The sequence below is a fragment of the Ancylomarina sp. YFZ004 genome (genome assembly GCF_054254355.1).
Map to the genome: position 1 here is coordinate 115,344 of NZ_JBTCHQ010000004.1, position 57,671 is coordinate 173,014.

The following is a 57,671-nucleotide window of genomic DNA, read 5'->3' on the forward strand; positions in this document are numbered from 1 at the left end:
TGATTTTATCAGCAAGGAAATTTGCGAAAACCTCTTTCAGCCAAACTTGGTCGAACCATTTCATGGTAACTAAATCGCCGAACCACATGTGAGCTGTTTCGTGAGCAATTAAGTTCGCTCTACCCAATAAACGATTCTGTGTTGGATCTTTATCTAAAAACATTTTTGAAGCATTGTATAAGGTTGCTCCAGTGTGCTCCATACCTCCGTATTGGAACGATGGGATCACTACAATATCGTATTTTGCAAAAGCGTAGGTTACATCTGTGTATTCTTCTAACCAATCTAAAGATTCGAATAGCAAACGGAAGATCTCATCTGTGTTGTCAGCTAATTTTTCTGGATCAGTTTCGCGATGATACATGGTGTGTTCACGTCCATTGTGCTCGCGTGTGATGGTTTCGAACTGACCAGCAACAAAAGAGAATAAATAAGTTGGCAATGCCTTTGTTTGTGCAAAGCTATAGAGACTTCTATTTCCTTCATCCTTTTTATAATTCAATTTACCGTTAGCCATGGCTTTCCAATGAGAAGGAACGCTCAAACTCAATTGGAATTTAGCTTTCATATTAGGTTGATCGAAACAAGGGAAAGCTGTTCTTGCACGATCCGGGACGAATAGGGTATATAGGAATTCATCGTTGCGATTAAGTGATGTATTTCCGGCAGTAAAGATAATCTCAATGCTGTTTTTTCCTTCTTGTAATTCCGATTTTGGGATAATCAGATGTTCTGATAGAAATTGGTAAGCAGATTCTTTTCCATTACTTGTCACAGACTTGATCAAGCTCGCTTGTTCGCGGAAATCAATTTGCAAATCTTGTTTTATAGATGTTAAATTGAAGCTTATTAGGTTTCTGCCTGTAATAGGATCTGTTTTTCCCTCAGGGATATTGAATTGTAATTGATATTCTAGATCTGAAATAGTTTCTTTTCTGTAATCCGCCAATGTCTTGGCTACTCCGGCTTCAATGAGAAGTGGTTGTTTTGAACTGCTACAGGCTGCTAGAAAAAGACATAGTAATATCGGCAGAGATTGTAATATTTTCACAATGTTGAATTTAGTTGTTTAGTCTTGCAAATATAACTGTGCGATTCTTTTAAAGACCTAATAAAAGTCAATATTTAGATAAAAAGAAAAGCAAAGCCTAATACTAGCTTTGCTTCTCATTGTTTATAATCACTGTTGTCTATTTCTATCTAAAATTTGTGCTGTCGAATATTTTATTGGCATTGGCAGCTATAAAGCCAGAGAAGAGTTCCCCCTTGGTATCGGGATATCGTATGGCAAATTCGTAGAAACAAGCTGGAACTTCGTATGTTCCTTCCTCAAATTCTATTTGAACCATTTCGGCAAGAGTTGATGACTGTTGAAGGAATTTCTCTGGGACTCCCTTAATTTCGCCACCTGTTGTATTCATTTCGTAGCCGCTGTCTTTAATAAATTGATTGACCTTTTCTATGCTGTTGTATTTCTTAAGGGCATTTATGCTAACTGTAAAATGATTGGGTCTAAAACCGTGAATGTATAACCAGGCCGCATATTCCGACTCTTTCCGAAGAAATTGGTAATCGGCATAAGATGGTTTTCCCCAAACGGAGCCCTTGTGAATTAAATCGGGATCGGCATAATAGGCATTGCCTACAGAATTGATTCTTTTTTTGACAGTCTTTTGAAATTCCTCGGGAAATTCCGAAATAATTAATTCCGAAATGAATACACGAGGAGCATTCTCAATTGTTGGGTGTTCAAGATGAATAGCATTCAGATGTTTATCCTCAAACTTGTATTCACCTTTGGGAATATAACCCAGTTTTATGAATTTTTTTGATAACACCTTAATATTCATTCTAGCATCGTCGAAGGTTCGAAATGCGATATGGTCATTAATCACTTGCTCATTTTCTTTTGAAAACAAGTCGTGTATAGCTTGTGCTGAAGGATTTTGTTGGGTGTAATCCTTCCATAGGATGTCAAATACTTCTAATAGCATGATTTGTCAATTGTTAGTGAATTGATTTGTAATTTATGAAAATTAATTGACTTGAGTTTAAGCTTATTGGGTTTTTGATTTAGAATAAATACTTTCAAGACATTGATTCATCCTTGTGTAAGTTCTCTCAATATCGTCATCCAAGCCAATAGAAATACGTACGAGCCCGTCAGTAAGCCCCATCTCTATTCTTTCATGTTCTGGTATTTCGGATGAAGTACTGCCTCCAGGCGAGCTGAAAAGGGTTTTATATGATCCCAAGCTGACGGCTAAATACCCGATATTGGCTTCTTGCATGAGTTCCATAAAGTGATTAGCTGTTTCTTTTTCTTTTAAGTCGATAACAAAAAGACCGCCTGCTCCATATTTGGTATGAGCAATTTCTTTCATTAGTGCATATTGGGGATGCTTTTCCAAGCCTGGATAGATGATTCTATACCCATCTGCTTGTAGGTGCTGAGCAAGACTTAAGGCGTTGCTAGCATGTTGTTGCATTCTAATATGCAGGGTCTTCATGTTTTTCAGAATACTAGCAGATCTATGACTATCTAATACGGGGCCCAGAAGCATGGCCGAACCCGAATTGACATCATATAATGAATTGATGAATTCCTGACTTCCACATATGGCACCTGCAACGCAATCACTCATCCCATTAATAAATTTGGTTAAGCTATGAATCACAATATCAGCGCCCATTTCAGCGGGCGAAAAAATGAGTGGAGAAAAAGTGTTGTCAACGACCAGAAGGCAGTTGTTCGCTTTTGCAAGTTTGGAAAGTTCTCTAATATCTGTAATCTCCAACATAGGATTACTCATGGTCTCGCAATAAATCAACTTGGTTTGTTTGCTTATAGCCTGACTTACTTGTTGAATATCAGTCGTATTAACAAACTTTGTATTGATGCCAAACTTTGGAAGAAAATTTTTCATGAGAGCATAGCTGCCACCATAAATGGTTCTGCTGGATACGATTTCATCACCAGCACTGCATATTTGCATTAGTGTGGAACTTATAGCAGCCATTCCTGATGCTGTAACAAGAGCACTTTCAGTGCCTTCAAGCTGGGCAAGCGCTTTTGATAGATAAAGATTACTAGGGTTCCAGTGGCGGGAGTATAAATAACAACCCTCAATTTTTCCCTCGAACACATCACCCATGGTTTTGGCCTGTAAGAAAGTAAAAGTCGACGAGTCGCTTATAGAAGGATTAACGCCGCCAAACTCTCCAAAGAACTGCAAATCCTGTATGCGATCTGCTGATTTAAAATCTTTCATCTGTTTTAAAGTCTTAGTACATAATTATTTCCTATTAAAAATGGGAAAAATAATTCAATAAAAGACCTTTATGTCTGAAAATATTTAAAATGACTCAAAAGAGAAAATAAATTTCTTGAAAAATTATTGAGAGGGATGAGGGATTGGTATAAAATGAAAAAACTCAGGTCCCCACCTGAGTTTTCAACTAACCTAAATCTAACCTATGAAAAACTTGCTGAGCTTTTTTGAGTTGGCTCAGCTCTAATTTATGAAAAAAATAGTTTTTGTTTCTACACTACAAACATAGCTGTTTCTTTAGTTAAGAGGCGTCAACACAAGTTAAAGAAGGTTAAGTTTTCGTTTATAAGAGCTTTTAAGGGGAAAATTTGAAAGGATTGTGGCTAGAGAAATAATTGGAATATTTTTTAATAAAAAAAAACCTTCGACTCAAAAGAATCGAAGGTTTATATTTTGGCGGTCTGGACGAGACTCGAACTCGCGACCCCATGCGTGACAGGCATGTATTCTAACCAACTGAACTACCAAACCAAAATATGTGATTTGTTTATTTAAAGAGTAACGAATCAAAACTCTAATTTTGGCGGTCTGGACGAGACTCGAACTCGCGACCCCATGCGTGACAGGCATGTATTCTAACCAACTGAACTACCAAACCAAAATATGTGATTTGTTTGTTTAAAGAGTAACGAATCAAAACTCTTAATTTTGGCGGTCTGGACGAGACTCGAACTCGCGACCCCATGCGTGACAGGCATGTATTCTAACCAACTGAACTACCAAACCAAAATGTGCGATTTGTTTGTTTAAAGAGTAACGAATCAAAACTCTAATTTTGGCGGTCTGGACGAGACTCGAACTCGCGACCCCATGCGTGACAGGCATGTATTCTAACCAACTGAACTACCAAACCAAAATGTGTGATTTGTTTGTTTAAAGAGTAACGAATCAAAACTCTTAATTTTGGCGGTCTGGACGAGACTCGAACTCGCGACCCCATGCGTGACAGGCATGTATTCTAACCAACTGAACTACCAAACCAAAATGTGCGATTTGTTTGTTTAAAGAGTAACGAATCAAAACTCTTAATTTTGGCGGTCTGGACGAGACTCGAACTCGCGACCCCATGCGTGACAGGCATGTATTCTAACCAACTGAACTACCAAACCAAAATGCTACAGAATTACTTTAATTAGTCGGCTCGTTAGCCATACCTTTTCCTGAATGCGATGCAAAGATAATGCAAGTTTGTTTACTTGCAATAGTGCGCTGGCTTTTTTTCTAATAAAAAAATAAAGAAAGCTACTAAGCATGCTGTTTTGAGCATGTTACGGATACTAAAATAATCTGTATTTTTTTCAATTAATCCTTTAACTTAAAGAAACTGAAATTAACACTACCATAGCTTCTCATATCATGGAATAAGGGATGCTGACTAAAATCGTTTCTCGATGAATGCTCCACAATAACAATACCATCCTCATTTAGAATGTTTTGTTTTAAAATGGCATCAGGAATTGTGTCAATTGTATCTAATTCGAATGGTGGATCTGCAAAGATGAGGTCGAACTTTTTATTGCAACCTTTTAAATATTTAAAACTATCAGCTCTTAATGCATGAATTTGTTTAAATCCTAAATCATTAATTGTTTTTTTTATGAAAGCGCAGTGTTTGAAATTTAATTCAACAGAAATGACTTGCTCGGCACCTCTAGAAGCAAATTCGTAACTGATACTCCCCGTGCCACTGAATAAATCGAGAACGTTTAAGTCCTCAAAATCGATTGTGTTGTTTAGAACATTAAAAAGGTTCTCTTTTGCAAAATCGGTTGTAGGACGAGCTTTAAAGCTCTTATCCGGAGATATCCTTCTACTTTTATGACTACCACTAATTATTCGCACAGACTTGTATTTAAAAGTTTGGTAAATTGATTGTATTCGGAATTTGGAACTGTACTTTTTAAGAACAAACCGTTGGGTATATTATCAGTAACAATATCCTTAATATAACGTTTCAGTATTTGATATGCTTTACTTGTTTCATCTATTTTCCCTAAAAGATGAAGTTGACTGTATTCTGTGTTCAATTTTTGCTGTTTATAGATATTTAGGATATAATAAACCATGTCAGTTTCATCCTTGAAGGAAAAACTGTTAGCAAAGTGTTTTTGTTCGTTATTGGGAATAAAAACATCGAAAAAATGATCGTAAACCTGAACGAATACTTTTGGATGTTTACTATCTATACCTTGATTTAAAACCTTATGGTAAAAATTTAAAGTTTGATGTGATATGTCTGCTCCTGGAAACTGAGATTCTATAAAATCAGGTAGAGTAGAAGGTAAGGCATATACAATATAGGCATTCATTTCTTTGAACTCGCTCCAGTTTAAAATTTCGGCTTTTAAGAGAGGATGACATAATTGAAAGCTATCAATAGCCATGGTATCAGAAAAAAGTTCTGAAGGAATAATACAGGCCTTTTTTGTCAACCAAATAACCGAAACTTGATTATATGTCAGATTGAGATAGTCACAATTACGTATACCTTCTTTTAATATATCAATAGAGCCATTATCCGTTTCTGAATTTAGCTTTTTTGATTGGAAAAGTGCCAGACATTTATTCTCTGAGCTAAGGATAGAAAAAGAAAATCCATCCAGACATAGCTGGATGGATAGTTTATATCTTGACGTATTATCCTTTTCAAATGTTGAATCAACAAATAATAATTCGTCCATAATATTTTTTTAAGGATTATTCCCAGTTTCCTGATCCGTTATTAGCTTCTTCAAGAGAACCTACTTTTAGTCCAGGGTATTTGTTCATACGAATACGGTTACCATTTTCTTCTTTCAACTCGTCTAAGTACTCATCACGAAGATCAGCGAAAATATTCGTGTTTGAAACTTTAGCTTCAAAAACCTGAACTTTTACTTTAGAACCAGTAACAACAATACCAGCTGCCATTTTAAACTCACTCTGCTCTTGTGTAAAAGCAACGTATCTTAGATTTTCAATAGCATAGCTAGTGTTGAAGGTTGTCTCTAGAGCTGAAACCATGATTGTATCACGAGTAATAAACCCTTTAACTACAGCTTCTCTTTCAGTCATACCTGCTTCAATTTGCTCATCTGTTAATGAACCAATTGACTTAATCATAGGCATTGAATCAGATTTGATAAATGAGATCAAAGTATCAAAGCTGCCAGTATATTTTTTATTTACTTCTTTGTAAGCATTTTGTGCTTTACGAATATCTTTCAATTGTTGAGTGATCTTTTCGTATCTCTCTTTTTTAATTTCACCAAATTTAATTGGCTTCATAATACTTTGGTAAGCTAAATATCCAAACGCAACAATTAGAAAAGCAAGTAAAATTTGAAGGACTGGTTTTAATTTCATAGTTTATAATTTGTGTTAATTTAGTTATATGCTAATTGCAATTAAATATACGTTAAAACGTGTGTATTCTTATGCTCGTAACATACAATTAGTTTATTAGTTTGTGTAAGTTTGTTTGCAAATTTAAAAAAAAAATCTGTTTGGTTATTTTTATAACCATTAATTTTATGTGGAAATGTTAAAAAAGCATATTAGCTTAAGTATTTGTAAGGAATTAAAGTTCGAACCGACTACTGATCAGAAAATTGCAATAGACGAATTGTCTGATTATTTGACTAGTAGTAAGAATGATAGTATTTTTTTATTGAAAGGATACGCGGGTACTGGTAAAACGACTCTTGTTAGTGCTTTGGTCGCTAGTCTTTCTGAAATGGAAATTAAGACTGTTCTTTTAGCCCCAACGGGCCGAGCAGCAAAGGTCCTTTCCCATTATTGTAAGCAAAGTGCCCAAACAATTCATAAAAGGATATACCGTCAGAAATCTCTTAATGATGGCTTTGGAGTATTTAATCTTGATAGAAATCTTTCTCGTGACACTATTTTTCTTGTTGATGAAGCATCCATGATTTCAAATTATTCGCATGAAGCTTCTTCTTTTGGTTCAGGTTGTTTGTTAGATGATCTTGTTAACTATGTTGCTGCTGGAAGTAATTGTCGATTGGTTCTTATAGGTGATGTTGCACAGTTACCGCCAATTGGAATTGATGTGAGCCCAGCTTTAGACCCTAAAGAACTTGAATCTTGTTATAACCTTACGGTTATGGAAGTTGTTTTAACTCAGGTTGTTCGTCAGGCTGAAGAGTCTGGTATATTAAAGAATGCAACTGAACTTCGTAGAATGCTTGATGAAGGGGATAGTGGTTATCCTCAATTTGAGACTGAAAGATTTCCTGATATTGTTCGAATAAGTGGAGGAGAGCTTATTGAAGAGATATCTTCGGCTCATTATAAGTATGGTTTAGAGGAAACGATGGTACTTAGTCGTTCTAATAAACGAGCGAACCAATACAATCAAGGGATTCGTAATAGTATATTATATAGAGAGGATGAAATAACGGTAGGTGACTATTTAATGGTTGTGAAAAATAATTATTTCTGGACAGCTGATGTCAAAGAGATTGATTTTATTGCCAATGGTGATATCGTTGAAATTACCAGAATTGGTAAGCATGTTGAGCTTTATGGTTTCAGGTATGTTGAGGTAAGTCTTCGTTTTCCAGACTATAAAGATCTTGAGCTTGATACCATGATCATGCTTGATACACTAAATATTGAAGCTGCCTCTTTAGGCTATGAGGAAAATAAAAAACTCTTTTTCACTATTTCTGAGGATTATGCTGATATACGTTCAAAGAAAAAACGATATGAGAAAATTCGGGATAATAAGTTTTTTAATGCTTTGCAGGTGAAGTTTGCCTATGCGATTACTTGTCATAAGGCACAAGGAGGGCAGTGGAGTGCTGTTTTTGTAGATCAGGGCTATATTACCGAAGATATGCTTAATCGTGAATTTTACCGTTGGCTTTATACCGCAATAACGCGAGCAACGGAGAAGTTGTATCTGGTTAATTTTAAGAAGGAATTTTTTCCAAATGAAGAAATTGACTTATAATTCAATACCTACCATTAAGACATCATCTGTTTGTTCATTATTCGCTTTCCACTCATCTAACCAGTTAAAGAAATCAGATTTCTGAAGATTGATTGACTTAGATTGAAGTTTAAGTAGTTTATGATAGAATTCTTTTTTCTTCAAGCGTTTGGTTTGGCTTCCTCCCAGTTGATCAGTGATGCCATCTGAATAAATGAACAATCTATCGCCAGGAGCTGTCGTTATTGTTTTTGTGTGAAATTCAGCGAGTTCGCTTTCTTTTCCAATTGATAATCTGTCGGCAGGGATTTCAAATAGAGAAAAATCCTCATTTGTCATTTTTGCTTCAAGTAGTTCTTTGTCGATTTTTAATTGTCCAACACCTTTTCGAATTAGAACAAGAGGACGTCTAGCTCCAACATATTCAATTTTGTTTTCTTGTGAAATGATTGAAAGAAAAGCCCCATCCATTCCATCATATTGAGTAAATGTATCACTCGAACTATTTAAAAGGCGACTGAATTTCTGGCTGAGTTTAGAAAATATTTGCCCCACTTGAATGCTGCTCCCATTTTCAAAAATCGTATGAAGTTCCATTTGTCCCATCATAGTTAGCATGGCAGCAGGAACTCCATGTCCTGTACAATCGAATACCCCTATGTTTTTTTGTTGGAAATTCTGGTTTATCCAGTAAAAATCACCACTTACAACATGCTTTGGGAGATTAATAATGAATGATTTTGGAAACATACGCTTGAAATGTTCAGTATCAGGTAATATTGAACGTTGAATTCTTTGAGCATGAATCATCCCCTGATGAATATCGAAATAGGATTTGTATTTTGATATTTCTTGTTTTTGCTGATTCATTTGGAAAGCAATCATTATTTTCGATTGCAATTCTGTAAAGTCAATAGGTTTTTTTACATAATCAAGAGCACCTTTGGTAAGAGCAGCTTTGATGGTTTCCATCTCAGTTTTAGCTGTTACCATAATTACGGGAATTTCTTTTAAGCGTTCGCTCTCCTGTAATTTTTCAAGCACATCCATTCCGTCCATAACTGGCATCATGACGTCAAGTAGGATGACATCAGGAAGGTTGACTTCAAGCCATTTTAAGGCCTCTAGTCCACCATCTTTAGAAACAATGATGTAGTCTTTTCTAAAATATGCCTCAATTAATTTATTATTAATTGGAGAGTCATCTATAGATAGTATGATGCGGTTATTATCCATGCAAAAAAGATGATAGGGTAGTTTTGTATAAACTACCCTAATTTATTAGTTTAATTTCAATGAAAGAATAATTTCTTCAATTTTTTTATCTGCAATAGCCTCAGTCTTATAATAATCTTCTATTTGATTTAAATCTTCACGAACTTCAAAATAAAATTTAATTTTGGGTTCAGTTCCAGATGGACGAACAGAAATTTTTGATCCGTCTTCTAAAAAGAATTGTAAAACATCAGCCGTTGTTTCAAAATCAAGTTCTGATTCTTCACAACTTATTGGGTTAATCGCTTTTCTAATACTGTAATCTTTAACCAATACAACGGGTGAATTATTGATGCTTTCTGGACGATTAAATCGGAAATCATGCATCATTTTCTCAATTTCTTGTGAACCGCTAATTCCTTCTCTTACAATATAAATCATTTTTTCACGAGAAAAGCCATATTCGACATATATTTCCTTCAATATGTCAAATAAATTTTTCCCTTGATCTTTTGCCCAAGCTGCAATTTCTGCCATTATACTACACGACGAAACGGCATCTTTATCGCGAGTAAAATCACCAGGCATGTAGCCAAATGACTCTTCTCCACCACCTATGTAGTTCTTGTCAGGGTTTTTGCGGATAACATCAGCAATCCATTTGAAACCTGTGTAGGCATCAAAACATGTTACATTATTTTTGATTGCAACATCTTTAAACAGTTCAGTAGTTACAATTGTTTTTACAACATAATCGTTTCCTGTAAGCAAACCAAGTTCTCTTCTTCTCCTTATTAAGTAGTAAGTAAATATTAGAGCTGTTTGATTACCATTGATGATTTCCCATTCGCCTTTATCATTTGTAACAGCAATTCCCAAACGGTCGCCATCAGGATCGCAAGCCATAACTAGATCGGCATCTACTTCCTTTGCTTTATCAATAGCCATTTTTAATGCTTCTGGCTCTTCAGGGTTTGCAGACCATACGGTAGGGAAGTTACCATCAACAACATCTTGTTCTGGAATATGAATGATGTTTTCGAAACCGTAGTTCTTTAATGAATCAGGTACTAACTTTACTGTAGTGCCATGTATAGGTGTGAATACAATTTTTAAATCTTTCTGATTCTGAATTGATTCAGGAGATAAGCTCAGTGTCTTAACTGTATCTAGATAAAGCTTATCCATTTCGGCACCCAATACTTCAATCAGTTCAGGATTACCCTCAAATTTAATTTCATCAACTTTAACAGCCTTTACCGCATCGATAATGTTTTTGTCATGAGGTGTAACAATTTGAGATCCATCATCCCAATAAGCTTTATAGCCGTTGTATTCTTTAGGATTGTGTGATGCGGTAATAATAACACCTGATTTACAACCTAGTTGACGAATTGCAAAGGACATCTCTGGAGTTGGTCTTAAGTCATCGAAAATATAAGCTTTTATGCCATTTGCTGAGAAAATATTAGCTACTGTGTCCGAGTATAGCTTGCTGTTGTTTCTACAATCGTATCCGATACATATAGAGATTTCTTCACCGGCAAAACATTGGTTTAGATAATTTGCCAGACCTTGTGTTGCAGCTCCAACCGTATATATATTCATGCGATTTGTACCGGGGCCCATTTTGCCTCGTAAACCACCTGTTCCAAATTCTAAATCCTTATAAAATGAATCGATCAAATCAGATTGATCTTCCTTTTTAATTAGTTCGGAGATTGATTTTTTAGTGTCTTCGTCGTAATTGCCATTAAGCCATTCGTTTGCTTTAGCATTTACAATATCTAGTATATCTGATTGATTCATGTTCTTCTTTTAATTGTAATTGACTTTCGAGTATTTGTTTATTCCCCCTCAAGAATTAAGTCTCAAAAATATCTCATTTTTTTGGATTAATCAAAGAGTTTCTTTGATTAATGGTATTCATTTCAAGATGTAATGTATTTCCTGACCTATATTCCCATTGGTTAGCGTCTTGTGTCATCCTTAAAAGTGGGGGGAGGGTGCTGTAGACTAGGAATTGATAGTGTTTAAAGATATTGATGTATATGTGTTGGATTTGATGAAAAATCTCATGTGTTTTGGATTGTGTTTTGGAATATAATGAGTACTTTTGCAGCGATTTAAATAATATAATGTCTAATTTACTAGTAAACAAACTATTTAGTATGGTTGAAGAAAACAAAAATGCTGCTGTTGAAGCGGAATTTGATTGGGATGCATTTGAGAATGAAGATGCAGGTTTTACTGCTAACAGAGCAGAATTAGAAGCACAGTACGATAAAACTTTATCTACAGTTGCTGAGAAAGAGGTTATCGATGGTATCGTTATCTCTATGAATAAAAGAGAAGTTGTAATCAATATTGGTTACAAATCTGATGGTATCGTTTCATTGAACGAATTCCGTTACAATCAAGAATTAACTGTAGGTGATACAGTTGAGGTTTATGTTGAAAGTCAGGAAGATAAAAAAGGACAATTAGTTCTTTCACACAAAAAAGCACGTGCTTTACGTTCTTGGGATCGTGTTAACTCTGCACTTGAAAACGACGAAATTATTAAAGGTTACATCAAGTGTCGTACCAAAGGTGGTATGATCGTTGACGTATTTGGTATTGAAGCTTTCTTACCAGGTTCTCAAATTGATGTTAAGCCTATCCGTGACTACGATATCTACGTAGGAAAAACTATGGAATTCAAGGTTGTGAAAATCAATCACGAATTTAAAAATGTTGTTGTATCTCACAAAGCTCTTATTGAAGCTGAGTTGGAGCAGCAGAAGAAAGAAATTATCGCTAAGCTTGAAAAAGGTCAAGTTCTTGAAGGAACAGTTAAAAACATCACTTCTTATGGTGTATTTATCGACTTAGGTGGTGTTGATGGTTTGATCCACATTACTGACTTATCATGGGGTAGAGTTTCTCATCCAAGTGAAATCGTTGAATTAGATCAGAAATTGAACGTTGTAATTCTTGATTTCGATGATGATAAGAAACGTATCGCTTTAGGTCTTAAGCAACTTACTCCTCATCCATGGGATGCTCTTGACGCTGAAATGAAAGTTGGCGACAGAGTAATGGGTAAAGTTGTAGTTATGGCTGATTACGGTGCATTCGTTGAGATTGCTGCTGGTGTAGAAGGTCTTATCCACGTTTCTGAAATGTCTTGGTCTCAGCACTTACGTTCTGCTCAAGATTTCATGAAAGTAGGAGATGAGGTTGAAGCTCAGATTATTACTTTAGATCGTGAAGAAAGAAAAATGTCTCTTGGTCTTAAGCAATTGAAGCAAGATCCTTGGGAAGGTGTTGAAGCTAAGTACGCTGTAAATTCTAAGCATGCTGCTAAGGTTCGTAACTTCACAAACTTCGGTGTATTTGTTGAGATTGAAGAAGGTGTTGATGGTTTGATTCACATTTCTGATCTTTCTTGGACTAAGAAAGTGAAGCATCCAGCTGAATTCACTCAAATTGGTGCTGAAATCGAAGTTGTAGTTCTAGAAATAGACAAAGACAACAGAAGATTGAGCCTAGGTCATAAGCAATTGGAAGAGAATCCATGGGATGTATTCGAAACAATCTTTGCTACTGACTCAACTCATGAAGGTACTATCGTAGAGATTTTCGAAAAAGGTGCTGTTGTTGCTCTTCCTTACGGTGTTGAAGGATTCGCTACTCCACGTCACCTTGTTAAAGAAGATGGATCACAAGCTAAAGTTGACGAGAAACTTACTTTTAAAGTAATTGAATTCTCTAAAGCTGCTAAGCGTATCATCCTTTCTCACTCAAGAACTTTCGAAGATGTTAAACGCGCAGAAGTTTCTGAAAAGAAAAAATCTGAGTCGTCTAACTTGAAAAAAGGAGTTAAGAAGATGAAAGATTCATTAGAAAAAACTACCTTAGGTGATATTTCTGAATTGGCTGCTTTAAAATCTAAACTTGAAAAAGGAGATAAGTAAGCTTTAATTAATACTTAAAGAGGTGATTATGGACTTTAAGATTGACAAAAAAGAAGGATACACATTAGTTCGGGTTTTAAATGAAAGATTGGATACTCATATTGCTCCTGAATTAAAATCGAAATTAGTTTTGATTTTCTCTGAAGGAGAGAAGAATATTCTTTTGAATTTAGATGCTTGCACTTACTGTGATTCATCCGGATTGAGTGCCATTCTTGTTGCCAATAGGTTATGTAAGAATGCCAATGGAACATTTGTTTTATATGGTTTACAACCTGCAGTTGAAAAACTGATCATTATTTCACAATTGGATACAGTACTAAACGTTTCAGATGATTTGAGCGTTGCTGAGTCCTTTATGAAAGATGAAATTGAAAATTAATATTGAACGTAAGTGAAATTTTAATTAACAATCTTAGGTAGTAATTCTACATTACTGATCTCTGAAAGATTCCTAACCGCTCAAGTGCTCGCACTTGAGCGGTTTTTTTATTTATTCCATTTGTCGTTAGTGTTTTCGACTCAGAGTTTTCCAGTTTGTAATCTTTTTGCAAGCTTAAAATGATGTATAAATTTATCGTAAGTGAAATTTGAATTAACAATTTTAGGGAGCAATTCTGCATTGCCGACCTCAAAAAGATTTCCAACCTCACAGCTTCTCAATGTGCTTGAGCGTTTTTTTTTGATTGATTGTGGCGAAGGCACACAAATGCAATTGAAAAAATTCCGAGCACCCATGGCTCGAATCAATCACATCTTTATATCACACCTACATGGCGATCATTTTTTTGGTCTGATTGGTCTTATCTCTAGTTTTTCTTTACAAGGACGAACATGTGATTTGCATATTTATGCGCATAGTAAGCTTGAGAAAATAATTCGATTTCAGCTTGAGATCTTAGAATCACGCTTAAGTTATAAGCTCATATTCCATAATATCTTTGGTAAGGAGGTTCAAACTCTTTTTGAAGATGATGCCTTAATTGTTCAATCATTTCCTTTAAAACACGGAGCAATGCCCTGTGCAGGCTTTATATTTAAAGAAAAGGAGCGTCCAAGACACTTGAGAAAAGATATGTTGGACTTTTATAAGATTCCAATAAGAGCCAGGCATGGCATTAAGATGGGAGATGACTATTTGTCTGAAGATGATGAGTTGATTCCTAATTCTAAATTGACTCTTGCAGCTTCTTCACCACGTAGCTATGCATTTTGTACTGATACGGCATACTTTCCCAGAGTCGTACCCAATATTAAGCAGGTTGACTTACTTTATCACGAAGCGACCTTCATAAAAGATGATGAGAAGCGTGCCAAATCGACCTATCATTCAACTGCAGAGCAAGCTGCTAAAATTGCTGATGAAGCAAAGGTTGGTAAACTACTAATAGGTCACTTTTCAGCACGATTCCATGATTTGTCTGATCATTTGAAAGAAGCGCAAGCAGTATTCCCAAATACAGAACTTGCTGAGGATGGTTGTGTCTTTGAGATTCCAATGAAATCTAATAGGTAGGTTATCGATTCACCAGGTTTTATTAGTAATCACCGTTTCTTTACATATCTAATCCCGTTTGTTTAAAAGCATTTATTGAATTATTCTGTCCTATCCCTTTTTTGTTACCTTTAGCTTCTTGATAAAATCTAAAACCAACTTTTATTAATCATTGATTCTGGATTCTTAAATGCACCTGTGTGTAATATTTGAATTTAGATTCACAGACTTAAGGACAACATGAAAAGAATTTTATTATCAGCTGTAGCTGTTGCACTTTGTGCTTCGGGGTTTGCTCAGCAGAAAAAAGACAAATCAACTTTTAAAGAGTATGAGCCAGGTTATTACCAAAACTCTATTCTTAAGGATATTAGAAATGTTGATGCTAAATTAGAAAACAAAGAAGTAGATAAGCGTTTCTTTATGGATCAGTCATCTTACGATCTTCCTAAAGATATTAGTTTGTATACCAATAATACGCATTGGGCTTTGCCAACTATTTCTCAAGGAAATACAGGTACATGCTGGTGTTTTTCAACCACATCATTTTATGAGTCAGAAGTTTATCGTCTTCATAAAAAGAAAGTTGATATTTCTGAGCTATACACTGTTTATTGGGAGTATGTTGAGAAGGCTCGTCGTTTTGTACAAGAAAGAGGCGATTCAGAATTCGGACAAGGTTCTGAAGGTAATGCAGTAGCTCGTATGTGGAAAACCTATGGCGTTATTCCTCAGTCTGAATATACAGGACTGAAAGATGGTCGTAAGTTCCATACTCATGAGAAAATGTATAATGAGATGTTGGCTTATTTGAAGTTCTTGAAGAAAAGTAGTGCTTGGAATGAAGATGAGGCTATTGCAACAATCAAGTCGATTATGAACCATTATATTGGTGTACCTCCAACTAAGTTTACTGTAGAAGGTACTGAATATACACCTCAATCTTATTTGAAAGATTACTTGAAACTGAATCCTGATGATTATATCGAATTACTTTCATATAAGCAAGAGCCTTACTGGGAGCAAGTAGAATATAAAGTGCCTGATAACTGGTGGCATTCAAAAGAGTACTATAATGTACCTCTTGATGTTTATATGGAAGCAATTAAGTCAGCAGTACGTGACGGCTATACAATGAGTATTGGTGGTGATGTTTCTGAAGCTGGTTTCCTACGTACAACTAACTGTGCTATGGTTCCTTCCTTCGATATTCCATCTGAATATATTACTGAAGATGCTCGTCAATTCCGTTTTTCTAATGGAACAACAACAGATGATCATGGTATGCACTTAATTGGTTACTATGTTGATAAATCAGGAAAAGATTGGTATTTAATTAAAGACTCAAGTTCTGGTTCTCGTAATATCGACGAAAAATCAGCTGAATTTGGATATTATTTCTTCCACGAAGATTACGTAAAACTTAAGATGATGGGTGTTACAGTTCATAAAGATGCTGTAAAGAAATTGATGAAAAAGTTTAAGTAAGCCATATATAAAGCTTCAAAAGCCCGTTTGCATATTATGCAAACGGGCTTTTTGTTTATCCACAACTTCCGAAATATTTTAAGAATCCATATTTAATCAAAATTTGTTATAACAATCGGAAACAATAATTATTTAATGCTGATGAATTGTATATCTTTGTACGCCAAATAGAGAAGCTAAACAATCCATATATTTTTAAGATTATGCAAGAAAAGATTTTGATTCTTGACTTTGGCTCGCAGTACACTCAGCTGATTGCTCGACGTGTTCGCGAATTAAATGTTTATTGCGAAATTCACCCTTATAACAATCCTCCTCAATTGGATGACAGTATAAAAGGTGTGATCCTTTCGGGAAGTCCATTCTCGGTTCGCGAAGAAAATGCTCCAATTCCAGATTTATCAGAGATTAAAGGCAAATTACCACTTCTTGGTGTTTGTTATGGTGCTCAGCATTTAGCTCACTGCTTTGGTGGGGAAGTTATGGCATCTAACAAAAGAGAATATGGTCGTGCTAACTTGACTTCTGTTGATGCAACTAACGAATTGTTAGAAGGTGTTAGTATGGACTCTCAAGTATGGATGTCACACGGTGATACCATTGAGCGCATGCCAGAAAATTATAAAGTAATTGCTAGCACAGTTGATGTTGAGAATGCTGCTTTTACAATTGAAGGCGAAACGTCTTACGGTATTCAATTCCACCCTGAGGTTTATCATACTACTGAAGGAGCAATTTTGTTGAAGAACTTTATTGTAGGAATTTGTGGTTGCGAACAAAGCTGGACGCCAGATGCATTTGTTGAAACGACAGTTGCAGAATTGAAAGCAAAACTTGGTGATGATAGAGTAATTCTAGGTTTATCAGGTGGTGTTGATTCTACGGTAGCAGCAATGTTATTGCATAAAGCAATTGGTAAAAACCTATATTGTATTTTTGTTGATAACGGTTTATTACGTAAGAATGAGTTTACTGATGTATTGAAGAGATACGAAACTTTAGGCTTAAATGTAACTGGAATTGATGCAGGAGAGAAGTTTATTTCAGCCATGGCTGGTGTTACTGACCCTGAAGGAAAACGTAAGATTATTGGTAATGCCTTTATTGAAGTTTTCGATGAAGAATCACATAAGATTGAGAATGCAAAATGGTTAGGTCAAGGAACTATTTATCCAGATGTTATTGAATCTATTTCAGTAACTGGAGGTCCTTCACAAACGATTAAATCTCATCACAATGTTGGTGGATTACCTGACTATATGAAACTGAAAGTGGTAGAGCCATTGAGGTTGTTATTTAAAGACGAGGTTCGTCGTGTAGGTAGAAGCATGGGACTTGAAGAGAAATTTATAGCTCGTCATCCTTTCCCAGGACCAGGATTAGGGATTCGTATCTTGGGTGATATTACTCATGAAAAAGTACGTATTCTTCAAGAGGTTGATCATATCTATATTTCAGGCTTGATTGAAGATGGTTTATATGACGAAGTTTGGCAAGCAGGAGCAATGTTATTACCTGTGCAGTCTGTAGGTGTTATGGGAGACGAAAGAACTTACGAAAGAGTTGTTGCTCTTCGTGCAGTTAGTTCTACCGATGGTATGACAGCTGATTGGTCACATTTACCATATGAATTCCTTGCTAAGATTTCAAATAAGATTATCAATGGTGTTAAAGGTGTTAATCGAGTGGTGTACGACATCAGTTCGAAACCACCTGCAACTATTGAGTGGGAATAATATTTCAAGAGCTATCCTTTTAGGATGGCTCTTTTTTTTGTCTTGAACAGAATTCAATTCAGTTGAAATGTTATTTTTCTCTAAAAGGCCTTATATTTCAATATATAGCTTAAGTGAATTTTACAAAAAGATTGTATCTTTCGTTTTACTTTTAACGAAGTCTAAATAAATAAAATTAATATATGAGATTAATGAATTCTACCATTAGTAAATCTGTTTTTGCTTTCTTACTTTTTTTTGTTTTAGGTTTTTCACAGACTCAAGCACAAGAAGTAAGAGATCAGACCATTAAATACCAAAACCTAATTGCTTTAGTCGATGCTTTTTATGTTGATAGTGTGAGTCTTGAGAAGTTAACTGAAGATGCTATTATTAAGGTGCTCGCAGAACTTGATCCTCATTCAGTTTATATAAGTAAGGATGAAGTGAAAGCCATGAACGAACCCTTGCAAGGAAGTTTTAGTGGGGTAGGGATTCAATTTAATATTTTGAGAGATACATTAATGGTGGTTGCAACCATTCCTGGTGGTCCATCTGAAAAAGCAGGTTTAAGACCTAGCGATAGAATCATCAAAATTGATGATGAAATGGTAGCCGGTGTTGGAATGAAAAATACCGATGTGTTTAAGAAATTACGGGGTGATAAAGGCACGAAAGTGAACCTTGCTATTCAACGTAAAGGGGAAAAAGAATTACTTGATTTTCTGATTATTCGCGATGATATTCCAATTTTTAGTCTTGATGCGTCTTATATGATCAATAAGAATGTCGGTTATATTAAGTTGAATCGATTTGCTGCTAAAACAGCTGAAGAATTTATTGAAGCTCTGTTGGAATTAAAAGAGCAAAAAATGAAAGACCTTATTCTTGACCTACGAGGTAATGGCGGTGGATATATGACTGCTGCGATTAAAATTGTAGATCAGATGTTCAATAAGAATCAGTCAATTGTATTTACGGATGGTTTAAAGTCGAAACGTCATGATAATATTTCAACTGACCTTGGATCATTTAAAGAAGGAAGAGTTATTGTTCTTATAGATGAAGGTTCAGCTTCAGCCTCAGAGATTGTATCAGGTGCTATTCAAGATTGGGATAGAGGTTTGGTTGTAGGACGTCGTTCTTTTGGAAAAGGTTTGGTTCAGCGCCAATTTCCTTTGTCTGATGGGGCAATGATTCGATTAACAACAGCTCACTACTACACTCCAACTGGGCGATGTATCCAAAAGCCTTACGATAATGGTTTAATGGATTATAGAATGGATATTATAAACCGTTATAGGTCTGGTGAAATGGTGAGTAAGGATAGTATTCATCTCGCTGATTCATTAAAATATAAAACATTGGTAAAGGAACGCTTAGTTTATGGAGGGGGTGGAATTATGCCTGACGTATTTGTTCCAATCGATACGGCTGCTAATTTTAAATACTTTAATTTATTGGCTCGTAAGAATGTCCTTTATCCTTTTGTTTTGACTTTTATGGATAATAATAGAGATGACTTCAAGTCAAAGTATCCAGATTTTGAGACTTTCAATAAAAAATTCCATATCACCGATGAAATGTTGAAAGAATTGGTTGCACAAGGTGATGAAGCTAAGGTTGAGCATACTGAAGAAGAATATTTAGCTGTAAAAGAACACTTGAGAGTGCATCTGAAAGCTTTAATTGCTAGAGATCTTTGGGATGGTGCAGAGTATTACCAGATTGTGAATCAGAAAAATGAAATACTCGATAGAGCTTTGGAAATACTTGATAATTCTAAAGAATATGAGAAATATTTAAAGTAAATATTTACTTTTTATGTGAAAAGCCGGATGTTTTCCGGCTTTTTTTATTTAAAACCACTGAAAAATAGCTGATTTTTATAAGCTAAAGACTACTTTTGTAAGCGTAAATTAACGGGAGTCTATAGTTTATAGAATTTATAGATGCGCGAGCTATTCAAAGTGGTATAATTAATAACAATAGTTTTGAAAACAGATTCGGTAAAGTTTAGAATGATTGCAAAAACCTTTCAAGGTTTAGAGGAGGTATTGGTTCAGGAATTGGAAAATTTAGGAGCTGAGGAGATTAAAGTATTAAAGCGTGCCGTAAGTTTTGTCGGAGATAAAGCTTTAATGTACAAAACGAACTTTCACTTAAGAACAGCGACTCGTGTTATTAAGCCAATTCACAAGTTTAATGCTATAGACACTGATGAAGTGTATAAAGGTATTCAGGAGATAGACTGGAGTGAGTATCTATCTTTAAAAGATACGATTTCAATTGATAGTACTATCAGTTCTGAAGATTTCAAACATTCGAAGTTTGTTACTTACCGAGTTAAAGATGCTATTGTTGACCAGTTTTTTGATAAAACAGGAGATCGCCCATCGGTTCGTGTTGTCAATCCTACATTGAGAATCAATGTACATATCGATAAAAACACATGTACTGTTTCATTAGATAGTTCTGGTGAATCATTGCACAAAAGAGGGTATAGAGTTGCAGAAACTGCTGCTCCCCTTAATGAAGTAATGGCTGCAGGTATGATTCTTATGTCAGAATGGGATAAGAAATCGAACTTTATTGACCCAATGTGTGGTTCAGGAACCTTATTGATTGAAGCTGCATTAATTGCATACAATATTCCTGTAGGTTTATATCGAAAAGAACTAGGTTTCCAGAAATGGAGTGATTTCGACCAAGATCTTTGGGATGAAATTTATAATGACGAAACTGAAATTGATTTTGACGCTAATATCATAGGTTGTGATATCTCTGATAAAGCCATGGAAATTGCTGAGGAGAACATTCGTAACGCTGGTTTGAGAAGAAAAATTAAGTTGACTGTGATGCCTTTCCAACAATTTATTCCTCCAACAGAAAAAGGTATTTTAATTACAAATCCTCCATACGGTGAGCGTTTGAAAGTTAAAGACTTAGAAGGCCTTTATTCTATGATTGGAGAAAGATTGAAGCACCAATTTATGGGTTATGATGCATGGATTCTTAGCTATGGAAAAGAATGTTTTGATAGCATTGGTTTGCGTCCATCAAGAAAAGTAACCTTATTCAATGGTCCTTTAGAATGCAAGTTCCAGAAATATTCAATGTTTGCTGGGAGTAAGAAAGATACCTTTAAAAGTAGAAAAGAATCAGAAAGATAAGTATTACAGCATAAATCTTTTAGCTATTTTATTATATTTGTTGAGAAGAGATAATTTAATATAAAGATATTTCAATGAGTTTTAACCTTAACCAGTGGTTTGCCGACAATGTGAGCGAAGACACCCTTTTCTATTATAAAGGGAGTGTTGGTTCTAAGCAGGTAACAGATATTCTGGAAAAGATTGAAGCGATTATGGATGAAAAAAACTTTCCAATGAAGGAGAGAAAAAAGATTCTAAATATCCTTATCGAATTGGTTCAGAACCTTTATCATCATGGTGAGAAGTTCGAGATTGAAGATACTTTTAAAAGTTATGGAAGCTTAATCTTCAAAAAAAATGAAGATGGAGTGAAGATCATCTCTGCCAATTTCATCAAAATTGAAAAGCTTAAGGTTTTCACAGATTATATTGATCATACGAATTTATTAGGTGCCGAAGAGCTAAAAAACTTATACCGAAAAGTGTTGTCTAATAGACATTTTTCTGAAAAAGGTGGAGGCGGTCTAGGCATTATCAATATGATAAGAAGAAGTGGAAATAGACTTAAGTATTGTTCTAAACGAACCAAAGGAGAGAATTTCTTCTTAGTCTTAACTGTAAAAATTTAGTCAAAAAATAACGATATTCTTTTATGGATACTTTAATAATAGAAGGCAGCTCAAAAACTCCGAAAGTCGTATTTAACGCTGAAAATGGCGAATTACTTCTTGAAGGGCGTTCAATTCCGGAAAATTCACTAGAATTTTACATTCCTCTCATGGAATGGGTAGAAGCATATTCTCATGAAGTAAAAACTGATACCATCGTTCAGATGAAATTGGAATATTTCAATACCAGTTCTTCAAAATGCATTTTGGACTTTTTCAGAAAACTTGAGACGATTTCAAACCGAGGGAAAAATGTTTCTGTAAATTGGTATTTCGAAGAGGATGATGAAGATATGATGGAAGCAGGAGAAGACTATAATGCGATCGTAGGCATACCTTTTGTAATGGTTGAGCAAAAAGAAGCTTAATATATTGACTGATATGATATAAAAAGGGGCTGATTCATTTGAATCAGCCCCTTTTGCATTATAATAATTTGAATGAATTTTTCATTTATTCTCCATCGATAGGACCAGAACCTATCAATTCATCACCATCGTACCAGGCAGCAAATTGTCCTGCAACAACTGCACGTTGTGGTTCGTCGAAAAGAATATATAAGCCTTCTTTCTTAAAGTAAATTGTTCCTTTTTGAAGTGGCTGACGATAACGGATTCTAATATCGTAACGTCTTTCGCACTCCTCAGTTGGCATTAAATCTTGACGAATCCAATGTGTTTCTTCTTTCGAAATAAACAGAGCCTTACGCATTAAAAGAGGATGAGAGTGCCCCATACCTGTATAAATGATATTCTCCTTAACATCAGTGCCAATAACAAATAAGGGTTCAGCTTTTCCGCCAACATTTAAACCTTTTCTTTGTCCTACAGTAAAGAAATGAGCTCCATTGTGTTCACCAACTTTCTTACCATGATGTCTTCTAAATTGATAGGGTCTAGCTAAGTCAGCTAATTCTTCAGATTTAGGTATAATTCGGTGAGCATTCTCGGCTAATACTTCAACAATAACGCCAGGTTTAGCCTTCAGTTTTTGCTGTAGAAATATAGGTAAGTCTACTTTTCCAACAAAACAGATTCCTTGTGAGTCTTTCTTTTCAGCAGATGCTAGTTTTGCTCTACGAGCTATTTCTCTAACTTCAGGCTTCTCAATGTCACCAATAGGGAACATAGCTTTGGAAAGCTGTTCTTGTGAGAGTTGACATAGAAAATAACTTTGATCTTTATTATTATCAACACCAGCTAAAAGGCTATAAACCTCTTTACCATCAACGATCTTTGTTTCTTTTCTGCAATAGTGTCCTGTTGCTACATAGTCAGCACCAAGCTCTACCGCTTTCTTTAAGAATACGTCGAATTTTATTTCCCGATTACAGAGTACATCAGGGTTTGGTGTACGTCCACATTCATATTCAGCGAACATGTAATCAATTACTTTCGCTCGATATTCTGTACTTAAATCAACAAAGTGAAATGGAATATCTAATTTTTTAGCAACCATTTGTGCAAATAGAATATCCTCGTCAAAAGGACACTCTTCTGATTTTAAGCCAACCGTATCGTTCCAGTTTTGCATAAACAAAGCTTCAACTTCATAGCCTTGTTCTTTGAGTAAATAGGCTGCTACACTTGAATCAACTCCTCCAGACAATCCTATTACAACTTTTTTTGTCATTTCTTTTTCTCCTTCATTTTGAATCTGCAAATGTACTTATTAATATTCTTAAGAGCAATATCGATTTTTTCGATAAAACAAATGCTTATCTTTAAACAAAATAAATTAATTTTGTATACTGTTATATCGAATATTAATTAAATAACTATACAATGACTAGAAATTTACTTTTCGTATTCTTTGCGCTTATAAGTCTTAATATTAGTGCACAAGAAACTCAGGACACAAGCTATTGGAAAAAAGGAGGAATGGCTTCATTATCTTTTTCTCAAACTTCATTAAGTAATTGGTCAGGTGGTGGTGACAATGCTATCTCTACAAATGTTCAGTTGAACTTATTTGCCAATTATACCAGAGATAAAAATGCTTGGGATAATACATTAAAGCTAGAGTATGGCCTATTGAAACAAGGTGATGCAGGTACTCGTAAAAGTATCGATAAGATTGATTTTGTGACAAAATATGGACATCAGGCAAGTAAGAAATGGTATTATACAGCTTTATTAGATTTCAAATCTCAATTTGCAAAAGGATATAACTATGGGAAAACTGAAAGTGACCCAGATGTGAAGGTGTCTAATTTCCTTGCACCTGCTTATATTTTGCTTTCTCTGGGTATGGACTATAAGCCAAATGAGACTTTCTCAGCTTATTTATCACCTGTAACAGGCAAGACAACTATTGTGAATGATAACGAATTGTCTGACGCTGGGGCTTTTGGAGTAGATCCAGGTGATAAAATGAGACTTGAGTTTGGTGCTCTGTCAAAATTGACTTATAAGAAGACTGTAGCTAAGAATGTTGATGTAAAGAGCACTTTGGACTTATTTACATCATATTCTGATACTTTTGGAAACATTGATGTCAATTGGGACTTAATGATTAACATGAAAGTGAATGAATTCCTTACAGCTTCTATCAATACAACTTTAGTATATGATGATGACGTGGAGTATGTGAATAAAGATGGCGTAAACAAAGGTGTTAAAGTACAGTTCAAAGAAATATTAGGAATAGGGCTATCGTATAAGTTCTAAAAATAAGCTCATAAATATTTTGAATGCCTCTTAAGTGATACTTAAGGGGCATTTTTTTTGAAGTGAAATTCATAATTAATTGAAAGTGATAGCTTAGAGATATTCATAGCATATACTTTTCAAACTAAAAAACATCGTGATTCTTACTGTTAAGCTAGCTTAAAATTGTATTTTCGGGATAAATTAGATTTACTATGTCATCATTAAATATATATCGAGCGTCAGCTGGATCAGGAAAAACCTACACACTCACACGCGAATATTTAAAGCTTGTTTTCGAAGAAGCTTTGAATTATCGCAGCATTCTGGCAGTAACTTTTACTAATAAGGCGACTGATGAGATGAAATCAAGAATATTAAAGGAGATTTATATTCTCTCAAAAGGTGAAAAATCACCCTATGCAGAAGAGTTAATGGAACTCAATAAGTTTGATGCAAATGCCTTGCAAGTAAAAGCAAAAGAAATATTAAACCGCTTGCTTCATGATTATAGCCGATTCTCCGTCACCACAATTGATAGTTTCTTTCAGAAAGTAGTCCGCTCATTTACGAGAGAAATTGGTTTGCAAATGGGCTTCAATATTGAGCTTGACCAACGTAAGGTTTTAAATGATGCTGTAGACCTATTGTTTCTCGATGTGGATGAAGATGCTCAATTACGCTCTTGGTTGTCTGACTTCGCAGAATCAAAGATAAAAGAGGGGAAGACATGGAATTTCAAGAATGATATTCTTGAAGTTGGAACTGAGGTGTTTAAGGAAGATTATATGAATTTCGATCAGGTTTTGATTGAAAAACTATCTGATAAAAATTTCTTAAATGCATACCGAAAGGGCTTGAAGCAAATTAAGGATGACTTTGAGAATACACTTAAAGAAATTGGAACGAGGGCTGTAAATCTGATTGATAATCAGGGTTTAAGTGTTGCTGATTTTGCTTATGGCAAATCGGGTTTCGCTAATTATTTTTATAAGCTTCAAGCTGGTGATATGGTAGAGCCAGGAGCCCGTGTTTTAGCAGCCATCGATAATCCAGATAAATGGACTTCAGCTAAAGCGAGTCCAGATATTAAAGCTGCTGTTTCATCTATATATTCCTCAGGTTTAGGTGATTTATTGAAAAATGCAGTGGAGTTCTTTAATAATGAATGCCATTTGTATTTTTCCACAGATAAAACACTTAAGTACATCTATACTCTGGGGATTTTAACAGATATATCAAAAAAGATTAAATCTTTCACAGAGGATGAAAATCTGTTTTTATTATCTGAAGCCTCTCGTTTACTTCGCAGCATTATTGGAACCAATGATACGCCCTTTGTCTATGAGAAAATTGGGAATGTGTATAAGCATTTCATGATTGATGAGTTCCAGGATACCTCTTCCATGCAATGGGAAAATTTCCGACCATTGGTTGGGAATTCATTGGCTGAGGATAATCGCTCTTTGGTTGTGGGTGATGTGAAACAGTCGATTTACCGTTGGAGAAATGGAGATTGGAAGTTACTTGCTGAACAGTTGGATGTGGATTTTAAAGATCAGGGAGTAAATGGCATGACCTTGGATATGAACTGGCGAAGTTCAAAGAACGTCATCAACTTTAATAATGCTTTATATGCTTTAGCATCTCAAGCTTTGCAAAACGATTACAATAATGATATTCCTAAGGGCTTAGAAGATAAGTTGAGTGTTGAGCAAGCACGAATACTGAATGCTTATTCTGATGTTTATCAGGGATATCCTGGAGGAGAAGATAAGTGCCCTGGCTATGTGAAAGCCAATATGATTGAAGTTGAAAAAGGAGAGAAGTGGATTGAGCGTGTTTTAGAATTATTACCGACTCAAATTGAGGAGATTCAAACTAAAGGGTATCAGGCAGGAGATATGGCAATTCTAGTTCGAAATGGGCGAGAAGGTGCTATGATTGCTAATAAATTGATGGCTTATAGGAACTCCGAATCAGCTATAGAAGGCGTGAACTATAATGTGATTTCGAACGAGTCACTTTATCTCAAGAATTCTTCGGTTATTAGTTTTCTATCCCATTTATTGAGGTATTTTATTTACCCAGAGGATAAAATTAATTTAGCTTATTTACTACAGGAATATAGCCTGTATCTTAAAGAAATAAAGCCTGAAAATTTTGATGATATATTTGCACAGAGTGATGATTCTGAAGATATATTTAAAGGGTTTTTCCCAGTTGAGTTCACTGAAAATATCTCATTGTTAAAGCGACAAGCTCTTTTTGATTTAGTAGAACAGTTGATTGATATTTTCCAATTGAATAAGCGTTCAACTGATTTTCCATATCTGGAAGCTTATCAAGATCTTGTACTAGGTTTTTCGCGTAGTGATGCACCAGATCTGAACTCATTTGTTGATTATTGGGAAGAGCGAAAGGATAAGGAAGTTATCTCCGTTTCTGATCATCAGGATGCCATTCGAATTCTAACGATTCATAAATCGAAAGGTTTGGAATTTAAGGCTGTTCTATTACCCTTTTGTGATTGGGATTTGGATGATGTGAAGCACACTAAAATACTTTGGTGCCAACCAGAATTGGAAGGTTTTAATAAGATTGATGTCTTGCCGATTCGTTACGGATCTGACTTAAAACAAACCATTTATTATAAAGAGTACTTTACTGAAAAGCTACAGGCCTATATCGATAATCTTAATTTGCTCTACGTTGCTACAACCCGAGCTGAAGAAATTTTAATTACCTATTCTCCCTTACCAACAAACGATAAATTTTCTAAAGTTAGTCACCTGTTATTCCATATCTTTGAGAATGCAGCCAAGTATTCGTCAGATTTTGGTGGCAAAGAGCTCATCAATATGAATACTTATTGGGATGATGAGAATAAATGCTTTGAATTAGGAGAGTTAGTTGAGAAGGAAAGAGAGGTTATTGAACATGAAGTTGAGCAATTAATGACTGAATATCCAGCTTCAATGCTTGATGATAGATTGAAATTACGTTCTCATGCAGCAGATTATTTTGATTTCTCTGAAGCGGCATCTATAGATAGTTTTGCACCGGTGAATAGAGGTAATATTTTGCATAGTTTGTTTCAAGATATTAAGTACGCTGACGATATTGATTCGGCTTTATCTAAACTTAAATTTGAAGGCAAATTAGATGAGTCGCAATCAGAAGAGGTTAGAATAATGGTGGAAGAATTGTTTAAGAAACCTCAAATTGCTTCCTGGTTTTCGAAAGATTGGCGAGTGATTAACGAACGTGATATTCTGTTGGGTGAAGGCAATACTTTGCGGCCGGATAGAGTGATTGTGAAAGATGATCAAGCCATAGTAATTGATTATAAGTTTGGTAAAAAGAAGGAAAAAGATCATATTCGTCAGGTTGGTGCTTATAAAAAGCTACTTGAGAAAATGAATTTTAAACAGGTTTTTGCCTTTATCCTTTATGGAAAACTAGATGAAATTGTAGAAGTATAAAACAAAATAATATCATGAAAACGAAATTAGTTCTAGTCTTATTATCAAGCTTAATTTTCACATCATGTAATTATGTGATGGAAAAATTTTCCCAGAAAGGTGAGGTTGTTGATCAATCAGTCGTTATAAATAGTGATTCTACTGATAAGAAATCTCTTAATGGAGAAGTACGATATAAGTTTCCTAGTGGGAAATTGAAATCTATCGTTAAATATAAGGACAATAAGAAGGTGGGTACCAGTCATAGCTATTATGAAACGGGTGAAAAGCAATATGAAATTCCCTATGTTGATGGAAAAAAGCATGGTGTGGTGAAGTGGTTTTATAAAAGCGGCAAGTTGTATCGAGCTACTAATTATAAAGAGAGATTAAAACATGGAGCTCAAAAAAAATATTGGGAAAGTGGCAAAATAAAATCTGAAATGCTTTTTGAGAATGATATGATGTGTAAAGGCTTGAAGGAGTTTACAAACACAGGAAAACAGAAAAAAGAACCCCAAATTAAGGTGGAATACGTTAATCTTCTGAATCAATCAAATATGTATCATCTAAATTTGAGTATGGAGAAGAGATATAGAAAAGTGCAATTCTATATTGGTAAATTACAAGATGGAAAGTGTTTTCCATTGAAAGCCTATACTGTTTTGAGTGAGTTGGAAACAAAAAAAGGGAAGGCTACTTTTAAATTCAGTGTACCAAAGGGACGTACAATCGATAAAGATATTCCAATTATTGCTGTAGTTCAATCCTCATATCAAAACTATTATATAATGGCGACTACGGCAAGAGTAAATATTGAAAACTAGAATTTAAATTGTTTTCACATTTATCAATGCCTTGAGTGTACTTTTCATTCATTAAAGTCAGTATCTTTACACTTTATTTCTGATCATTTTTTTATGATTAGATTTAATGAAGAAATCAATTAAGAATAAATAAAAGAGTAAGCATGTTTAATTTCGATGATATAAATCTGGACCGAATAGTGGTTCATAATGTAGGTAATAAGCATCACGAGGAGACTTTGAAACTTTCAAAGCAGGGCATACAGTTAGAAGATGATGATGTTAGAGATATTCTATTGAAATATTTTTTATCGGCTTTTAATAAGGAAGAGTTCTACAATTTTCAGCACGAAGAAGGATTAGACATGAATGAGGTGTTTAGTTTTGCTTCTGAATTTTTTGAGGAGAATGAGAGCTTCTACGATCAATCGGTAAATATTGCTATGCACCTTTACGATAAATCAAATCATCCTAATATTAAAGGTGGTGAGTTTTACTTGGTTGCGTTCTCTGGTTGTATTGTCGATGGTGAGGTTTGTGATGCTTTAGGTATTTTTAAATCAGAGAATAAGGATACTTTCCTAAAGGTATACCAGAATCAGGAAAACTTCGAATTGGGTTGTGAGAGTGGCATCAATATCAAGAAATTGGATAAAGGTTGTCTTATTTTCAATACGGAGAAGGAAAATGGATACAAGGTTTGTATCGTTGATAAAACCAATAAGAATGGTGAAGCAATCTATTGGAAAGAGGATTTCTTGAACCTAAAGCTTCGTGAGGATGATTTTTACCATACTCAGAATTACCTTGAGATGTGTAAAGGATTTATCGGGGAAGTTTACAACGATGAGAACGAAGTTGCAAAAGCTGATCAAATTGATTTGATGAATAAATCGATTAACTTCTTTAAGGATAAAAAGGAGTTTAATGAAGATCTATTTAAAAAGGAGGTGATTGAACAACCTGATGTTGTTAATGCCTTTGACGAATACAAAAGCTATTACCAAGGTGAACACGACAGTGATATTAATGCAGATTTTAGTATCAATAAAGATGCGGTAAAAGGAGAGCAACGATTCTTTAAACAAGTCTTGAAATTGGATAAAAATTTCCACGTTTATATTCATGGACAACGTAAATTCTTAGAAAAGGGATTCGATGCAGCTCGTGATATGAGCTACTACAAGCTCTTTTTTAGAGATGAGAACTAGAATATAAGAACACAAAATACTAAGCCAATGGAATCAATTTTCTGTTGGCTTTTTTTATGGCTGATGATTTTGCACCCTATCGTCTGCAGCTGTCATGCTCTGACTATAATGGAGTCGTATGTGTCAGGTTATGACTAGTATTATAAATAGCAATTGCATAGTTTATTGAGCCCCTCACAATAAACTTGCTTTTAAAATATGCTATTTTCAGATTTCGAGTTTGGGATTTCGAATTCCTTTTGCAGCTTAGGTGATTTAAAATCATCAATTCCTTAAGCCCAGATTACAAATCTGGGGCAGCTATAGCTTTCATGACTATTTCTGTATTGTCATGCTCTGACTATATGGGAGCTGTATGTGTCAGGGTATGACTAACTAATAAATAGTAGTTGCGGCGTTTATTGATCCCGAGAATACGTGAACAAAAAAGTGAGACCCTCAGAGAAACTGCATAAAAAAAAACCGCACATTAGGTGGTAACCCAAGTGACGGTTTTCTGTGAACATATCAGATTTTAATCACAAATCTGAATTTACCTAAACCACTAATATAAGTACTGACTGATTTGGCCTGCATCAACCATGATGAATCGGAAAACTAAGCCTCCAATTAAAATGAGTAAGGCTGGCAAAGCAACAGGAATATGTTTGCCTCTAAGTTCCATAATTTCGAGAATTGCAGGAATCACTAAACCAAGTAGAACCACACCACCCCAGAAAGGCAGAGTATAAGCACCTCCGAGGAATAGCTGAGCCGCTTCAATTTGTGCCGCATTACTGGCCATAAATCCCATAAATAGGTGAATGATAAAGAAGACTTCTATTCCAATTAATAGTAAATCGATCTTGCTGAATAGGGTACGTTCTAATTTTTCTTTGGACAGCCACATGATGGTTGCTGCACCCGTTGATAAACCAGAAACAAGAAATAGAGGACCTAAAATAGAGGTGTTCCACAAAGGACGCGCATTAAAGGCAGATAAAAGAATACCTGTATAAATACCTAGAATAACAGATGAAATAATCATGACCCAAGCGAAAGCTTTGCGGTATTTTTGTACAAATTCCTCTATCCATTCAAGGTATTTGACTTGCCATGTCCAATCTGGAATAAGATCGCGCCAATAGCTAAGGCACCAAGCTATAGAGAGTGGTGTGATGAGCATGAGTGTCCAGGCACCCCATGACATTGGTGACTCTATACGGATTGTGGTGTATAGTTGCCAGAAATAGAGCTTGTTTTTCAAGTCTAGAAATAGAACACCTAAGCCTACGATTAAAATAATAGGGACAAGGAATGTTGCTTTTCTGACTGCAGTTGGTAATTCTTTTTCTCTTCCTAAAAGTGAATAAAGAGCCGCAAAGAATAGGATTCCAGCTGCTAACCCTCCTAAAAATAAATAAAGAGGAATTTCCCACCCCCAAATGCCCAGTGTGGGATCGATATGGGGGTTCATTCTTCCACTAATTAAAATTTCTTCGTTCATAAGAATATTTTTTAGCCTTAAGTCATAGCTTAAGGATTGTGAAAATCTATAAATCTTATTGTCTCAAAATGTTTAAGTCAGGTAGTAAACCTGTGGCTTTGTTCCAACTTCTGGAGCAAGGACTTTCCACGTTCGGTTTTTAAGAAGTTGACTAACCTGAGATTGTTCATCTTCTATATCACCAAAATACATGCAATTTGTTGGACAAACAGAAACACATGAAGGCTTCTTACCTTCCTTTAGGCGATGATTACAGAAGCTACATTTATCAACAAAGCCATCAGGATGAGAGTATCGAGCATTGTAAGGACATGATTGTACACAAGCACCACAACCAATACATTTCGATCGATCCACCATGACTAATCCACCATTCTCGTAGTGACTCGCTCCAGTTGGGCAGCAACGTACGCAAGGTGAGTTCTCACAATGGTTACATCGTTCTGAGCGTAATTCGATGCTCACATTGGGGAAAGTGCCTTTGGCAGTTTCAATAACCCAATCGCGACAATAACCGATAGGTACGCGGTTTTCATTTTGGCAGGCAACAACACAGTCGCTACAGCCTACACATTTTTTCGTATCAATTAGCATTGCATATCTCATGAGATAACCTCCCTTTCTGGCTTGTCAATTATAAATTTCACAAAATTTCCACGCATTCCTGTTCCACCCATTACTGGATCGATCATTACGTTGGTTACGAGTTGAGAATCACTAATCCCTCGTCCATTTGAACGATTAAGTTTCTTGTTTGATTTCCCAAATCCATGAACCATGTACACATTATCCATGCCAATACGTTCGGTAACTCTTACTTTGATAGGGAATTCTGATTTTATACCATCTTGATTTTCAAGCCAGACTTCCTGATTATTTACGATACCTGCTTGCATGGCGATTATAGGATTTACCCAAAGCTTATTTTCGCTCATCAGCTCATTCAGGTTTGGATTATTAGCCGTACGGCCAAAAGTGTGCATAGGTGCACGTCCGTAGTTGAGCCTGAAGAAACCTGCTGGTGGTTCAGGATGAGGTGTGTAGTTTGGTAGTGGATCAAAACCTTCCATTTCCAGGTCAGTTGAGTAGAGTTCAATCATACCTGTAGGTGTTCCGAATTCGTACTCTTCACCCTCTTCAAGATATAGATTTTCATGCTTTCGCTTGAATTTAATAACACCCTTCTCTTGCATTTCAGCCAATGAGTGTCCCATTTGTTTCAGTTGCCAATCTAGAACTTCAGAATAGCTCTTATAGTTGAAATAAGAACTCAGTTTTAGCTTTTCGGCCAACTTACGAACGATCCAATCTGATGGTTTCGTCAAGTATTTGGGTTTTGCTGCCGGCATTCGTACGGCTATGTTTGGCTCTCGGTTTGGAGAAACACGAATATCATCGTAACGCTCCAGGTAAGTACATTCAGGGAGAATAATATCGGCATAGCCTGTAATCTCCATTGGCATGGTATCCACCACTACAAAAAGGTCTAGATTATCTATAGCTTCAATAGTTCGTTTGGTGTTTGGAATAGTTGATATCAGATTTGTACCAACGACGAACCAACCTTTAATTTTTTTATCTGTTTTATTGTCAGGATGAGTCGCATCGACAAATACATTTGCGATTGATGAACCTGCTAGTGTGTATTTTCCATCAAGATAATCTTTCCATGTCCACGAAACAGATGGGAAGGCTGGATGAGGGAATGAAGGCACTTTGGCTTTTTCAGGGAAATAGAAACCGCCTTTACGGCCCCATGATCCAAGTAAAGCATTTAGCATTGCCATCGCGCGTAAGCGTTGTGTATCATCACCATACCAAGTCACATGACGTCCTGGATGAATAAGTGTAGCTGGAGCATTAAAAGCCATCTCTCTAGCTGTTTCTCTGATCACATCGGCTTTAATCGTTGTAATTTCTTCAGCCCATTCCGGGGTTTTATCAGCTATATGTGCTTCAAGATCTTCGAAACCATATGCGTACTGATCGATATATGCTTTATCGTATAATTTCTCTGTGACTAAAACATGCATCCATGCTAATAATAGAGCAATATCGGTTGCAGGTTTAATAGGGAGCCAATATTTCGATTTACTGGCTGCGGTTGATAATCGAGGATCAACAGTGATTATTTTTAAGCCCTTATCAATGGCTTTAGACATTTCCTGAACATGAGAGTTGTGCATGTTCTCACCTATATGGTTACCAATTAGAACCAGGCATTTGGTATTTTCCAAATCGACAGGTTCCGGGGAGTTGATGTTAGCACCAAAGGTTGCATGGAAGCCAACCTCGCGAGGACCGCGACACTGGGCATAGGAGGGAGCGGTAATGTTTCTGGAACCGAATGCTTTGAATAGTTTACCGAAATGTGCACCACCAGAACCGTGTTTGAATAAGGCCATACTTTCAGGACCATGTTCTTCGGAAACCTGATTCATTTTGTCAGCAATAAATCGGAATGCTTCATCCCAACTGACTTCTTTGAAAGTCTGTTTGCCATCAACTTCTACACGCATTAATGGCGATTTTAATCGATCTTCATCATTGTACATGCCAAGACCACCAGTACCTCTAGGACAGAAACGTCCATTACAATGCGGATCATCTTCATTACCTTCTATTTTCCAAAGTTCACCTTTTTCATCCTTATGTACCCAGCCTGCACATTTCCAGAAACACACTTCACAATAGGTAGGTACACGTTTAAATTTGGAAGCATCCATGGGCTCACCGGCTTTCACCTGCCCAATCATGGCATTCAGAATTGGATTAGCTAAAACCAAGCCTCCGAATCCCAATGCGGATATCTTTATAAAATCTCTTCTTGACTTGCTCATCAGATCGATATTTTTAATTCAATCTGTTACCCTCTGGAAAGCCCAGAAGGTAGCAGATTTATGAAAACTTAGAGTCTATTTTTGTACAATTTCGCTTGCTGTCCATTCGAACAAAGCACCATCATAAACTTTTACATTTGGATAATCTAAAGCTGATGTTAAGGCTAGATATACAATACCAGCACGTACACTTGATTCACAATAAAGAATCACTTCTTTATCTTTTGTGATACCAGCTGCAGTGAAAAGAGCTTGTAATTCTTCTTTGGATTTTAGCTTTCCCTTAGTTGTCAATACCTTTTTAAACTCAAGGTTGATAGCTGAAGGGATGTGACCTTTTGGAAGTTTTGATTCTTTAATACCATTGTATTCGTCAGCTGCACGAACATCGACGATAATTGAAGTCGCACTACTTGAAGCTTTTTTAACTTGAATGATAGAGGCAATTGCTCCTTTGTTTAGGTTTACAGCAAATGTTGTTGCTTTTCTGTTAGCAGGATTCTTGGTCACAGGCTTACGAGCCATTCTCCAAGCTTTCATATGACCATCTAATAATTTGACATTTTTGGCTCCTAAATAGGTTAATATCCAATACATACGACCTGAATATTTTCCTGAGCCATTATCGTAAAGTACGATTGTATTGTTGTTGCTAATACCTTTTTCACCAAGGATCTTTGCGATCTCAGCACTTGATTTTAGGGTGCTTTTAGGTGAAGCTTTGTATAAGTCTTTGTGATTTATATTTATAGCTCCTGCAATATGAACCTTTTTATAATCGGCAGGTTTTCTTGCACTGACTAAAACAACATTCGGATCACTTTTAAGTTTCAAAAATTCTTTAACAGAAATGATATCCTGTGCGAAAGTCATTTGCATCCCTAGGAAGCAAACAAATACCATCAATATCAATTTTTTCATAATTATCTATTTTAATTTGATTAATAAAGTACAAGTAAAGGGAGTCTTTCGACTCCCAATCATCCCGTTTTAAAACTTAACCGTTACTTGCAACATGAAAATATCGTTATCAATTTCTTTTTCCTTTTCGGCTCTGTATACGTAGTTAGCCTGAACTTTTGTCCAATCGTTAAAGAAATAGTTTAGACCGTAGGTTGTACAGTACTCAGTGTTACCATCAATATCTTTACTTGAATCGAAATATTCAAATTTCACAACAGGTTGAAGGTTGTTTTGGAACTTATACATACCCATTACGAACATACCATCTCTCTTGATATCACCTTGATGTACTTCAATTGGCTCACCGCAACCACCACCAGTAGTATAAGAACCAACATCCTTAGCATACAAATATTCAGCTTGTAACATGAAAGCGCCTTGCTTGTATTGAATATCTGCACCATAGCGAGTTCTTTCATCTTCAGGCATACCGTCAACAGCAGCTGTTGCTTTACCAAACTTGTAGCTGGCACCAATTTTTAGATTTTTATGAGGGTTAGCAACTAAACGCGCTGCATAGTCTTTTCTTTTATTGTCATCATTTTGGAACAAACCAGTACCATTTGTAATAGCTACGCTATATTGGAATAGGGTTGAGTCTGCACCACCTAAAACCATAAAACCACGATCGCGATCAGGTGTTGCTAACTGCTCTACGACTTTAGAACGATTAATAGTATGAAGCTTATGACATGGCGTATTCAATTCCAAAGAGATTGGAGACTTGAATGAACCAAAAGACACTCTTGCAAAATCGTAACGAGAATAAGTTACAAAGGCATCAAGTAAATAAGGCGTTCCATCATTCTTATTAGGACTGGTTTCAAGTACCATATAGTAGCTGAAATCATAAGGGATACTACCCATAGCACCTATTCGAGCTCTGTTAAAGTTAAATGTATTGCTGTCATCAATTCCTTCATTTTGGTTGTATTCGAATTTAGGTTGGAAGAATCCGAATACGTTTACACCTTCACCAGAAGGTTCATCACATCCCTGTGCATTTGCTACAACTGGCAACATCATGATGACCATTATAGCGAGTAGTATATTTTTCATGTTTGTAATTTTTTGATAGGTTAGGTTGAGGATATATTCAGAGCTCAATATCTAATCGAATATTCTTTAGAGATGAAAAGTCCTTGGTTAGTCAGTGATTTTTTTGTGTTAAAAAGCACTTAGGAGTGATGATCACTCTCAAGTGCTTTAAGATTCTAGTGAGCTCCTTGAACCCACTGGTTTCCAGTAATAGCAGCATTATCAATCCACTGGCTATGTGTGTTTTGTAAACCATTCATTCCGAACAATAAACTTTTTGCTTTATCGTATCCTAATACGTGTAGGTAAGCTGTAATAATACTTGAAGTTTGTCCAGTATAACAATAAGTTACGATTGTTTGATTTGGATCAAGATTGAATACTTGACTTCCATTTAAAGTTAATGGGTTTAAACGGTGAGCACCTTTAAAGTGACCAAAAGCATTCCAGTCGCCTTCTGAGAAATAATTATTGATCTGGTAGTTTGAAGGAGTCGATAATAGATCAGGATTCTTAACCGACCATGCTGTATTTTCCAACATCGCTTGAACTCTTTCTTTAAGAATTGCGGCACCTTCAGTAGCCGTAGTATAAAGAACAGGAGCAGGATAAGTTGATGGGTTAACTGGAGCATCATTTGTCCAATTTGCATGATCTTTAGCTGCATCACCAATATTGCTATCCCAAGGACCAGTATTACCTTGACCACTCATACCCCACTTAAGCAAAGCTGCTTTTGGGTAGCCACTCAAACGTAAAGCAACAACCGCTCTAGCTGCAGTTTGTCCTGTATAACAAACAACTAGTATAGGGTTGTTTGCAGCTTTTGCAGTTTCTAGAATATTACCTAAAGTTGAGTTTACTGCACCATCTAAATGACCCGTTGTAAAATCAGCAGCTGAACGGATATCAATAATATACTTATCTGCAAGTGTTTTTGTAGCAAATTTTCCATTTTCAGTCGTTGAAATAACCTGGTTCAAGTCCATTTGGTTATCAACCAGGTAAGTTTGAAGTGCTTCAAAGGCAGGATTATCAACACCTGTTGCATCATCATCTTCTTTACAAGACGAAAGGAATAACATCGGCAATAAAGCCAGAATGACTAGAAATTTTGTAAACTTTTTCATTGTAAAAGGATTTAGGTTTTTATTATTTAGGTTTTGTAATTTTAAGTTATTAGCAGCCTCCTGAATCTTCTTCTTCAGCAGCAGCACTGACTTGGGCACCAGCCTCAATTTTATCTTCTTTAATTTCGGGGTATTTGATATGCCAGTCAGTCCAGCCTCCTGTCATGTTTTTCACATTGCTATAGCCGAGTTGTTTAAGAGTAAGAGCTGCAAGGGCACCTCGTTTCGATTTCTTACAATACAAAACAAGCATTTCGTTTTTCTCAGGAACGTACATACCTTCTTCATCCCAAACTTTTTCGCTGGCAATACGAAACTCGATAACGCCACGTGGAATTGAAATTGAACCAGGGATAAAGCCTTTTTTGTGCTCTTCAGGTAAGCGAACATCAATAAGTATATAAGCCGAATCACTATTCATTAACCCATGAAATTCGTCTATGCTCAAATCTGCAGTTAAGGATCGTGCTTCTGTTATCATTTCATCTACACTTTCATAAGTTTTTTCTTCGGGAATACTCTTCATACTACATCCCCATAAAAATGACATTAGGCTGATGGATAGAAGGACTTTTATTGTCTTCATATGCTTTGAGGTTTTTGGTTAGTTGCTATTAGAAAATGTGTTTAAGAAATTGGTCTTTAAATAAGCTATTGAATAAAGATTAATTTCTTTAATGTAATATTAGAGCTTTATTGGAAGATATACTTGTGATTTGTAGTGGAATAACTCAAGTCAGCTTTTGGAATATGCAATAAAAAACTTGAGTAGATTGGTATAAAAACTTGATCTATTACATGCCAAAAATTGATATATAACATGTTTTATCTTGATAGATTTGTATATATTTAGATCTGTAGATTTAAAACCTAAACCCAAAATATTATGACTATCCCCGAAAAATCAGTCACTTGCAAGAATTGTTTAACTAAGTCTGAGTGTTTCAAAGAGTTGAATAATTCTCAGTTGGAAATGATTGAAAATGGTCGCTTAGAAGTCACTTTTAAAAAGGGAGAAGTCATTTGTAAACAAGGCATGTTAGCCTCACATGTAATCTATATCCGGAGTGGATTCGTAAAACTTTATATAGAAGGCAATAATGGAAAGAATATTATTTTGACCATTGAAAAGGATGGTTATTTGATTGGCTTGCAATCTTTATTTGGGAAAAATGTCTTTCATTACACAGCTGTCGCCTACGAGGAAACAACAGTTTGCCTGTTCGAGATGAAGGCATTAAGTAATTTATTGGAGCATAATGCTAGCTTTGCAGCTAAACTGATAGCTCGTTTGAACGAGAATACGATTCGATCTTACAGTCGCCTGTTTTGCTTAACTCAAAAACAATCTAGCGGGAGATTGGCTGAAATACTGCTATGTCTGTCGAATAGGATTTATCAAAGCCCACGTTTTAACTTGGCTTTATCAAGAAAAGACCTGGCAGAACTCACTGTGATGTCTGTTGAGAGTTTATCACGTGTTATTAAAGAATTTAAGGAAGACAAACTGATTATTGTAGATGGAAAAACCATTGAAATATCAGATCGAAAACGACTCGAAATGATATGCGAGAATGGCTAGAATTAGCATTTAAAGACTTATAAATAAAGAATGGCGGCTTATAACCTGATTAAGGAAATAAGCCGCCATTTTATGATTGATGTTTGAAGATTTTATTCAGCTAGAATTTTCTTCTTTTCAGCATCAAATTCTTCTTGAGTTAGTATGCCCTCGTCTAATAGTTTTTTAAGCTGAGTCAGTCTTTCTGCTTTAGATTTAATTATTATTTCAGTTGGAGTTGCTTTATAATTATCTGGGCAGCCCGTGTAATTAAGACTGTAGTGAAAATTTTTATAGTCAATCTTTGAAACACCACTTTCATGAATGCTAGGTTTCCAGAAAGAGCCAGAAGCACCATCAACAATTAAACCCCAGGGCACAGGTACTCCACCAATAACACCTGTCCAAGTCACTATGGTTCCTGCAAGTGTCCAACCACGAAAACTTCTTTCCGTAAAGTCGAATGTTTGTTCATCACAGTTAGGTTCCTTTACAGTAATTGAAAAATAAGCGGCATTTTTTCTGGGTGCTAAAAAAATCGTTTGACCGTTTCCTTTTGTTTTTCCGTCGTATTTGATAGTTGCATAGGGATGATCTTCGACTGTAACATGCGCATAGTATTTACTTCCACCTATAATGACACCACAGCTTGATAAGAGAATGCTGGATAAAAATAATAAAGAGAGTCTTGTTTTTAGTTTGTGTTTGATCATTATGTTTTTTTTAAATGAATAGCATACTTTATGGTTTTCAAACATAATGAAAATATTTATCTTTTTTTATGCTATATGATAAATCAAATTATTAGATTTCCCCATTGTTATTTTATGTCAATTTTTTTAAACAGATTTGGAATCTGAGGGAGTTGGTTGAAGCATTTAAAGACTCATAAATAAAGAATGGCGGCTTATAACCTGATTAAGGAAATAAGCCGCCATTTTATTTTTTTGAATAGAAATATCTACATTTTATAGACCATCGCATTGATATTCATTCCTGCACCTACTGATGCAAAGATAATGCTGTCACCCTTATTTATTTTGTGAGGTTTCAGTTCATCCTTAAGAATAAGATCAAGTAGAGTAGGGACGGTTGCAACAGAAGAATTCCCTAACCACGATACGGTCATTGGCATGATATCTTCTGGTAACTCATCTATATCATATAGCGCATATAATCTTTTTAATATGGCATCATCCATTTTTCCATTAGCTTGATGAATCAATACCTTTTTAATCTCGCTAAGAGGCGTTTTACTCTTAAGTAGAGCGGTTTGTATAGCCTGAGGAACTGTTGTTAGTGCATACTGGTATAATTTACGACCATTCATTTTCAAGAATAAGGCATCTTTATGCTCGCTATCAGGATTGAAAGATTTATCCATATATAACATCTCAGAATATTGATAGGTATCCGATCTAGTAGCATGGGCTAATATACCTATAGGGCTTTCACTTTCCTTAGCTTCTAAAATTACGGCACCAGCACCATCGGCATAAAGCATGCTGTCTCTATCGTTAGGATCAGAAATTCGAGATAAAACATCAGCACCTATAATTAACACCTGTTTTGCATCGCCCGACTTAATGTAATAATCAGCCTGAATAGTAGCTTGTAACCATCCTGGACATCCGAATGGTAAATCGTAAGCAACACAGTTAGGGTTTTGAATTGCTAGTTTATGCTTAACACGTGCAGCCAAACTGGGAACAAGATCTGATCTTCTATTATCGTGTTTAACATCACCAAAGTTGTGTGCGACGATAATATAATCCAACTCTTCCTTATTTATTTGAGAGCTTTCTATGGCGTCTTCTGCTGCAAAGAAAGCAATGTCAGATGTCACTAGATCTTTCGTAACATGTCGTCTCTCAGCAATGGTGGTTATATCTTCAAACTTCTCGGTTATTTCCTGATTTGATTTCGGACTCTTTTTGCCATAGGTGTCATAGAATTCAGTGGTGAGGAAATCCTCATTTTTCACCTTATTTGATGGTATGTATTTTCCTGTTCCTCTAATGATACTATAGATCTTGCTACTCATATTCTAATGGTTTTCAAATTGCTTATGGTGTGCGATTTTACTAGGAGGAGTGTGTGTTTGGTACACTGTGCTTTTCAAGTCGAGCTTAATAGGTTAATATTAGCAAAATATTTTTTAAAATTAGCCTTTGTACTTGCTATATTTTGTCCGAACCGCTTAAAGTGTCTTCCTATGAACAAAAAGTATGGAAAGTGGAAAGTTGAGGAAGTGAAAAAACCTTAGAATAATTTCTAAGGTTTTTTTTTACATATAAATTCAAATATTGAATAGAAGTAATGTTAATGGAATTAATTGAGGTAAGATTGAGCGAAGCGATAAGATAGCCCACCGATTATCCAATCGGTATTATTTAGATTTAGCGATTTTATTTCCTTTCTTTAAACACCATCTTAATATTTTAGGATAAAGATCCTTTATAGTTTCATTTTCTTGCTTAGAATTATATAATTCAACAAGTTTTGCATTAAATGCTGTACTATGAATAAAACCTCTAGATTCATTTTGTTTAGCCCATTTCAAACAAACCTGATCTGCCACCTCTGGAAAATATTTGTGTGTGAAAATATCATAAACTGCCCATGTCATATATTCATTAAATACTCCAAATTCAGATTCACTATATCCACTTTCCTTATCCCATTGAATAGCATCAAATTTTTCTTTAACTTCTTCACCAAATATTTCAGTGGTAGGATTAACAAATCCATGATCTGATTCTGTAAATAACATATGTATACCTTGAGCTATGTATTGAATCATTGGACGATCTTCTGGCTTACCTTTTAATATATGATCTGGAATTGTAATAAAATCCGTTGGGATATTACTCACATCAGCATGACAATTCATTCTACAAATTAAAGGAGAAGCTACGATATTGAAACTATGCTTTAAGCTATTTGTTTTTAATGGAAACTCCTTCTTTAAGAAAGATATCATCTCAGGAATCATCTGAGATTTAGAATATTCATACATTAATGTGTTGTAATACTCTTTATGATTTTTATAAAATTCTCGAAATTTAGAAACTTTCATAAAGTCATTTGCCAAATCCAAATTAGCTTCAAATTCCATTCTATCATCTTGTGCTCTAAATTCATTATTTTTAAACAAGTTTCCATTAGTGTCAATTATAAACGAATAGGCATCTGTTCTGAAACTTAAATAATAGTCCCATTTCTCTCTTGAATAGTTTACTTTCTCGATTAATGGATGCTTTGCGAATGGCATAAAATAAGCCATCACCTCTTTGTAATATTTCGTTTCTTTTTGTACTTCCCATTCATCCTTTAATCCATAAGGCGTTATTGCTAGGATAACATTTGAAAGTTCGTAAACTTCAGGAATACTAATTTCAATTTGTTTTTCATTTTTTTGCCCAAACGAACAATTGAAAAGAATAATTGATACAATTACTAAAACAATCTTTTTCATCTATATGAGTTCTGAGTTTTATTATTGTGAAAATATATTCTGACTAAGAGGCTTGTTAAGCTCTCTTTCTATTTTGAAAAATTAAAACTAATCATCCAGATTATTCATTCCTTAGGGAATCCACTGGATTTTGATTGGCAGCCTTCCAGGTTTGTATGCCTACAACGAGTAAAGCAAAAAGTGCGGTTAGTAATCCCGAAAATAGAAACGGAAGAACACCGATTTGAGTTCGGTATGCATATTGTTCCAGCCATTGATTCATAATATACCAAGATATTGGGATGGCTATTATAAAGGACAGTGTCAACCATTTTGCATAGGTGGAAAAGAATAATGTTGTTATTTGTAATGCACTTGCACCGCTTACTTTCCGAATACCAATCTCTTTGGTACGTTTTTGAACGATAAATAAGGTGAGCGCATATAGGCCAAGTAGTGCTAATAAAATGGATAGTACAGACGAATAAGTGGTGAGTGCTTGTGACCTTTCTTCCTGCTGATATCGATTACGACACATATCATCGATAAATATGTGGTAATTCGTTCTTGAAGGATCAATATTTGTGAAGATCCCTTTTACTTTCGATATTAAAGCACTGATATCATTGGTTTTTACTTTAAGCAATACAAACTGCATATTTCCATTACGTTTGAAGCAGGTAAACATTAAAGGGGCTATCTTTTCGTGCAAGGAGGCGTAATGGAAATCTTTAACAACAGCTTGAATATCATACTTTGCTTCATGAAACCAGATTAACTTGCCTAAAGGATCATCAACTCCAAGGTATTTAACAGCTGCTTCATTCAAGATGATTCCTCTGCAATGTTCAATCTGACTTTCATCAAATTCCTTTCCTTCTATAAGTTGTATGCCCAGTGTTTTAAAGTAATCGGGTCTGACACGATATTCATTACAATTCTTCGTGTTTTTAGCATCGCTACCATAAAGGCGAAACATTTGACCGCTTGTGCCACCTCCAGGAAGATGACAACTCGCACTAACCGAGCTTATTTCAGGCAGCTTTATCAGTTCTTGTTTAATAGTGGAATAGCCTTGTCTTTGTGCGCCACTAAGGTTGTTTATTGCAATAACATGTTCAGGTTCGAAGCCTAAATCTGTTTTTTTCATATAGTTGATTTGTTGTTGTGAGATAATGACAACAGAAATCAAAACAATGGAGGTTGAAAATTGAAAAATAAGCAGGATTCGAGACAGCAGATTTTTGCCTTTACCCGTTTGCAGATTACCTTTAATTATGGCAGCTGGCTTGTATCGAGTAATAGTAAAGGCAGGATACAAACCAGAAAGTAGACCGACAAGTAGTGTCATAGAAGGAAGACCGCAGTAGAGAATCGGATTCGATAAATACTCAATACTCAATTCTCTACTCATTAAATTACTAAAGGAGGATAAAAACACCTCTGCTAATATAATGCCAAAAAGCAGTGCTATTGATGACATTAATAGAGTCCGTCCTAAAAAATCTTTAATCAAATCATTTCGCTCTGCACCAATGGCTTTCTTTATCCCTATTTGGTTTAGTTTATCATCATAGTGGGCTGTTGTGATGTTTATAAAATTAACAATGGCAATGGCTAATATTAAAAAGGCCAGTAGAATATGGATATATATTGCTTTTATATCACCAGATGGTTTAAGGCTGGGGGTGTAGTCCGATTTTAAATGAATATCAGTTAATTTTTGTAAGTAAGATCCTGTTTTTTCGCCATATGCTCCAAAAGCATCATCAAGTAGTTTGGAATAGCTAGCCTCAATCTTTTTTATTGCTGCAGCCTCATTAATCCCTTCTTTAAGTAGAATGTAGGTGTGATATTCTATGCTTTTGTGATTTGCTTGATATGAAAAGCCAGTAAAAGGTAAGAGGACGTCAAAATCGTAATGAGATGTAAGAGGCAAGTCTTTAACAACAGAGTTGACTTTTAATAATCGGCCAAACATCTCGAATTCTTTACCACCCGCATCCGTTGTTCCAAATAGTTTTTTTGCAGTTGTGGCATTCATCACAACTCCATTGGGATTCGAAAACAAATGGACTGATTGTCCAGAAATAGGCTCTAGTGTAAATACCTTGTGAAAGTTAGTGTCGACATAATGACAACGTATTCCGTTGAAATGTTGATCTCCTACTGTTGCGTTTTGTCCATAACTTCTGTAGAGTTGGGTTATCTCTTCAATTTCGGGTATCTGGTTTGCAAAATTTTCAGAAGTTAAGCGGGTACAAATTTCAAGGGGTTGCAATTCATCACCCGTATCGTTAAGTAATGATATAAGATGGTGAATGCGTTCGTGCTTTGTGTTGAATTTATCGTAGCTCAGTTCGTGCTGCACGTATATGGAAATGAGAATAACTGCGGCCATGCCAACAGCAAGCCCGAAGATATTGATAATGGAGTTGAGTTTGTCCTTTGCCAGACTACGAAAGGAGAGTTTGAGTTTGTATAGAAACATATTGTTGTTTTGTTTGGGATAATAAATGTAATAAGATTGCTAGATATTTTACTAGTCGAGGACGACTGCTTCTCTATTTTGCGATATTATATTGTTTTCAGATATAATTGTACCATCGTATAGTTGAATGATGCGCTGTGCATATTCCGAATCTTTAAACGAGTGGGTTACCATCACAATGGTCGTCCCTTCCATATTTAACTCATTGAGTAGTTGCATAACTTCTGCTCCATTTTTTGAATCCAGATTTCCCGTGGGTTCATCGGCCAGAATGAGCTTAGGTTGAGAAACAACAGCTCTTGCTATTGCAACTCTTTGTTGCTGTCCTCCTGAAAGTTGTTGCGGATAATGTTTAGCTCTATGCGAGATATTCATTCGACTAAGCACTTTTTCAACTTCAATTTTTCTTTTCGCGGTCGGGACTCCCATATATATAAGAGGTAGCTCTACATTTTCAAAAACATTTAATTCATCTATCAAGTTAAAGCTTTGAAAAATAAAACCAATATTGCCTCTCCTATATTGAGTGAGCTTTTTTTCGTTTTGATCAGAAAGATCGGTACCGTTGAATATGTAGCTTCCCTGAGTAGGCTTATCAAGCAAACCAATCATATTTAATAATGTTGATTTCCCACAGCCCGAAGGCCCCATTATAGTAACAAATTCACCTTTTCGTATGTGAATATTTACTTTATTTAAGGCCGACGTTTCAAGCTCTTCAGTTCTGAAAACTTTGCTTAGATCTTTTACAACTATCATTCTAATGTTTTTTTATGTTCTCTTGTTTTATTGCAGATACTATGCCATAATCTTAAATATTCTGTTGTACAACGTGTTGTGATTTTGTTTTGTGTTTTAGTGTTGGATTATCCAACACTAGCTGTCGGTATTTACAACAATATGATTACTTTGCCACGGAACTTTAATTGATTATTGATGTCTGGAAAAGGAAAGCTTTTAATAATAGATGATAACGAGGAACTTCTCTTTGCATTTAAGTTGTATCTCAATACACACTTTTCAAAAATTGATACCATTAAGAATCCGAATCAGTTGCTTTCAAAGCTAGAGGATGAGGTGTACGATGTTTACATGCTGGATATGAATTTTAAAGCAGGTATAAACTCGGGGAATGAGGGTTTGTATTGGTTGAAACGAATTATTGAATTCGACTCCAATGCCTGTGTTGTTTTGATTACAGCTTATGGTGATGTTGAGTTGGCTGTAAAGGCAATGAAAGAAGGAGCTGTTGACTTTGTTCAAAAATCATGGGATGAAAATAAAATTTTATCGACTCTTTTAGCTGCCTATAAATTACGCCTATCCAAACTTGAAATAAAGGGGCTAAAAGAGAAGCAAAAGCAAATTAATCATCAGATAAATAAAAACAGTGAATTTGTAAGAGGGAAGTCCCCTGCTATGAAAGAAGTGTTTAGAACTCTTGATAAGGTAGCACGAACCGAAGCAAATGTTTTACTTATAGGAGAGAATGGTACGGGGAAAGAGCTGATTGCGAGGGAGCTTCATCTGAAATCGATGCGGAAAGATCAGGTATTTGTGCATCTTGATTTGGGTGCCCTAAGTGAGAGCTTGTTCGAAAGTGAATTGTTTGGTTCTAAAAAAGGTGCTTTTACCGATGCAAAAGAAGATCGTATGGGTAGATTTGAGTTGGCATCTGGCGGAACTCTATTTTTAGACGAAATTGGTAATGTGCCTATTCATTTGCAAACAAAGTTGTTAACGGCCATTCAAAACAAGCAAGTCGTTCCGCTTGGTGGGAATTCACCTGTAGCTGTTGATGTGCGTATTGTTGCAGCAACCAATAGCAATCTGTTTGAGATGGTTGCTGAGGGTACTTTTCGTGAAGATTTACTTTATAGGCTGAATACGATTGTGATTGACTTACCTCCTTTGCGCGAAAGGTTAGATGATATTCCAGATTTGGCTGATTTCTTTCTACAAAAGTATGCTGGTTTATACCAAAAGAAGATCATGCTTTTTGAGAACTCAGCTATAAAGAAACTTGCTCAATATACCTGGCCCGGAAACATTCGAGAATTTCAACATATTATCGAGAAATCGGTGATTCTTTCCGATACTGAAAAGCTAAGAGCTTCTGATATTTTAATAGGAGAGGGAGCTATGAGTTCAAAACGAAAAGTAGACAGTTTCAATTTAACTGAAAACGAGAAGCTTTTGGTCGAACAGGCAATTAAATATACGGGTGGCAACATGAGTTTGGCTGCAAAGGAACTAGGAATCAACCGATCTACTTTATACGACAAAATTAAAAAATATGATTTATAATAGGTTCTACGTATCGATTGTCATTCAAATTATTTTGTTGTCACTCACTCCAGTACTGTTTTTATACGTACGCCCCATGGCCTATATGATTGTTACAACTTACAGTCTTATTGCTTTATGGGTGATACAAATTATTTACCTGATTTACTATATAAACAAAACCAATCGCGATTTATCAAAGTTCTTCAATGCATTTCAATATCAAGATTCAACGCTTGTATTTAATCAGCAAAAAGAGGACAAGTCTTTTAAAAGCTTACATAAGAGTTTCAATCAGATTATTCATGCATTTGGGAAGGTTAAGATAGAAAAGGAGAAGGATTTTGTTTTTTTCCAGCATACGATACAATTGGTTGGTATTGGATTGTTGGCCTTCGATCATAAGGGAAATATACGTTTGTGTAATAAGGCTTTTAAGGAACTTTTTAAACTTGATGATTTTCAGAATATTGCAGAACTATCTTGTATTGATGAAAGTTTTCCTGAGTTTTTGCTTAAGATGAAGACTGATAAGCAGAATTTGCAAAACTATTTGCTTGAGAGCCAACTTCTAAAACTTGCAGTTAAAGCGGTTGATTTTAGATTGGAAAACGATTCTATTAAACTAGTTTCTTTTCAGGATATTAAAAATGAAATTGACAAGGGAGAAATGGAAGCCATGAACAAACTGATTCGTGTTTTCACCCATGAAATCATAAATTCGGTGAGCCCAATTTCCTTGCTTTCTGGTAGTCTAATCGATTTGTATGAGCGTCATGAAGAGGAATCATTTCAGCGACCACTAAATGAAGACTTAATATCGAATACCGTATTGGGTTTAAAAACTATTCGAAAGCGTAGTAAAGGACTCATCTCTTTTGTTGATGAATACAAAAATTTAACTCAATTGCCCAAAGCACGTTTCGAATTGTTTTCGGTCGTTAAATTGTTTGAGCATATAGAACTGTTGTTTCGCGAGGAATGTCAATCGGAAGGCATCGTGTTCGAAGTGTTGGTGAACGATGAGGCACAAGAGCTTATTGCAGATGAGAAGTTGATTGAACAAGTGCTCATTAATTTGGTTCGAAATTCAATTCATGCTCTTGAGGGAATGGCATCCAAACAGATCAGCTTGTCAGTTAATGAATCGAACCCGGTCAATCTTATCAAACTTTCTGATAATGGAAAAGGCATACCCGAAGACTTAATTGAGAATATATTTACACCATTTTTTACGACCAAGGAGAAAGGGTCGGGTATTGGTTTAAACCTGTCCCGACAAATCATGAGATTACACGATGGAAGTATTTCAGTCGTTTCAAAACCCACAATTCAAACTGAATTTAGCTTGCAGTTTTAGAAAGGTATAATCTTACAAAGGTTTTTACTTCCTTTGCATCTCAATAAAAATATTGAATAGAATATATGAACGAAAATGTTAGAATCGAATACAGTTTTTCGCATTTGTTAGATGTAGATTATGCTTCTCATCCCAATATGATTACGTATTCAGGCAAGATATTAATCAAATCAGATGATGAATTTGATAATTATGATTTAGATGAAATACAGATCGGTTCTATCTGTTTAGAGATGTATGACTTGAATTTCGAAGCGGGTTATTGTACTTTAATGGAAGCCTTTGATAAATCTTCTTCATCTCTTGCAGTGGGTACTGCTATATTAAATGATACCTATGAAAAGATAGATGATAAGATAGTAGATTTTGTGGGAGATAGCTTTAATACAAATGTTTTGCTTGTCAGTCGATTGGAAATTAAAGAGAAATATCGAGGTAAAGGTTATGGTAAATATGTATTAAATAGTTTAGATATCTATTTCAAGTCGACTTGTGCTTATGTAGCTCTTAATAGTTTTCCTATAGGTTTTGAAGGAATTACCGATGACAAAAATTACGATAAAGCACAAGAAAGACTCAACTCATTTTATTCCAGCTGTGGGTATAAGAAGATCCGTCATGAGGCTGACGATGATATTGAAGAAGATGAGTTTGACGATTTAGATCTGGATTTTCTAGATTCTGATGAGGATGAGATCAGTCATATCTTTATTAAAAACATTTCTCCAGTTTAGAGATTCAATCTGATCTGTAATAGAAAACAAAATAACATCGCAAGGGTTGGGATATGATGCAAAGTATTGTACTAATGGAATTGGATTGATTAAGATAGTCTTAATATAAACCCAAAGTCAGAGATTTGCGCTATATCGTGTGGAAGATGATTTGCAAATAGGCTAAAAAGCGAAAATGCCACATCAAGGAAGCATAGATGTGGCATTTTCTGAGTAATATACAGAGTGTATATATTTTCTTATCTTAATTGATCAACCACCTGCAAAATTGGGTGTAATATTGATTCTCCGAATGAAATACTTCGTTCTGGAGACCATCCAAATTCAGGGTCTGGTAGATCATTATTGTCCTTAAATGGCATTTCTACCGTCAAAGATAAACATTTATATCGTTCGCCAATATGTTTTGAACAAATTGCTAAGTTAGCTTTGCCAGGTTCGTTCTTTGGGTAGCCGTGAGTGTCTTGAAAATCAGGACATGAGGCCTTCCATGAACCGGTGAATTTTTCTAAAAGATTTTTCAATCTCTCATCATAAGAAGGGATACCTTCTATGCTTGAAATGAAGTTGTAAGGTAGGTCTTCATCACCATGAATATCGATATTTAAATCACACCCATATTTATCCATCATATTGCGAACATGATAAACTTCTGGGCTGAAATCAAGACTTGGCTCAGCCCACTCACGATTTAGATTGGCACCAGCCGCATTCGATCTTAAGTTTCCAAGAATACTACCATCGATATTTATATTTGGAACAATATAGAAGACGGCTTTGCTCAATAGAGTTCTCGATACAGCATCGTCCTCGTCAAGAAGTCTTGCAATGAATCCTTCCATAAACCATTCTGCCATCGATTCGCCTGGATGTTGACGTGCAATCACCCAAATCTTTTTCTTTTCAGGAGATTCTTCTCCAACAATAAGCATATCGATATCGCGTCCTTGAACTGTTTCACCTATTGATACGAGTTCGCACTCTGGTGAAAGTTGAGCATTGTGAACCAAATTAAGATGTTGTTCGTAGCTATATGGAGCGAAATAAGCGTAAAATACAGAGTTGAATTCTGGCGTATGTTCAATCACTAGTTCTTTACCATCGAATGAGCTAGGCACTCTAAACCAAGTTTCCTTATCGTATGATGCAGCTGTTGAGTAACCTTTGTACCCATCAGGGTAAGATGCTTCATGAGCATTTGTAATACGCATTTTACAAGATTGATTTTGTGCGCCTTGCAAACGGAAGTGAAACCATTGAAAGAAATCAGAATTCGTGTCTTTGTTAATTTCTAATTGAATATTTGAAGGAGTGGTGCAATCTATGACCTTGATATTACCACTATCAAAATTTGAATTGATTTTCATATTGAGTGTTTTTTTAGTTGTCGTTTTTTTATCGATAACCAAAGATAATTTTTTTGAAAACTTACACCTATACTTTGCCTTTATTTCTGTTTAAAATCTATGGGCCTGAAATCGTGTTTTTATTGATAAACTTAATTATTTGTATAAATTTGTGGATAAGCACACGACCCGAAACCTAAGAAATATGATCAACCTATTTAGACTAGAGAAACTTCAATCGAAAAAATTAAAATATGGACTGATTGCCATTTTTATTTTATTTGTTGTTGTTGGAACAGTTTTACTGAAATATTACCGTAATATCTTTTCATCTAATATCGATTTGGGTGAGAAAACAGAATTGTTTATTCATATTCCATCCGGGGCTGATATGGCATCTGTTCTTCATATATTCGAGGAAAGCAATAGTGTTGATAATTTATCTTCTCTGGAGTGGGTGATGAATAAGAAGCATTATGGTGAATCAATCAAATCGGGACGATATAGAATTGAAGATGGTATTAGTAATAATAACCTGGTTAATATTTTACGATCAGGGAATCAAACCCCCATTAATTTAACCTTTAATAATACTCGTACTCTGGAAGAGTTTGCTGGGAAAATTGGTCGTCAAATTGAGGCTGATTCTCTAAGTATCCTGAATTTTTTGAAGGATGAGACTAACTTAAAGCCTTATGGTTTTAAACCAGAAACGATTATTGGACTTTTCATTCCCAACTCTTATCAGGTTTATTGGAATCTGTCTCCCAAGTTATTTACAGCACGCATGTATAAGGAATACGTGAAGTTCTGGAATGTTGATAGGATGAAAAAGGCAAGTGAGCTGAACCTGACCCCTATTGAGGTGAGTACCTTAGCTTCAATTGTTGATGAGGAAACGATTAAGAACGATGAGAAAGCCCGCGTTGCAGGTGTTTATGTGAACCGTTTAAGGCGAGGTATAAAGCTTGATGCGGATCCAACTCTGAAGTTTGCATGGGGCGATTTTACAATGCGTAGAGTGCTCAATAAGCATAAGACTATCAAATCACCTTATAATACTTATAAATATGCAGGTTTACCTCCAGGACCAATACGTCAAGCTTCCATATCAGGATTGAATTCGGTTTTAAACTGTGAAAATCATAAATACATATATTTCTGTGCGAGTCCGAAATTTAATGGTTACCATATTTTTGCTCGTAGCCTAAGAGAGCACAACAAAAATGCCGCTAAATACCAACGTGCACTGAATTTACAGCGTATTTTTAAATAAAATATAAAGGTTAAAAAGGGCTATACAAGAAAAGAGTGATTATTACTAATCACTCTTTTTGTATTTTGTTATTTGATCTAAAGAATGTATTCTGTTCCCATTTTGTAGAACATCAACAAATTAGCATTTCACCGCATCCACACATCAAATAGCGTTGACTTCCATTTCAAGTTTGACGCCATATTTGAATAGAACTGATTTCTTTATATCGTTGGCTAGTTGAAGTACTTCATAACCTTTCGCATCGCCTAGATTAACAAGAACGAGTGCTTGGTCTTTATGTACGCCAGCTTGTCCAACTTGTTTTCCTTTCCAGCCACACTGTTCAATTAACCAGCCAGCTGCCAGTTTGATATGTGTGCTATCCATTTCGTAGTTTGGACAGTCAGGAAATTTCGCTAAAAGTTTCTCGGCAAATCGGGTTTCAATAATCGGATTTTTAAAGAAAGAACCTGCATTACCAATCACTTCTGGATCGGGTAGCTTTGATTCTCTGATCTTGATAATAACCTCTCTGATGTTTTTTAGATTAACTTCATCGTAGTTTTCAAGTTCTTTACCAATAGCGCCATACTTTATGTTGAACTCTGGCTTTTTACTCAATCGGAAATAAACATGAGTGATAATAAAAACGTTCTTGTATTCATTTTTAAAGATTGAATCGCGATAGTCGAACTCACAATGGAAGTTTTGAAACTCAACTTGTCTCTTGTTTTCTAATGATATGGCATCCAACTTTTCAACAACCTGAGAGGCTTCGACACCGTATGCTCCAATGTTTTGGACAGGAACAGCACCAACAACTCCCGGAATATTAGATAAGTTCTCAATCCCACCATATCCTTTTGATACAGCCCAAGCTACAAACTCATCCCAATCCTCGTTGGCACCAGCTTTCACCAAAACAGAATCATCATTCTCTTCGATGATTTCCATGCCTTTAATATTAGGGTGTAGAACCAAGCCTTCATAATCATCAGTGAAAAGTAAGTTAGATCCACCACCAAGAATCAGATAATTGATGTTACCAAGCGGATTGTCATTCAAAAAAGATTGAAGTTCATCAACTGTGTCAAACTGGAAAAAGTAATCGGCTTTGGCTTCAATGCCAAAGGTATTATAAGCTTTTAAAGAATAATTTTCGTGTAGAATAGCCATTTAGCAATTTGTGATTTGCAATTAATAATTGTGATTAGCTAAGTTGTTCTTTTAGTAAAGCAACAAAGCCTTTAATATCCTCTTCTGTGGTATCGAAAGAACACAACCATCTGACTTCGCCAGCGTGTTCGTCCCAAACCCAAAAGAAATATTCGTTTTGAAGTTTTTCGATTTTATCCTTAGGGATGATAGCCCATATACCATTGGTTTGGACCTTTTGAGTGATTTTAATCGATTCAATATTTCGAATTTCTGATTCCAGAAGTTCAGCCATTTTATTGGCATGACGAGCCGTTTTTAACCAAAGATCATCTGTCAATAAAGCTTCGAATTGACAGGCAATGAATTTCATCTTTGAACAAAGTTGCATACTCTGCTTACGAACGTATTTTGCATTTTTTGAAAGCTCCGGATTAAAGAAGATAACTGCCTCACCCAGCATCATCCCATTCTTTGTTCCACCGAAACTTAAAACATCAACACCTGCATTATTAGTGATTTCTCTCACATCAAGATCTAAACTCGCTACTGCATTAGCCAATCGGGCACCATCCATATGCACATACATATCGTGCTCATGTGCCAAATCGCAAATTGCCTTAACTTCCTCGGGTGTATAAACAGTACCCAACTCTGTACATTGTGTGATTGAAATAACCTTAGGTTGTGAATGGTGTTCAAAACCAAAACCGTGAAGTTGCGTTTTTATTAACTCAGGTGTTAGTTTACCATCAGTAACCTCAATAGGAATAAACTTACAACCTGTAAACTTATCAGGGGCACCACATTCGTCAACCTGTATGTGAGCTGTAGATGGGCAAATGACTGAATTCCAGGACTCAGTTAAAGTTGATAAGCCAATAACATTAGCTCCGGTGCCATTTAAAACAAAATAAACATCGATGTCTTCACCAAACAATTGCTTGAATTTCTCGATGGCAGATGCCGTATATTGATCACCTCCATAGGCCATAGAATGACCATGGTTAACCTTTTGAATGGCTTCCATTACCTCTGGTAAAACACCTGAAAAATTGTCGCTGGCAAATCCTCGTTTATTCATGTCTATTGTGTTTAAATGATTAGCTTTTTAGAGAAGCTAAAAATAGCTTTTATTCTGCAAACAGAAGGTGGGATGCTTACTGAAATTTTAAGCAGATAAAAGAAAGCCCTATTCTTTACAAATAATTGTATAGAAAAGGGCTCTATTTAATAGGGAAGCTTTTTATGGAGGATTTAGATCTTGCCAATATTCCAGCTGCAACCAAGTGCAAAATAATGCATGTCGTGATTTAATCCCAAACCAAAGGAGACGTCTAATTGTAGATTATCTTTAATAAGGTAGGTTAAACCAGAATCAAAATTTGTTCCCCAATTCGAAAATTCGGCATGTTCACCATAAAGTTCGAGATAGGTTCCAAACTTTTCACCTAGTCCAATACCAAGAGCAACAGAATAAGTTAAATCACCTTTGCCTTCTCCCATATTATCGTATCCCACATTGTAGCCTAACCCCAACTTATCGCTTAGTTCGTGTGAGATTGCAAGTTTATTGATAGTACCAAATTTGTCATTTGTTAGACCATTTGATCCGTTAGGTAGTATCAAGTGAGATAGAAAAGCGATCTCGGTATTGATATCTTCTTTTTTAAATAGTTGAATCTTGGCTCCAATTTCCAAATCACTAATACCAAAATCACTTTGTGAGGTCACATCATTTTTAATGTTTTCGAATTGTTGAACAAATCGAAGTTCGATGCCTTTTGTAAGTCCATATCGTAATAATGTCGACGGAATTAAAGTTTGTTTGATTAATCCATTGTCATAATTGCCAAACAGGATACCAGTCTCAATCTGTAGACTTTTTAGAGGAACAGTGCTCGATGATTCAGTTTGATCGGGTCTGTCAGTAACAATGCTTTGTGCTTTAAGTCCTAAGTTGAAGATCACTAGGGCGAATAGGAGTGTGTATATTTTATTCATCATTTTTATTTTTAATATTATTAATCTTTAATGTGAATGTAACTATACTAAAGAGAATAAAAAAGACCTGGGTGTCTTATTTTAGAGGTTTAAATTTTGACAATTAGGACTGAGATAATTGTGCATGATGAATTCAATGCCATAAAAATAAAGCAGCCCGAAAGCTGCTCGTTTATCTAGAAATTAGATAGGGTATTATTTTGAATCTTCCTTCTCCTTAGGAATGGCATAGAATATCTTGCTTACTATTTTCCAACCATCTTCAAACTTGATAAGCGATAGGTAATCTATGAATTTTTTCTCATCACCTTCATAGAATTCTATCTTGGCAATGGATACATTTCCAGTAACATCAACAGACAAAAATTTGATGGTGGTGAATTCGTCCTGGAAAGCATATTTATGTTTTTTTTTGCCTTCTTTGGCACTTTCAATCCAGTTATAAATAGGGTGTTTCCACATGGTGTTACCCTTTCCTGCACCCATTAGAGTAAAGCCTGGATGAATGCCTTTGTTTACAGCAACTTCATCAGCATTATTACACAGACCATCAACGTAAGCATCTTGTATGACCTTTTTAATGCTTTCTTTTTCCTTTTGAATATCATCCTGAGCGAATGAAATTGAGCATACAGATACGAAACAGATTGCAGCTAAAATAAGTTTTTTCATCGTGTAGTGGGTTTTGATTAATCTTGTTTGATTTTGAATATCACTAATTTAATAAAATATATTGATAATTTAAAGCTTACATATTGGATCAAAATGTAGTGCTTATAGGGCATAAAAAAAAGCAGCCCGAAAGCTGCAAAGCTATCCCAGATATGTTATCTGGGATTATTGAGTTAGCGATTTATAATCGCTTTTATCGTTATGAAAAATTCTTAAGAAGAACTATTGATTCTATTCTGATTAGTTTATAAATTTCAGGTATGGGAATTAGAAATAAAATATCTGACGGTTATGTTTATTTTTTGACATTGACTGTTGTTGATTGGGTTGATGTATTTACACGACCGGTCTATAAGCATATTATCATCGATTCTTTAATATTTTGTCAAAAAGAGAAGGGGTTGATTATTTATAGCTGGTGCTTAATGAGTAACCATTTGCATTTAATAGTGCAATCTAAATAAGACATCAACTTGTCTGATATACTGAGGGATTTTAAGAAATTTACAAGTAAACAAATTATTAAAACGATGCTTGAAAATCCTGAAAGCCGCAGAGAATGGATGTTGGATCGTTTCAAGTTTGCAGGGAAGTTCAAAAAAAATGTAACCTATAAATTTTGGCAGGATGGAAATGAAGCTAAAGAGATTCATTCTTCAGAATTTTTATTGCAAAAATTAGAATACATTCACGACAATCCAGTTAAAGCTGAGATTGTTGAGAATGCTAATGATTATAAATACAGTTCTGCTATTAATTACGTAGATGAGAAAGGCTTAATTGATGTTATTTTAATTTGAATTTTGGGGATTTTAAATCCCCAACTCGAAACCTGCAGATTGCAAATCAACAGGAGCGATATACTTCTATAAAATAAGCAATCCGAAATCTTTATAGCTGTCCCAGATATGTTATCTGGGATTATTGAGTCGGCGATTTGTAATCGTCTTGGTAACATTCAACATTTTAAAGAAGAATTATTGATTCTATTCTGATTAGCTTATAAATTTCAGGCATGGGGATTATAAATAAAGTATCCGATTCTTAGATCTATTTCTAAATATTGACAGTTGTTATCTGGGGGATTAAAAATCCCTAACTCCAAACCTGCTGATTGCAAATCAGCAGGAGCGACTATATTTTTGCATATAAAAAAAAAGCAGCCCGAAAGCTGCTTTTGTATTTTATTCTATATGGAAGAGAATTAAAACTTCTCGTCATAATTTGTCCAAAGACCATCACCAATTTCCCAAGCTTTTTCAACTACTTCGGTTCCAAGATCGATACTTCGATTGGTTAGGAAGGTACGACGCTTACGCTTGCTAAGTGATAAGTATTGCTCATCGACTTTAGCTTGCTCTTCGAAATATTGCTTTTGCAAAGGAACAAAGACCTTATCCACGTCGTGACGCATATCGCCCCAACGTTGTGCAGTAAGTGTGCTTAGGCGGTTGAAAGCCCACCAAGCTGATTTACGAGTGTAACCCAAACGACGAGCTTTTACCTTATAAGAAGGTGCCAAGTCGGTGGCTCCAGCATAAACAGGAATATAAATTGAAGTGGCAACATTGTCTTGAGCCAACCATACGATACCACCTACATCATCTGGCATCCAGCTACGGCATTGAATAATGGTTGCATACATGGTGTACCAACGTGCGATTGTACGCTCGCCAAGTTCACCCCAGCCACCATTTACCCCAAAAAGGCGATTCATACCGTAAGGCATAAAAGGGTTTGCAAAAGGAGAGATAGCTTCTTTGCCATCCTTATCAGCTTGTTTGATATTCTTCACAAA

47 protein-coding genes and 6 tRNA genes (2 of these 53 cut by a window edge) are annotated in these 57,671 nt (G+C 35.5%); 20 read left to right on the forward strand and 33 right to left on the reverse strand.

Translation table 11 applies throughout. The features are described from left to right. The 12 genes from ACXR6G_RS08185 to ACXR6G_RS08240 form a co-directional block, all read right to left on the reverse strand. Positions 1-1,051 carry the 5' portion of a M1 family metallopeptidase gene (locus ACXR6G_RS08185; RefSeq protein ID WP_458360933.1) on the reverse strand. Its footprint begins 1,505 nt before the window's first position, so only the first 1,051 of its 2,556 coding nucleotides appear in the window; the start codon lies at positions 1,049-1,051; its stop codon lies beyond the left edge, outside the window. Between the two features lie 145 nt (positions 1,052-1,196). After that, positions 1,197-1,994 (reverse strand): 2-oxoadipate dioxygenase/decarboxylase family protein, encoded by a 798-nt coding sequence (locus ACXR6G_RS08190; RefSeq protein WP_458360934.1) that lies wholly within the window; start codon positions 1,992-1,994, stop codon positions 1,197-1,199. Positions 1,995-2,057: 63 nt separating this feature from the next. Then, the gene (locus tag ACXR6G_RS08195; RefSeq protein WP_458360935.1) at positions 2,058-3,272 is read right to left on the reverse strand and encodes an aminotransferase class I/II-fold pyridoxal phosphate-dependent enzyme; all 1,215 of its coding nucleotides are present in this window, start codon (positions 3,270-3,272) and stop codon (positions 2,058-2,060) included. 454 nt (positions 3,273-3,726) lie between these two features. Further along, positions 3,727-3,803 (reverse strand) — tRNA-Asp (locus ACXR6G_RS08200). 50 nt (positions 3,804-3,853) lie between these two features. After that, a tRNA-Asp gene (locus tag ACXR6G_RS08205) sits at positions 3,854-3,930 on the reverse strand. Between the two features lie 51 nt (positions 3,931-3,981). Beyond that, a tRNA-Asp gene (locus ACXR6G_RS08210) sits at positions 3,982-4,058 on the reverse strand. Positions 4,059-4,108: 50 nt separating this feature from the next. Then, positions 4,109-4,185, reverse strand: a tRNA-Asp gene (locus ACXR6G_RS08215). A 51-nt stretch (positions 4,186-4,236) separates the two neighbouring features. After that, positions 4,237-4,313 (reverse strand) — tRNA-Asp (locus ACXR6G_RS08220). Between the two features lie 51 nt (positions 4,314-4,364). Beyond that, a tRNA-Asp gene (locus ACXR6G_RS08225) sits at positions 4,365-4,441 on the reverse strand. 193 nt (positions 4,442-4,634) lie between these two features. Beyond that, positions 4,635-5,174: an RsmD family RNA methyltransferase gene (locus tag ACXR6G_RS08230; protein WP_458360936.1), complete on the reverse strand. Its 540-nt coding sequence runs from the start codon at positions 5,172-5,174 to the stop codon at positions 4,635-4,637. Next, a complete protein-coding gene (locus ACXR6G_RS08235) occupies positions 5,165-6,013 on the reverse strand; it encodes a DUF3822 family protein (protein WP_458360937.1) in 849 nt (282 codons plus the stop codon). Before ACXR6G_RS08235 ends, ACXR6G_RS08230 begins: the two co-directional genes overlap by 10 nt. 16 nt (positions 6,014-6,029) lie before the next feature. After that, the gene (locus ACXR6G_RS08240) at positions 6,030-6,677 is read right to left on the reverse strand and encodes a hypothetical protein (protein ID WP_458360938.1); all 648 of its coding nucleotides are present in this window, start codon (positions 6,675-6,677) and stop codon (positions 6,030-6,032) included. 175 nt (positions 6,678-6,852) lie between these two features. Between ACXR6G_RS08240 and ACXR6G_RS08245 the strand changes: the two genes are divergently transcribed. Further along, positions 6,853-8,289 carry an ATP-dependent DNA helicase gene (locus tag ACXR6G_RS08245; protein ID WP_458360939.1) on the forward strand — a complete coding sequence of 479 codons (1,437 nt, stop codon included), beginning with the start codon at positions 6,853-6,855 and terminating at the stop codon, positions 8,287-8,289. Here the strand turns inward: ACXR6G_RS08245 and ACXR6G_RS08250 are convergent. Together ACXR6G_RS08250 and ACXR6G_RS08255 are read right to left on the reverse strand one after the other, a co-directional pair. Then, positions 8,284-9,504 (reverse strand): response regulator, encoded by a 1,221-nt coding sequence (locus tag ACXR6G_RS08250; RefSeq protein WP_458360940.1) that lies wholly within the window; start codon positions 9,502-9,504, stop codon positions 8,284-8,286. The two genes, ACXR6G_RS08245 and ACXR6G_RS08250, sit on opposite strands and share 6 nt — an antisense overlap. 45 nt (positions 9,505-9,549) lie before the next feature. Continuing rightward, a complete protein-coding gene (locus ACXR6G_RS08255; protein ID WP_458360941.1) occupies positions 9,550-11,292 on the reverse strand; it encodes a phospho-sugar mutase in 1,743 nt (580 codons plus the stop codon). A gap of 329 nt (positions 11,293-11,621) precedes the next feature. On the opposite strand from ACXR6G_RS08255, the gene rpsA reads away from it, so the two are divergent. From rpsA to ACXR6G_RS08300, 9 genes are all read left to right on the forward strand, one after another. Then, positions 11,622-13,442 carry a 30S ribosomal protein S1 gene (rpsA, locus tag ACXR6G_RS08260; protein WP_458360942.1) on the forward strand — a complete coding sequence of 607 codons (1,821 nt, stop codon included), beginning with the start codon at positions 11,622-11,624 and terminating at the stop codon, positions 13,440-13,442. 28 nt (positions 13,443-13,470) lie between these two features. Continuing rightward, positions 13,471-13,824, forward strand: coding sequence for an STAS domain-containing protein (locus ACXR6G_RS08265; RefSeq protein WP_458360943.1), 354 nt, complete (start codon positions 13,471-13,473; stop codon positions 13,822-13,824). A 201-nt stretch (positions 13,825-14,025) separates the two neighbouring features. Beyond that, positions 14,026-14,958, forward strand: coding sequence for a ribonuclease Z (locus tag ACXR6G_RS08270; protein WP_458360944.1), 933 nt, complete (start codon positions 14,026-14,028; stop codon positions 14,956-14,958). Between the two features lie 219 nt (positions 14,959-15,177). Continuing rightward, the gene (locus ACXR6G_RS08275) at positions 15,178-16,425 is read left to right on the forward strand and encodes a C1 family peptidase (RefSeq protein ID WP_458360945.1); all 1,248 of its coding nucleotides are present in this window, start codon (positions 15,178-15,180) and stop codon (positions 16,423-16,425) included. 203 nt (positions 16,426-16,628) lie between these two features. Further along, on the forward strand, positions 16,629-18,161 hold the full coding sequence (gene guaA, locus ACXR6G_RS08280) for a glutamine-hydrolyzing GMP synthase (protein WP_458360946.1): 1,533 nt from the start codon (positions 16,629-16,631) through the stop codon (positions 18,159-18,161). 182 nt (positions 18,162-18,343) lie between these two features. Continuing rightward, positions 18,344-19,951, forward strand: a complete 1,608-nt coding sequence (locus tag ACXR6G_RS08285) for a S41 family peptidase (protein WP_458360947.1) — start codon at positions 18,344-18,346, stop codon at positions 19,949-19,951. A 183-nt stretch (positions 19,952-20,134) separates the two neighbouring features. After that, a complete protein-coding gene (locus ACXR6G_RS08290) occupies positions 20,135-21,313 on the forward strand; it encodes a THUMP domain-containing class I SAM-dependent RNA methyltransferase (protein ID WP_458360948.1) in 1,179 nt (392 codons plus the stop codon). A 74-nt stretch (positions 21,314-21,387) separates the two neighbouring features. After that, positions 21,388-21,924, forward strand: a complete 537-nt coding sequence (locus ACXR6G_RS08295) for a SiaB family protein kinase (protein WP_458360949.1) — start codon at positions 21,388-21,390, stop codon at positions 21,922-21,924. A 23-nt stretch (positions 21,925-21,947) separates the two neighbouring features. Continuing rightward, positions 21,948-22,331 carry a DUF1987 domain-containing protein gene (locus tag ACXR6G_RS08300; RefSeq protein ID WP_458360950.1) on the forward strand — a complete coding sequence of 128 codons (384 nt, stop codon included), beginning with the start codon at positions 21,948-21,950 and terminating at the stop codon, positions 22,329-22,331. An 85-nt stretch (positions 22,332-22,416) separates the two neighbouring features. Here the strand turns inward: ACXR6G_RS08300 and mnmA are convergent, their stop codons facing one another. Next, positions 22,417-23,625 carry a tRNA 2-thiouridine(34) synthase MnmA gene (gene mnmA / locus ACXR6G_RS08305; protein WP_458360951.1) on the reverse strand — a complete coding sequence of 403 codons (1,209 nt, stop codon included), beginning with the start codon at positions 23,623-23,625 and terminating at the stop codon, positions 22,417-22,419. A gap of 122 nt (positions 23,626-23,747) precedes the next feature. Here mnmA and ACXR6G_RS08310 point away from each other — a divergent pair, with 122 nt between their 5' ends. The 4 genes from ACXR6G_RS08310 to ACXR6G_RS08325 all read left to right on the forward strand — a co-directional run bounded on the left by ACXR6G_RS08310 (position 23,748) and on the right by ACXR6G_RS08325 (position 30,092). Then, the gene (locus ACXR6G_RS08310) at positions 23,748-24,632 is read left to right on the forward strand and encodes a DUF3078 domain-containing protein (protein ID WP_458360952.1); all 885 of its coding nucleotides are present in this window, start codon (positions 23,748-23,750) and stop codon (positions 24,630-24,632) included. A gap of 194 nt (positions 24,633-24,826) precedes the next feature. Continuing rightward, on the forward strand, positions 24,827-28,096 hold the full coding sequence (locus ACXR6G_RS08315; protein ID WP_458360953.1) for a UvrD-helicase domain-containing protein: 3,270 nt from the start codon (positions 24,827-24,829) through the stop codon (positions 28,094-28,096). A 14-nt stretch (positions 28,097-28,110) separates the two neighbouring features. Next, positions 28,111-28,902: a toxin-antitoxin system YwqK family antitoxin gene (locus tag ACXR6G_RS08320; protein WP_458360954.1), complete on the forward strand. Its 792-nt coding sequence runs from the start codon at positions 28,111-28,113 to the stop codon at positions 28,900-28,902. Positions 28,903-29,045: 143 nt separating this feature from the next. Further along, positions 29,046-30,092 carry a nucleoid-associated protein gene (locus tag ACXR6G_RS08325; protein ID WP_458360955.1) on the forward strand — a complete coding sequence of 349 codons (1,047 nt, stop codon included), beginning with the start codon at positions 29,046-29,048 and terminating at the stop codon, positions 30,090-30,092. A gap of 544 nt (positions 30,093-30,636) precedes the next feature. Here ACXR6G_RS08325 and nrfD read toward each other — a convergent pair. From nrfD to ACXR6G_RS08360, 7 genes are all read right to left on the reverse strand, one after another. Further along, the gene (gene nrfD / locus ACXR6G_RS08330) at positions 30,637-31,578 is read right to left on the reverse strand and encodes an NrfD/PsrC family molybdoenzyme membrane anchor subunit (RefSeq protein ID WP_458360956.1); all 942 of its coding nucleotides are present in this window, start codon (positions 31,576-31,578) and stop codon (positions 30,637-30,639) included. Positions 31,579-31,650: 72 nt separating this feature from the next. Beyond that, entirely contained in the window at positions 31,651-32,184 is a 534-nt protein-coding gene (locus ACXR6G_RS08335) for a 4Fe-4S dicluster domain-containing protein (protein ID WP_458360957.1), read from the reverse strand. Beyond that, on the reverse strand, positions 32,181-34,418 hold the full coding sequence (locus tag ACXR6G_RS08340; RefSeq protein ID WP_458360958.1) for a molybdopterin-containing oxidoreductase family protein: 2,238 nt from the start codon (positions 34,416-34,418) through the stop codon (positions 32,181-32,183). Before ACXR6G_RS08340 ends, ACXR6G_RS08335 begins: the two co-directional genes overlap by 4 nt. Positions 34,419-34,493: 75 nt before the next feature. Then, positions 34,494-35,339 carry a sulfurtransferase gene (locus ACXR6G_RS08345; RefSeq protein ID WP_458360959.1) on the reverse strand — a complete coding sequence of 282 codons (846 nt, stop codon included), beginning with the start codon at positions 35,337-35,339 and terminating at the stop codon, positions 34,494-34,496. Positions 35,340-35,408: 69 nt separating this feature from the next. Then, a complete protein-coding gene (locus ACXR6G_RS08350) occupies positions 35,409-36,440 on the reverse strand; it encodes a porin (RefSeq protein ID WP_458360960.1) in 1,032 nt (343 codons plus the stop codon). Positions 36,441-36,595: 155 nt separating this feature from the next. Continuing rightward, positions 36,596-37,549 carry a rhodanese-like domain-containing protein gene (locus tag ACXR6G_RS08355; protein ID WP_458360961.1) on the reverse strand — a complete coding sequence of 318 codons (954 nt, stop codon included), beginning with the start codon at positions 37,547-37,549 and terminating at the stop codon, positions 36,596-36,598. A 49-nt stretch (positions 37,550-37,598) separates the two neighbouring features. Beyond that, the gene (locus ACXR6G_RS08360; protein ID WP_458360962.1) at positions 37,599-38,135 is read right to left on the reverse strand and encodes a rhodanese-like domain-containing protein; all 537 of its coding nucleotides are present in this window, start codon (positions 38,133-38,135) and stop codon (positions 37,599-37,601) included. A 300-nt stretch (positions 38,136-38,435) separates the two neighbouring features. On the opposite strand from ACXR6G_RS08360, the gene ACXR6G_RS08365 reads away from it, so the two are divergent. After that, positions 38,436-39,131, forward strand: a complete 696-nt coding sequence (locus tag ACXR6G_RS08365) for a Crp/Fnr family transcriptional regulator (RefSeq protein ID WP_458360963.1) — start codon at positions 38,436-38,438, stop codon at positions 39,129-39,131. Between the two features lie 92 nt (positions 39,132-39,223). Here ACXR6G_RS08365 and ACXR6G_RS08370 read toward each other — a convergent pair whose 3' ends face one another. The 5 genes from ACXR6G_RS08370 to ACXR6G_RS08390 all read right to left on the reverse strand — a co-directional run bounded on the left by ACXR6G_RS08370 (position 39,224) and on the right by ACXR6G_RS08390 (position 45,817). Continuing rightward, a complete protein-coding gene (locus ACXR6G_RS08370) occupies positions 39,224-39,823 on the reverse strand; it encodes an SHOCT domain-containing protein (RefSeq protein ID WP_458360964.1) in 600 nt (199 codons plus the stop codon). Positions 39,824-40,071: 248 nt separating this feature from the next. Then, positions 40,072-41,154 (reverse strand): 3-oxoacyl-ACP synthase III family protein, encoded by a 1,083-nt coding sequence (locus ACXR6G_RS08375; protein WP_458360965.1) that lies wholly within the window; start codon positions 41,152-41,154, stop codon positions 40,072-40,074. Between the two features lie 345 nt (positions 41,155-41,499). Next, positions 41,500-42,588: a DUF4932 domain-containing protein gene (locus ACXR6G_RS08380; protein ID WP_458360966.1), complete on the reverse strand. Its 1,089-nt coding sequence runs from the start codon at positions 42,586-42,588 to the stop codon at positions 41,500-41,502. 100 nt (positions 42,589-42,688) lie between these two features. After that, the gene (locus ACXR6G_RS08385) at positions 42,689-45,058 is read right to left on the reverse strand and encodes an FtsX-like permease family protein (RefSeq protein ID WP_458360967.1); all 2,370 of its coding nucleotides are present in this window, start codon (positions 45,056-45,058) and stop codon (positions 42,689-42,691) included. A 51-nt stretch (positions 45,059-45,109) separates the two neighbouring features. Continuing rightward, positions 45,110-45,817, reverse strand: a complete 708-nt coding sequence (locus tag ACXR6G_RS08390; RefSeq protein WP_458360968.1) for an ABC transporter ATP-binding protein — start codon at positions 45,815-45,817, stop codon at positions 45,110-45,112. A gap of 177 nt (positions 45,818-45,994) precedes the next feature. On the opposite strand from ACXR6G_RS08390, the gene ACXR6G_RS08395 reads away from it, so the two are divergent. From ACXR6G_RS08395 to ACXR6G_RS08405, 3 genes are all read left to right on the forward strand, one after another. Then, entirely contained in the window at positions 45,995-47,365 is a 1,371-nt protein-coding gene (locus ACXR6G_RS08395) for a sigma-54-dependent transcriptional regulator (RefSeq protein WP_458360969.1), read from the forward strand. Next, complete coding sequence (locus tag ACXR6G_RS08400; RefSeq protein ID WP_458360970.1) at positions 47,355-48,704, forward strand: sensor histidine kinase; 1,350 nt, start codon at positions 47,355-47,357, stop codon at positions 48,702-48,704. The genes ACXR6G_RS08395 and ACXR6G_RS08400 overlap by 11 nt, the downstream gene beginning before the upstream one ends. Positions 48,705-48,769: 65 nt before the next feature. Next, the gene (locus ACXR6G_RS08405) at positions 48,770-49,438 is read left to right on the forward strand and encodes a hypothetical protein (protein ID WP_458360971.1); all 669 of its coding nucleotides are present in this window, start codon (positions 48,770-48,772) and stop codon (positions 49,436-49,438) included. A 239-nt stretch (positions 49,439-49,677) separates the two neighbouring features. Here the strand turns inward: ACXR6G_RS08405 and ACXR6G_RS08410 are convergent, their stop codons facing one another. Next, a complete protein-coding gene (locus ACXR6G_RS08410; protein ID WP_458360972.1) occupies positions 49,678-50,805 on the reverse strand; it encodes a M14 family metallopeptidase in 1,128 nt (375 codons plus the stop codon). Between the two features lie 184 nt (positions 50,806-50,989). Here ACXR6G_RS08410 and mltG point away from each other — a divergent pair, with 184 nt between their 5' ends. Beyond that, a complete protein-coding gene (mltG, locus tag ACXR6G_RS08415; RefSeq protein ID WP_458360973.1) occupies positions 50,990-52,060 on the forward strand; it encodes an endolytic transglycosylase MltG in 1,071 nt (356 codons plus the stop codon). Between the two features lie 144 nt (positions 52,061-52,204). Here the strand turns inward: mltG and murB are convergent, their stop codons facing one another. The 4 genes from murB to ACXR6G_RS08435 form a co-directional block, all read right to left on the reverse strand. Beyond that, complete coding sequence (murB, locus tag ACXR6G_RS08420) at positions 52,205-53,218, reverse strand: UDP-N-acetylmuramate dehydrogenase (protein ID WP_458360974.1); 1,014 nt, start codon at positions 53,216-53,218, stop codon at positions 52,205-52,207. 34 nt (positions 53,219-53,252) lie between these two features. Continuing rightward, complete coding sequence (locus ACXR6G_RS08425; protein ID WP_458360975.1) at positions 53,253-54,281, reverse strand: threonine aldolase family protein; 1,029 nt, start codon at positions 54,279-54,281, stop codon at positions 53,253-53,255. Between the two features lie 173 nt (positions 54,282-54,454). Further along, entirely contained in the window at positions 54,455-55,201 is a 747-nt protein-coding gene (locus ACXR6G_RS08430; protein WP_458360976.1) for a transporter, read from the reverse strand. A 195-nt stretch (positions 55,202-55,396) separates the two neighbouring features. Continuing rightward, positions 55,397-55,873: a nuclear transport factor 2 family protein gene (locus ACXR6G_RS08435; protein ID WP_458360977.1), complete on the reverse strand. Its 477-nt coding sequence runs from the start codon at positions 55,871-55,873 to the stop codon at positions 55,397-55,399. Positions 55,874-56,346: 473 nt separating this feature from the next. Between ACXR6G_RS08435 and ACXR6G_RS08440 the strand changes: the two genes are divergently transcribed. Next, a complete protein-coding gene (locus ACXR6G_RS08440; RefSeq protein WP_458360978.1) occupies positions 56,347-56,673 on the forward strand; it encodes a hypothetical protein in 327 nt (108 codons plus the stop codon). A gap of 404 nt (positions 56,674-57,077) precedes the next feature. Here the strand turns inward: ACXR6G_RS08440 and ACXR6G_RS08445 are convergent, their stop codons facing one another. Further along, a protein-coding gene (locus ACXR6G_RS08445) for a dipeptidase (RefSeq protein ID WP_458360979.1) crosses the window boundary here: on the reverse strand, positions 57,078-57,671 show its 3' portion. Its footprint extends 999 nt past the window's final position; only the last 594 of its 1,593 coding nucleotides appear in the window; its start codon lies beyond the right edge, outside the window; the stop codon is at positions 57,078-57,080.

Coding starts and splice junctions, on each gene's coding strand:
- ACXR6G_RS08190 (WP_458360934.1), bottom strand. CDS start 1,994: ATGCTATTAGAAGTATTTGACATCCTATGGAAGGATTACACCCAACAA.
- ACXR6G_RS08195 (WP_458360935.1), bottom strand. CDS start 3,272: ATGAAAGATTTTAAATCAGCAGATCGCATACAGGATTTGCAGTTCTTT.
- ACXR6G_RS08235 (WP_458360937.1), bottom strand. CDS start 6,013: ATGGACGAATTATTATTTGTTGATTCAACATTTGAAAAGGATAATACG.
- ACXR6G_RS08240 (WP_458360938.1), bottom strand. CDS start 6,677: ATGAAATTAAAACCAGTCCTTCAAATTTTACTTGCTTTTCTAATTGTT.
- ACXR6G_RS08245 (WP_458360939.1), top strand. CDS start 6,853: ATGTTAAAAAAGCATATTAGCTTAAGTATTTGTAAGGAATTAAAGTTC.
- ACXR6G_RS08250 (WP_458360940.1), bottom strand. CDS start 9,504: ATGGATAATAACCGCATCATACTATCTATAGATGACTCTCCAATTAAT.
- ACXR6G_RS08255 (WP_458360941.1), bottom strand. CDS start 11,292: ATGAATCAATCAGATATACTAGATATTGTAAATGCTAAAGCAAACGAA.
- rpsA (WP_458360942.1), top strand. CDS start 11,622: ATGTCTAATTTACTAGTAAACAAACTATTTAGTATGGTTGAAGAAAAC.
- ACXR6G_RS08265 (WP_458360943.1), top strand. CDS start 13,471: ATGGACTTTAAGATTGACAAAAAAGAAGGATACACATTAGTTCGGGTT.
- ACXR6G_RS08275 (WP_458360945.1), top strand. CDS start 15,178: ATGAAAAGAATTTTATTATCAGCTGTAGCTGTTGCACTTTGTGCTTCG.
- guaA (WP_458360946.1), top strand. CDS start 16,629: ATGCAAGAAAAGATTTTGATTCTTGACTTTGGCTCGCAGTACACTCAG.
- ACXR6G_RS08285 (WP_458360947.1), top strand. CDS start 18,344: ATGAGATTAATGAATTCTACCATTAGTAAATCTGTTTTTGCTTTCTTA.
- ACXR6G_RS08295 (WP_458360949.1), top strand. CDS start 21,388: ATGAGTTTTAACCTTAACCAGTGGTTTGCCGACAATGTGAGCGAAGAC.
- ACXR6G_RS08300 (WP_458360950.1), top strand. CDS start 21,948: ATGGATACTTTAATAATAGAAGGCAGCTCAAAAACTCCGAAAGTCGTA.
- ACXR6G_RS08310 (WP_458360952.1), top strand. CDS start 23,748: ATGACTAGAAATTTACTTTTCGTATTCTTTGCGCTTATAAGTCTTAAT.
- ACXR6G_RS08315 (WP_458360953.1), top strand. CDS start 24,827: ATGTCATCATTAAATATATATCGAGCGTCAGCTGGATCAGGAAAAACC.
- ACXR6G_RS08320 (WP_458360954.1), top strand. CDS start 28,111: ATGAAAACGAAATTAGTTCTAGTCTTATTATCAAGCTTAATTTTCACA.
- ACXR6G_RS08325 (WP_458360955.1), top strand. CDS start 29,046: ATGTTTAATTTCGATGATATAAATCTGGACCGAATAGTGGTTCATAAT.
- nrfD (WP_458360956.1), bottom strand. CDS start 31,578: ATGAACGAAGAAATTTTAATTAGTGGAAGAATGAACCCCCATATCGAT.
- ACXR6G_RS08335 (WP_458360957.1), bottom strand. CDS start 32,184: ATGAGATATGCAATGCTAATTGATACGAAAAAATGTGTAGGCTGTAGC.
- ACXR6G_RS08340 (WP_458360958.1), bottom strand. CDS start 34,418: ATGAGCAAGTCAAGAAGAGATTTTATAAAGATATCCGCATTGGGATTC.
- ACXR6G_RS08345 (WP_458360959.1), bottom strand. CDS start 35,339: ATGAAAAAATTGATATTGATGGTATTTGTTTGCTTCCTAGGGATGCAA.
- ACXR6G_RS08350 (WP_458360960.1), bottom strand. CDS start 36,440: ATGAAAAATATACTACTCGCTATAATGGTCATCATGATGTTGCCAGTT.
- ACXR6G_RS08355 (WP_458360961.1), bottom strand. CDS start 37,549: ATGAAAAAGTTTACAAAATTTCTAGTCATTCTGGCTTTATTGCCGATG.
- ACXR6G_RS08360 (WP_458360962.1), bottom strand. CDS start 38,135: ATGAAGACAATAAAAGTCCTTCTATCCATCAGCCTAATGTCATTTTTA.
- ACXR6G_RS08365 (WP_458360963.1), top strand. CDS start 38,436: ATGACTATCCCCGAAAAATCAGTCACTTGCAAGAATTGTTTAACTAAG.
- ACXR6G_RS08370 (WP_458360964.1), bottom strand. CDS start 39,823: ATGATCAAACACAAACTAAAAACAAGACTCTCTTTATTATTTTTATCC.
- ACXR6G_RS08375 (WP_458360965.1), bottom strand. CDS start 41,154: ATGAGTAGCAAGATCTATAGTATCATTAGAGGAACAGGAAAATACATA.
- ACXR6G_RS08380 (WP_458360966.1), bottom strand. CDS start 42,588: ATGAAAAAGATTGTTTTAGTAATTGTATCAATTATTCTTTTCAATTGT.
- ACXR6G_RS08385 (WP_458360967.1), bottom strand. CDS start 45,058: ATGTTTCTATACAAACTCAAACTCTCCTTTCGTAGTCTGGCAAAGGAC.
- ACXR6G_RS08390 (WP_458360968.1), bottom strand. CDS start 45,817: ATGATAGTTGTAAAAGATCTAAGCAAAGTTTTCAGAACTGAAGAGCTT.
- ACXR6G_RS08395 (WP_458360969.1), top strand. CDS start 45,995: ATGTCTGGAAAAGGAAAGCTTTTAATAATAGATGATAACGAGGAACTT.
- ACXR6G_RS08400 (WP_458360970.1), top strand. CDS start 47,355: ATGATTTATAATAGGTTCTACGTATCGATTGTCATTCAAATTATTTTG.
- ACXR6G_RS08405 (WP_458360971.1), top strand. CDS start 48,770: ATGAACGAAAATGTTAGAATCGAATACAGTTTTTCGCATTTGTTAGAT.
- ACXR6G_RS08410 (WP_458360972.1), bottom strand. CDS start 50,805: ATGAAAATCAATTCAAATTTTGATAGTGGTAATATCAAGGTCATAGAT.
- mltG (WP_458360973.1), top strand. CDS start 50,990: ATGATCAACCTATTTAGACTAGAGAAACTTCAATCGAAAAAATTAAAA.
- murB (WP_458360974.1), bottom strand. CDS start 53,218: ATGGCTATTCTACACGAAAATTATTCTTTAAAAGCTTATAATACCTTT.
- ACXR6G_RS08425 (WP_458360975.1), bottom strand. CDS start 54,281: ATGAATAAACGAGGATTTGCCAGCGACAATTTTTCAGGTGTTTTACCA.
- ACXR6G_RS08430 (WP_458360976.1), bottom strand. CDS start 55,201: ATGAATAAAATATACACACTCCTATTCGCCCTAGTGATCTTCAACTTA.
- ACXR6G_RS08435 (WP_458360977.1), bottom strand. CDS start 55,873: ATGAAAAAACTTATTTTAGCTGCAATCTGTTTCGTATCTGTATGCTCA.